The sequence below is a fragment of the Aliiglaciecola sp. CAU 1673 genome, assembly GCF_029223185.1.
Classification (GTDB): Bacteria; Pseudomonadota; Gammaproteobacteria; order Enterobacterales; family Alteromonadaceae; genus Bowmanella.
Window position 1 is genome coordinate 115,031 of record NZ_JARHUG010000011.1, and the last position, 48,552, is coordinate 163,582.

Annotated in this window: 29 protein-coding genes (1 of these 29 running past the window's edge); 20 read left to right on the top strand and 9 right to left on the bottom strand. The window is 51.2% G+C overall.

Going from position 1 to position 48,552, the window contains the following annotated elements; translation table 11 throughout:
- Positions 1-320: the start of a hypothetical protein gene (locus P2G88_RS12180; protein WP_275796315.1), read on the bottom strand. Its footprint begins 616 nt before the window's first position; only the first 320 of its 936 coding nucleotides appear in the window; its start codon is at positions 318-320; the stop codon falls past the left edge of the window.
- A gap of 158 nt (positions 321-478) precedes the next feature.
- Positions 479-3,031 carry a TonB-dependent receptor gene (locus P2G88_RS12185; RefSeq protein WP_275796317.1) on the bottom strand — a complete coding sequence of 851 codons (2,553 nt, stop codon included), beginning with the start codon at positions 3,029-3,031 and terminating at the stop codon, positions 479-481.
- A 254-nt stretch (positions 3,032-3,285) separates the two neighbouring features.
- On the opposite strand from P2G88_RS12185, the gene P2G88_RS12190 reads away from it, so the two are divergent.
- From P2G88_RS12190 to P2G88_RS12200, 3 genes are read left to right on the top strand one after another with little or no spacing between them, the layout of a single operon-like run.
- Positions 3,286-3,918, top strand: coding sequence for a c-type cytochrome (locus P2G88_RS12190; RefSeq protein WP_275796319.1), 633 nt, complete (start codon positions 3,286-3,288; stop codon positions 3,916-3,918).
- 2 nt (positions 3,919-3,920) lie between these two features.
- Positions 3,921-5,099 carry a cytochrome c peroxidase gene (locus tag P2G88_RS12195; protein WP_275796321.1) on the top strand — a complete coding sequence of 393 codons (1,179 nt, stop codon included), beginning with the start codon at positions 3,921-3,923 and terminating at the stop codon, positions 5,097-5,099.
- Entirely contained in the window at positions 5,092-6,597 is a 1,506-nt protein-coding gene (locus P2G88_RS12200) for a parallel beta-helix domain-containing protein (protein WP_275796323.1), read from the top strand. Before P2G88_RS12195 ends, P2G88_RS12200 begins: the two co-directional genes overlap by 8 nt.
- A gap of 196 nt (positions 6,598-6,793) precedes the next feature.
- Here P2G88_RS12200 and P2G88_RS12205 read toward each other — a convergent pair whose 3' ends face one another.
- From P2G88_RS12205 to cysG, 3 genes are read right to left on the bottom strand one after another with little or no spacing between them, the layout of a single operon-like run.
- On the bottom strand, positions 6,794-7,264 hold the full coding sequence (locus P2G88_RS12205) for a CreA family protein (protein ID WP_275796325.1): 471 nt from the start codon (positions 7,262-7,264) through the stop codon (positions 6,794-6,796).
- A 3-nt stretch (positions 7,265-7,267) separates the two neighbouring features.
- Complete coding sequence (locus P2G88_RS12210) at positions 7,268-7,921, bottom strand: TetR family transcriptional regulator (RefSeq protein ID WP_275796345.1); 654 nt, start codon at positions 7,919-7,921, stop codon at positions 7,268-7,270.
- A gap of 12 nt (positions 7,922-7,933) precedes the next feature.
- A complete protein-coding gene (gene cysG / locus P2G88_RS12215; protein ID WP_275796347.1) occupies positions 7,934-9,322 on the bottom strand; it encodes a siroheme synthase CysG in 1,389 nt (462 codons plus the stop codon).
- 250 nt (positions 9,323-9,572) lie between these two features.
- Between cysG and P2G88_RS12220 the strand changes: the two genes are divergently transcribed.
- A complete protein-coding gene (locus P2G88_RS12220; protein WP_275796348.1) occupies positions 9,573-11,195 on the top strand; it encodes a methyl-accepting chemotaxis protein in 1,623 nt (540 codons plus the stop codon).
- Between the two features lie 78 nt (positions 11,196-11,273).
- Here P2G88_RS12220 and P2G88_RS12225 read toward each other — a convergent pair whose 3' ends face one another.
- The gene (locus P2G88_RS12225; protein ID WP_275796349.1) at positions 11,274-13,325 is read right to left on the bottom strand and encodes a winged helix-turn-helix domain-containing protein; all 2,052 of its coding nucleotides are present in this window, start codon (positions 13,323-13,325) and stop codon (positions 11,274-11,276) included.
- Between the two features lie 280 nt (positions 13,326-13,605).
- Between P2G88_RS12225 and P2G88_RS12230 the strand changes: the two genes are divergently transcribed.
- Positions 13,606-15,417 carry a CHRD domain-containing protein gene (locus tag P2G88_RS12230; protein WP_275796350.1) on the top strand — a complete coding sequence of 604 codons (1,812 nt, stop codon included), beginning with the start codon at positions 13,606-13,608 and terminating at the stop codon, positions 15,415-15,417.
- Between the two features lie 64 nt (positions 15,418-15,481).
- Here P2G88_RS12230 and P2G88_RS12235 read toward each other — a convergent pair whose 3' ends face one another.
- Positions 15,482-17,416: a DEAD/DEAH box helicase gene (locus tag P2G88_RS12235; protein ID WP_275796352.1), complete on the bottom strand. Its 1,935-nt coding sequence runs from the start codon at positions 17,414-17,416 to the stop codon at positions 15,482-15,484.
- Positions 17,417-17,632: 216 nt separating this feature from the next.
- On the opposite strand from P2G88_RS12235, the gene prsT reads away from it, so the two are divergent.
- Positions 17,633-20,383: an XrtA/PEP-CTERM system TPR-repeat protein PrsT gene (gene prsT / locus P2G88_RS12240; protein ID WP_275796354.1), complete on the top strand. Its 2,751-nt coding sequence runs from the start codon at positions 17,633-17,635 to the stop codon at positions 20,381-20,383.
- Between the two features lie 153 nt (positions 20,384-20,536).
- Positions 20,537-20,707, top strand: a complete 171-nt coding sequence (locus P2G88_RS12245) for a hypothetical protein (protein WP_275796355.1) — start codon at positions 20,537-20,539, stop codon at positions 20,705-20,707.
- A 50-nt stretch (positions 20,708-20,757) separates the two neighbouring features.
- On the opposite strand, the gene P2G88_RS12250 is transcribed toward P2G88_RS12245, so the two are convergent.
- Entirely contained in the window at positions 20,758-22,383 is a 1,626-nt protein-coding gene (locus P2G88_RS12250; protein WP_275796357.1) for an alpha-glucosidase family protein, read from the bottom strand.
- A gap of 37 nt (positions 22,384-22,420) precedes the next feature.
- Here P2G88_RS12250 and P2G88_RS12255 point away from each other — a divergent pair, with 37 nt between their 5' ends.
- The 6 genes from P2G88_RS12255 (at position 22,421) to P2G88_RS12280 (ending at position 36,026) form a co-directional block, all read left to right on the top strand.
- Entirely contained in the window at positions 22,421-22,666 is a 246-nt protein-coding gene (locus P2G88_RS12255) for a hypothetical protein (RefSeq protein ID WP_275796359.1), read from the top strand.
- Positions 22,667-22,965: 299 nt separating this feature from the next.
- Positions 22,966-25,902 (top strand): TonB-dependent receptor, encoded by a 2,937-nt coding sequence (locus P2G88_RS12260; RefSeq protein WP_275796384.1) that lies wholly within the window; start codon positions 22,966-22,968, stop codon positions 25,900-25,902.
- A gap of 25 nt (positions 25,903-25,927) precedes the next feature.
- Positions 25,928-30,235, top strand: a complete 4,308-nt coding sequence (gene pulA / locus P2G88_RS12265) for a pullulanase-type alpha-1,6-glucosidase (protein ID WP_275796361.1) — start codon at positions 25,928-25,930, stop codon at positions 30,233-30,235.
- A 466-nt stretch (positions 30,236-30,701) separates the two neighbouring features.
- Positions 30,702-33,530 (top strand): TonB-dependent receptor, encoded by a 2,829-nt coding sequence (locus tag P2G88_RS12270; protein ID WP_275796362.1) that lies wholly within the window; start codon positions 30,702-30,704, stop codon positions 33,528-33,530.
- Positions 33,531-33,652: 122 nt separating this feature from the next.
- Entirely contained in the window at positions 33,653-35,164 is a 1,512-nt protein-coding gene (locus tag P2G88_RS12275) for a tryptophan halogenase family protein (protein WP_275796364.1), read from the top strand.
- Positions 35,165-35,321: 157 nt separating this feature from the next.
- Positions 35,322-36,026, top strand: coding sequence for an OmpW family outer membrane protein (locus P2G88_RS12280; RefSeq protein WP_275796366.1), 705 nt, complete (start codon positions 35,322-35,324; stop codon positions 36,024-36,026).
- A 30-nt stretch (positions 36,027-36,056) separates the two neighbouring features.
- Here the strand turns inward: P2G88_RS12280 and P2G88_RS12285 are convergent, their stop codons facing one another.
- Positions 36,057-36,971, bottom strand: coding sequence for a hypothetical protein (locus P2G88_RS12285; RefSeq protein WP_275796368.1), 915 nt, complete (start codon positions 36,969-36,971; stop codon positions 36,057-36,059).
- 187 nt (positions 36,972-37,158) lie between these two features.
- Between P2G88_RS12285 and P2G88_RS12290 the strand changes: the two genes are divergently transcribed.
- The 7 genes from P2G88_RS12290 (at position 37,159) to P2G88_RS12320 (ending at position 48,387) form a co-directional block, all read left to right on the top strand.
- Positions 37,159-39,009 carry a glycoside hydrolase family 13 protein gene (locus P2G88_RS12290; RefSeq protein ID WP_275796370.1) on the top strand — a complete coding sequence of 617 codons (1,851 nt, stop codon included), beginning with the start codon at positions 37,159-37,161 and terminating at the stop codon, positions 39,007-39,009.
- 24 nt (positions 39,010-39,033) lie between these two features.
- On the top strand, positions 39,034-41,472 hold the full coding sequence (locus tag P2G88_RS12295) for a TIM-barrel domain-containing protein (RefSeq protein WP_275796372.1): 2,439 nt from the start codon (positions 39,034-39,036) through the stop codon (positions 41,470-41,472).
- A 176-nt stretch (positions 41,473-41,648) separates the two neighbouring features.
- Positions 41,649-43,388: an alpha-amylase family glycosyl hydrolase gene (locus tag P2G88_RS12300; protein ID WP_275796385.1), complete on the top strand. Its 1,740-nt coding sequence runs from the start codon at positions 41,649-41,651 to the stop codon at positions 43,386-43,388.
- 25 nt (positions 43,389-43,413) lie between these two features.
- The gene (locus tag P2G88_RS12305) at positions 43,414-44,301 is read left to right on the top strand and encodes an alpha/beta hydrolase-fold protein (RefSeq protein ID WP_275796374.1); all 888 of its coding nucleotides are present in this window, start codon (positions 43,414-43,416) and stop codon (positions 44,299-44,301) included.
- 219 nt (positions 44,302-44,520) lie between these two features.
- Complete coding sequence (locus P2G88_RS12310; protein ID WP_275796387.1) at positions 44,521-46,029, top strand: MFS transporter; 1,509 nt, start codon at positions 44,521-44,523, stop codon at positions 46,027-46,029.
- Between the two features lie 11 nt (positions 46,030-46,040).
- Positions 46,041-47,756, top strand: coding sequence for an alpha-amylase family glycosyl hydrolase (locus tag P2G88_RS12315; protein ID WP_275796376.1), 1,716 nt, complete (start codon positions 46,041-46,043; stop codon positions 47,754-47,756).
- A gap of 235 nt (positions 47,757-47,991) precedes the next feature.
- Positions 47,992-48,387: a DUF3718 domain-containing protein gene (locus P2G88_RS12320; protein WP_275796378.1), complete on the top strand. Its 396-nt coding sequence runs from the start codon at positions 47,992-47,994 to the stop codon at positions 48,385-48,387.
- Positions 48,388-48,552 lie beyond the last annotated feature (165 nt).

The window sequence follows — 48,552 nt, forward strand, 5'->3', positions numbered from 1 at the left end:
GGCGAGGCGCCTTTGATCTCCACGCGCACATCCTGGCCGACTTTACGCACTTGTACTCTGGCCTGGCGCGGATCCACCTGCTGAGCCGCCTTTTGCATGGCCACCATAATGTAGCGCTGGGCTATTTGCGGCTGATACGACTTCAGATTGCGAAACTGATTGAAGATCTTGCTTTTGTCGAGGTTAAAGGCAATTTGGTGTTCGACTTTGTCGGCATCGCGCCAGCGGTAGGAAAGGGCCAGGCTGTTGTCGGTCTGTTCTTTGTTAAAGCTTAATTGCTGGGCATTGGCATCATTGACAAAGAATGAAAGTGCCAACAAAAAGGGCGCACAACAATGGGCCCAGCCATTGCGGCAGTATCCAGGTATGTAAGCTGTTAGTGCATTCGCCAAGTGCTATCACTTTGCAAATCAAGTCTTTAGCTAGTATGGCGCAGGAAAGAGAGGCGGACAACCTATGGAGGATGTCCGCCTTGAGATCAGAAGCTCTGACTGAACTCCACGCCCCACATACGCGGTAAGCCAGGGCTTAAGTTGGCAGATCCGGTGTTTTCCCCCTGACCGCCGTAGCCGCTTAGCAGATACTCTTCATCCAGCAGGTTGCGGGCAAACAGCGCCACCTGCCAGTCATCGTTACTGCGATAGGCAATACGGGCATTGACCAAGCTGTAACCTTCCACTTTGTTATCGCCGGTCAGTCCGGGTACCAGGGCCGGATTGACCGGCAATCTGGCAATGCTGTCGGCATCCCCTGCGGTGGAGCGTTCATCCACTGTGGTCACATCCAGATGCAACAGATATTCGCCATTGGCTGCCTCAATAAAATAATCGGCGCCCACAAACCAGCGGTTTTTAGGCACGCCGGCCAGTGGTTTGCCGGTCAGATCATCTTCTGCGGTTTCACCCACAAACAACGAGTACTTGGTGTATTCACTGTCCAGATAGGCGTAGTTGAAATTCAGCAGGAAGTTATCGGTAACCGCCCACTCTGATTCTATTTCCACACCCTTACCGGCGGCGTCAACGTTACGCACGTTATACACCGGAATGTTACCGGTGGAGCCGGTCAGACGCAGGATCTGTAAGTTGGTATAGTCATAGTCAAAGGCAGCAATATTGAGTTTCAGCTTGTTATCCAACAGGGTGGATTTCATGCCGATTTCCATATTGTCCACCTCTTCCTGATCAAAAGGTGGCGCCGCACCCAGGCTGTTAAAGCCGCCCGCCTTAAAGCCACTGGCAAAACTGGCATAGGTCATCAGGTTATTGGTCCACTGATAATCTAACACCACCCTTGGGGTCAGCTTGGTCCAGGTATTGTCCTGCTCGAAGGGTTGTACATTACCATTGCCGTCAAGGACCGGATTACCTTGGTCATCACGCAACACATACTCTGTGGCAAAGGCCAGGCCAAAATCCTGTGAGGGGACACCGGGGAAGGGGAAATCTATCTGGTTCTGGTACTGGGATAAAATGCCAAAGTCTTTTTCATCCCGCGTATAGCGCACGCCAAGAGTCAGATCCAGTTTGTCGGTAACCGGATAGGTCACATCAGCAAAGAGGGCATAGGAGGTGTAATCACCAAAGTTTTCGGTGACTTCAGTCCAGGGTTTGCCCAGGTTATGACGGGTGATACGCCAGGCTAAATCGTTGACTGGTACGCCGGTAACACCAGACAGAAAGGCCAATTCATTGGGGATCAATTGCAATAAGAAGTTGGTTAAACCAGTGCCCACCGGCAGATCCATAATACCAGGAACACCTAGCGATGGTGCGCCTGTGGGAGGTAGTCCGGCCGCGGCCAGGCTCTCATTGATGGCGAAGCTGTCCAGCGACTCCATCATAAATTCAGCGATGGTCTCCTGATGGATATCTTCATTGGCGTAAGTGGTGCCAACGGTCCAGCGCATGCCGCCATCGGTAACACCGGCTAAACGGAACTCCTGGCTGAAGAATTTTTGGTGTTCCAGGTTATTGGAGGAAAAGAATCCTCGGGCTTCGCCACTGCCATCATCTTCGGTATGGTTTTCCGTATCGAAACGACGATAAGCTGTAATAGAAGTCAGGGTACCAATATCCAACTCTTTATTGATCTCAAGAGAGGTACCAAACAGATGACGTGATTCCATGGCATCCATATCTGTCTCATAGACACCAAAGGGATGTAACCCGCCGCCACCTTGACGGTAGTAGCTGGGGTTGGCCGAATACACCGGACGGGCATCATTATCCATCTCTTCAAATTCGGCGCGCCAGATCATCTCCAGGCTGTCGCTTGGCACATAACGCAATGCGGTGCGAATGCCCTGGCTGCTTTCATCGCCCAATTTGACCCGCATTGGCTTGAAATCTTCATCGGTGCGCGGATTGGGATAACGAATGGCATCCACATAACCGCCACGGTCGCTGAAGTTAACACTGGTTCGCCAGAACAAATCGTCACTGATGGCGGTATTGTAAAGGCCTTCGAACTGACGTTTGTTCAGATTGCCCAGTGTGATGCGATAGTTGCCTTCGGTATCGTCGGTGGGCTTTTTATTGATGATTCGCACAGCACCGGCGGCGGTATTGCGGCCAAACAAGGTGCCTTGAGGTCCCTTGAGCACTTCCACCCGCTCAACATCATTAAAATTCATCAGTGCAGAGCCGCTGCGACCTACATAGACATCATCCACATAGATGCCGACGGCCGGGTCGGCACCAATCCCGAAGTCGTTGGTACGAATACCACGGATATCGTATTTGGGCTGGGTTGGCGAGGTGACATTGGTTTCAAACCCCGGGGTAATATTGCCCAGGTCATTGATGCTTTGCGCGCCAATTTTGCGCAGGCTTTGCTCCGAAAACGCACTGATGGCAATAGGAACCTGCTGAATATTCTCGACCCGCTTCTGAGCGGTCACTTCCAATACTTCAATGCCTACACTTTCCTTGTCTGGGCTCTCTTGTGCTGATGCGCTAAAACCAAGCAGGGCGGTGGCGACGCTGGCGGCAACCCATGTCTGGCGAAATGCCTTATGACTGTGCTCCATTAACTTCCCCAAGTCTTTGTTGTTTATTGTTTTTTTGCAGGATGCATTAGGACATTGGAAGCCCCGGAGGTCCATCCTGATTTTTTACTGAAAAGAGTGATCCGATGACCAAACCAGTTTCAGCATAATGAATCTCTAAATTAGCCGCAATGTAAAAAAAACGTTTTAATTGGTACTATGGTTCCACTAATATGGGCGAAGATCAAGTTTCCTGATAACGAGGTGGGCAGGTGCCAAAAATCAGCTGTATAAAGATGCAATACATAAAGGGCCGCGCATTGTCAGCAATGTTGTTGATGATAAGTGGATTATCCACCTTTCCCTTTAGCGCCGCTGCCATGGAGGCACCCAAGGAATTCGCCACTTGCGCCGCCTGCCATGGCACCAGCGGTGAAGGTAATGTGGCATCGCAGGCACCGGTGCTGGCGGGATTATCAAAAGACTATCTATTGCGACAAATGGCCCATTTCCTATCCGGGATCCGCGGTGGTGAGCTCGACAGCCTGAGTGCCCAGCAGATGAAACAAGTCAGCCAAAGTCTGCTCGCCGAAGATAAGACGAGAAACGCCATTGCAGAGTACTTGGCTGCGTTGCCCGCTCCCAAATTGGATTACTCGCAATTGGGAGATATCAAAAAGGGTAATAGTTATTATCAAAACAATTGCGGCGCCTGCCATGGTGGCAACGCCCAGGGCAACGAAGCTATGAAGGCGCCAAGACTCGCCAATCAGCACCCGGACTACCTGCGCCGTCAGTTTATGGCGTTCAGAGAAGGCGTCAGAGGTAGCCACGTTGAGGACAAGCCGGGGCGACAAATGGCGATGATGGCCAAAGTGCTTCCCCAAGATGTGCTCGACGACGTACTTAGCTTTATTGCGAGTCAGTAGCTATGTATCGCTTGCTGGTTTTACTGTTGTTAATAGCGGCCAATGCGCAAGCCATTGAGCTAAAGCAAAGCTGCCCTCCTAGTTTTGAGGAGCGGGAGGGGCGCTGTTATCTGGTCAGTCGTTATCAGTTTTTTGATTCCATGCAGGGTAAAGGCGTGGGCGGTACCCACACTGGCCTGCCGCCGATTCGTGATGGTTTTAGTCCTGCGCAAATCGATTTGGGGCGCTATCTTTTTTTCGATCCGATTTTATCCCGCGATCACAACCTGTCTTGTGCCAATTGTCATCAGCCGCAGCGGGGATTTAGCGATGGTATGGGACGCAGTGTTGGTGCTACCGGTGAGCCGGTAAAACGCGGCGCCCCCGGTCTTTGGAATGTGGGCTTTTTACGCCGCCTGTTCTGGGATGCCAGGGCGACGTCCCTGGAAGAACAGGCCAGAGGCCCCTTATTTGATCCCAAAGAAATGGCCAATACCCCCAAGCAGTTACTTGAAGATCTCAGCAATAGTCCTGAGTACGAACAACTTTTTGCCACCGCTTTTCCTGAACAGGACAGGGCTATTTCCATCAGCAACGTCACGCTTGCCCTGGCGGCATTTCAAAGCAGTTTGATTTCGCTGAACAGCCGCTATGACCAGTATGCCCTTGGTTATCATCAGGCCCTGTCAGAGCAGGAAATAAAGGGCATGAATGTGTATCGCTCTTTTGTGGCCCGCTGTGCGGAATGTCATACGCCGCCGCTTTTTACCAATCAGCAGATTGCGGTGATTGGCACCCCGGAGCCCGAAGGGTTGCCGCTTGATATTGGCGCTGAGGCGACTTTCGATGCGCCAAAACTAAAAGGCGGTTTTAAGGTGCCAAGCCTGCGCAATATTGTTAACAGCGGGCCTTATATGCACTCAGGTCGTTTTGATAACCTCGAAGATGCCGTGCGCTTTTATACACAGGGTCGCGGCCATGCGGTACCAGAAGGTGTCGATATGCAGATCCATTGGCATATCTGGGAGCCTAATCTCAGCGACCAGGAAATTACTGATATTGTTGCCTTTTTGGGGGCGCTGACCGACGAAAGCCTGCTGCCCGAGATCCCAACAATATTACCCTCGGGCCTGATGTCTCTGGCATCGACCAATCAATCACTCTCCCCAAATGCAAACCACAAGGAATCTGAACATGAATAAAGCGGTGATGCTTAGCGTGCTGCTGATAATTGCAGCCTTTTTCGCCGGCCGTTTTTGGTCCGGTCCGTCTTCGGTCACCATTACCGACAGTCGCGGTGGCGCCAGCTATGCCGGTGGTGTATCGGCCGATGAAGGCAGTAAGACAGAAGGTACCCGTCAGGTGGTGCCGGCAGGCTCTGGCAAGGTTCTGGAAGTGCGTGAAGGAGAGCGCATTATGGATATGGTTAAGGCCGCAGAGCCAGGCGACACCATCAGGGTGTATCCGGGCACCTATTCTGAAACCGTATATATCGACAAAGATGGCATTCGCCTGGTGGGCGTGATTGAAGCCGGTAAACGGGCAACCTTGGACGGAGAAGGCCATCTGAACGATGCCATTTTGTATTCGGGCAACAATATCGTGGTTGAGAATTTTCTGATCACCAAGTACAAGGGCAACGCTATTATGGGTCAGGCCGGGAATAACTTTGAGATCCGCAATAACATCATTGTGGATACCGGCGTCTACGGCATTTTTCCGCAACTGGGGAAAAACGGCATCGTTGAGCACAATGTGATTTCCGGTATCGAGGATGCGGCCATCTATGTGGGCATGAGTGACAACATTCATGTGGCCCATAACCAGGTGTTTGCAAGCGTGGCTGGTATTGAAATTGAAAACAGCCGCCATGCGATTGTGGAAAACAACTATGTCACTAATAACGCCGGAGGGATCCTGGCCTTTATCACCCCGGGTCTGCCGGTCAAAACCACTTACGATGTGATCATTCGTAATAACTTTGTGGTGGATAACAACCATGTGAATTTCGGCGCGCCAGGCAGCACTGTAGCCGGGATCCCTTCTGGTACCGGTATGCTGATTATGGCCGCCGATCAGGTGGTGATTGAGAACAATATTATCTCCGGGAATAAAACCGCCGGGATCCTGATTACCGACCATGATAATGCCCCTAATACCACCATCGATCCGGAGTCTGATCCTGCGCCTGATAAACTGGCCATCCTCAACAACCTGATGCTTAACAACGGCTATGACACTATCGACGAAGTGAAGGCCCTGATGCTTACTGAGTTTAAAACCGGCCAGCCGGATATTGTGCGTGTGGGGGTAAGCCGTGATAGCTGCATTATCAACCGCCATCAGTATGTGACGGTGGGCGTTGCCGATTGGGCAGAGTGTGATTTTACCCACACCAAAGACATTAGCACTTACCTGCTGGCAGAGCCGGTGGCGCCAAGAGAAATCGATCATTCAGAGGTGGGTAAGGTCGCCTATTTGGGGATCTGTGCCGGTTGCCATACTTATACCGGACGCATGATTGGGCCACCGGTACAGGTGATCCAGGCGCTGTATATGGATAATGCCGAGGGCTTGGCGGCCTATATTGCCAACCCGGTCAAAAAGCGTGATGACTACCCGGAAATGCCACCTCAGGATTATTTGGATGAAGCCACACGTTTGGCGGTAGCCAACTACATGTTGTCGGTGAGCAAATAGGGGATAACCACAGAGTCACAGAGGGCACAGAGATGGAAGGGGATATCTAATGCTCCTCTGTCATCCCCGGATTGAAGGGCACTGTGTCTCCGAAGGTGCTGGTTGAATTGTCATCCCCGAATGTAGTTATCGGGGATCTGTATCAGCTCTCTCCAAAGATGCCCTTTAACAACTTAAGGGCATGACTCTACCCTATCTAATTCGCCGCAGGGACCACAGCCTGATAGGCCTCGGTGCCGTATAGCGGTACTGTCGACAGGCTGTGTTTAAAGCTGCCGGAGGTCTCCTTGGTGGAGTAAGACACATACATCAGGGTTTGATGCTTGGCATCGAAAATACGCCGTATTTTCATGCTTTTGAAAAAGATACTTTTGGACTTGCTGAACAGCACTTCGCCGGAATCACTCTTATCTATTTGAGCAATCATCTGGGCGCTGATGGGGCCGGTTTGACGGCAAGCGATGGCGCTATCCGATGGGTCGGAAAAACTTAAATCAGCCTCAATACTGGAGACATGGCAGGTGACACCGGTGACGATGGGGTCATTAAAGGCATCCAGCTTAATGTCTTTGGTGGTAAACAAGCCAAGCGAGACGTCACCCACTTCGTTGCCGCCACAGGCAGATAACAGCGCGCACAGGGTGATGATGGCAATTGGTTTTTTCATAATTTAAAGCTCGAATAAGGTGCTGCTCAACAGCAGTGCGATGGTGGTATCAAGCTCATCCTCGGTCAGCGCGCTGCTTAGCATCTGATATTCCAGTTGCAGCAGGGTACCTACCAGCACATTGGCCCTGGCACTGGCATGGGGATGAGCAAGACTCTCGAAGAAGTGACTGACCGCCCGTTGTGTCATTTGCTGTGAGGTGGTGAGTAGCTTACCCAGTTTGGGATCGCGCAATGCTTCCTGTCGGAATGACCATTCCAGTAACCTGTTGTCGCGGTCGGCGACCTGACTTTTGATATGGTTGACCAGGAAGTGTTGCAGATTTTGCTTTAGTTTCACCCTATCCTGGTGCCGTTGGTACTCTTCCAAGGCTATCCAGGCGCTACGTTCCAAAAGCTGGATCTGGGCCAGATTTGATTCGGTAAAATAGACAAAGGCGTCATGAATCAAGCTATCGATGGATTCAAAGTAGTAGGTAGTAGCAGACAATGGCACCTCTGCCTCTTTAGCCACTGACCGATGTCGTACCTCGCGAATACCATCCCTGACCATTACCCGCAGGGCTGCCTGTAAAATGTTATTGCGTCTCTCCAGACTGTCACGACGTTTAGTGATACGGCCCTCGTAGGGGAGGGTGAGATTATCCAATATCTGCAACCCGGATGCTCCTTAAGCTGGGCGCTTTTGGTTTTGAAACCAGTTTAGCTGAGAATGCAGGCTGACCACAGTCCCCACGATAATCAGCGCCGGCGGTTTAATATCCGCAGCCTTGCTCTCAATATCGCTTAAGGTACCGGTAACCACTCGCTGCTGTTCGGTAGTCGCCTGCTCCACCAGAGCAATCGGCATATCGGCAGGCATACCATGGCTGATTAACTCACGGCAAATCACATTCAATCCGGTCAGCCCCATGTAAAACACTATGGTCTGACGTTTTTGCACCAGGGCCTGCCAGTCCAAATCGATGCTGTCATCTTTTAAATGGCCGGTAGCAAACACCACTGACTGTGCATGGTCACGGTGAGTCAGCGGAATGCCGGCATAGCTGGCCGCGCCTGCGGCGGCAGTGATACCGGGCACCACTTCAAAACCAATGTCATGCTCAAGCAAGGCTTGGATTTCCTCACCACCGCGACCAAAGATATAAGGGTCGCCGCCCTTAAGGCGCACCACGCGTTTGCCTTCCAGCGCCAGCTTAACCATCAGGGCGTTAATATTCTCCTGGGGCAGAGCATGATTGCTGGCGGCTTTACCTACGTAGATTTTCTCGGCATCGCGGCGCACCATATCCAAAATGGTCTGTGGCACCAAGCGATCGTACAGCACGACTTCAGCCTTTTGCATTAAACGCAGAGCGCGAAAGGTTAACAGCTCAGGATCGCCAGGACCGGCACCTACCAGATAGACCTCACCCCTGCTGCTAGGCGCGCTGTGTTCCAACTTGCTGAGCAGCGCCTGTTCGGCCCGCTCTTCATTGCCCCTGAGGACTTTTTCGGCAATATCACCGTCAAACACCTCTTCCCAGAAGTAGCGGCGCTCGGTGACATCGGTAAAGCGCTGCTTTACTGCATCTCGGAAATACTCTGCAAAAGCGCCCAGACGGGCGATGCGTTGTGGCACGAAGGCTTCCAACTTTTGGCGTAAATAACGCAATAACACAGGCGCTACGCCACCACTGGAAAGGGCAATCAGGATAGGAGAGCGATCGATGATGGCCGGGGTAATAAAACCGCAGAGTTTGGGAGCATCCACCACATTGACCAGCAGATTGCGGGCCTTGGCTTGCTGGCTTATCTCGGCATTAAGTGCCTTATCATTGGTGGCCACAAAGACCAGTTGTACCCCTTCCAGATCTTCTGTTTGGTAGGGACGATTATGCAGGCTGATTTTTTTATTATCGGCGAAACTTTGCACGGTGGCACTGACCCAAGGGGCAACCACTGTCACTTTGGCCTGGGTACGCAGCAACAACTCGATTTTGCGCGCGGCCACTTCGCCAGCACCTACCACCAGGCATCGCAGATCCTGGGTATCAACAAATAACGGGAAATACTGCATGTAATTAGAAAACCGGAAGATTCATGGATGCCATTTTATTCCTTTATTAATAACCAGATAATATTAATTTCTCAAAACATATTCCTTTTTTCTCTGTATTTTTCTTTTTTTGTTTCATTCACTGGTTAGCCATCTATATTCAGTGTCATGTTTTTTTCCTGTGAATAGCCCTGCCAGCGAACTCAGTTAGCTGAAAAGTGAGGTAGTTTGCTAGTCCTTGCTTTGTTGGATGCACATCTTAGGAGCCTTTATGATTCGTTCGGTTTCCATCGGTAATCGTTTGTATGGGGCATTTACTGTCCTGCTTGCGCTGATAATCATTCTGGGTGTCAGTACCTATTTCAACCTGCGTGAGATGGATGATTTAACCAATACCATTGAACAGCACCGAGTACCGAGCTTAGCGGCCATTAACGATATCAATATCGAGTTCCAGCGGGGCAGGCTCAATGCGGTGAATGTATTGACCGCGCGCACAGCGGAGGCTCGTCAGGAATACGAAACCCAGTTGGTCAAGGTTAATAATGAGCTTGAAGATGCCAAGACCCGTTATGCCAGTCTGATTCGAACACCAGAAACCCGTGCGTTGTATGAAGATTTTCTGGCCATGGAGAAACGTTACTGGTCACTGCAACAAAACATTCAGACACAGGCGCTAAGTGGTGATGAAGATGGTGCCTTTGCCAGGCGAGATCGCGAGTTGACGCCGTTGGCCAGGGAAGTGTCTGCCAAGTTGACGGCTTTGTTGGAGCGCCAGCGCAATCGTATTCAGGAAACATCGGCACTAGCTACCCAAGCTTATGTGGAAGCCAGCAGCCAGTTGGTGATTACCATTATTGCTTTGGTCGTGTTGGTTGTTGTCATGGCGCGAGTGATAACCCGTAGCTTGGTCAAGCCCATTTCAGAGGCTGCAAGAGTGGCCGATGCCATTGCCAATAATGATCTTACCGCTGAGATTGATATTGATGGCAATGATGAAGCCACGGCCCTTAGTCGATCTCTTAATAATATGCAGAAAAATTTAAGGCAAACAGTGTCTCTTATCGGCGATTCTTCCCATCAATTGGCTACGGCCTGCGAAGAGCTCAATCTGATAACCAAAGATGCCGAGCAGAATCAATTACAGCAGGCCCGTGAATTGGAGCAGGCCTCAAGTGCCGTTAACGAATTGACGGTGTCCATCGAAGAAGTTGCTACCAATGCCACAGAAACCGCTAAGGAGTCACAACAGGCCAATGATAAGACTGATTATGGCGCGGCACAGGTTAAGCGGACGGTCAGCTCTATTGAATCGCTGGTGGCAACAATTAAGAGCTCATCGGCCAATACTGAAGAATTGTCCAAGCAAGTGGGCAATGTGCGCTCAGTGCTTGAGGTGATTCGCGGAATTGCTGAACAAACCAATTTGTTGGCCCTAAATGCCGCCATCGAGGCAGCTCGTGCCGGTGAGGCCGGACGCGGCTTTGCCGTGGTAGCTGATGAGGTTCGAGCCTTGGCCAGTCGCACCAAGGATTCCACAACGGAAATTGAGGAAATCGTTAAAGCAGTGGAAAGCGGTACCGACGCCACGGTTAAAGCCATGGGCAGCAGTCAAAGTCAGGCGGCCACCACGTTGGAGGCCGGTAATGAAGGAAGTGAGGCTCTGGTGATGATATCCAGTCTTATCCAGCTAATTAGTGATCGTAATACGGGTACGGCCAGCGCGGTAGAACAGCAATCCTTGGTGGCACGCGAGGTGGACAGAAATTTAGTCAGGATACGTGATTTGGCTTCGGCAAATAATGACGGTGCAAAACAAATAACTGCTTCTAGTGCAGAGCTTGCCAAATTGGCGGATCAGTTAAGTGCGGTGGTGCGACGCTTTAAAACTTAAGGGTGCAACCGAAGTTGATAGACATGGTTTTTAGGGCTATCTGGTGACAATGCACCCATTACAGATTGAATGCCGACCTTAGCGGCGGAAGCGGGCATAAATATCGGCTTCTAACACCCTGTTGGTGATAAGGTAAAGTTTACGGCTCTGTGTATCAATTGAAAAACGGCCATAACCCGGCACTGTGCCGGCGGGAAAGCGCGCGACTTCAGTGGGAACAGGGTTGTCAAAGGCTTGTAACATCAACTTGTCATACTCCTCCTCTCGAAATAGGTAGTAAATACCATCCTCGTTTAGGTCCCAGTTAGCCCAGTCGGTGACTTTCAGCGTCGGAACAACGAGCCGCTCTTGTGCATCATCAAGACGCTCCCATATCCCATTGGTGTCGGCTTTGGAATAAAACTGCCGGTTATGCCATTCGCGCAACAGGCCGCCTCCATCATAGGTGAAGCGTTGGGGCTCGCCCTTCAGAGGATAGTTCCAAAGCTCCCAACGTCCCGATACCGGCGTTGATGCCATTAATTGTTTGTCATCGGCACGCCACCGCAATGCAAAATGGTCGCTGGCATCCTGACTTAATTGCCTGACCTGGCCACTCTCTACATTGAGAAGGTGGATGTGTAAGTGTTCACTCACACTGGTTTTTGCCAAAAATGCCAGCCACTCTCCAGAGGCAGATAAAAAGGCATCGCTGATGTTGTTGTAATTGGCTGGAATTGAGAATCTTTTGCTTATTTTTCCGCTTTCTTCAGCCAGTAAAAATTGTGTGCTGACATTGTCCGTCTTCGTATATAGAAACTGGCCGTTGGGCTGCGGGTTAGGGGTAGTAGTTGTAAGGTCTTCAATCACATTCAATGCTGTAAGAGGAGCGTTTGGGTGTTTCAAGTCCAATTTAGATAGCTGCCAGTTGTGTTGCCTGACTTCGTAAAGAAGCACTGTGCCTTGTGAACTTGTGCTGGGATTACCGCCTTGAATGTTCAATGGCTTTGGTATCCCGCCCTGCGTTGGTACTTCCCATAAGTGCCAGTCTCCATCTCTGTTGGAGGAAAAAATAATGGAGCGTCCGTCGGCACTCCAGGTAAAGCCATGGATAAGGCCGTGGTCAAAAGTGAGGCGGGTTATTTTCTGGTCAGGAAAGGTTAATAGGTAGAGGTCATGGTTCTCCACGCTCTCTGAATGCAAAAAAGCAATCTGGTTGTCGGTGGGCGAGGGGCGACTGGCACCATCAAGCACATAGCGCGGAGTGCCGGGCACATTCAGTTGCGTTTTGTTTTGGCCATCCGCAGACAATACGAACAGTCCGCCTCTATTCATTCCCTCACGTTTGTCGTAAATAATCAGCGACTCCCCATCAGGGTGCCAACTGGCTTTAGTGTACAAAAAGCTGTTACAGTTGTGTCGCAGACGCTCCTCGAGTGTGGCAATCTCAATGCTGTATATACCGCAGCTTTTTTCGCCATCACTGCGCTTAAACAGCAGTGTCCTGCCATCTTTTGACCACTGCGGATCGCTTTCACCATCAGGGTGATGGGTGAGTTGCGTTGCTTTTTCAGCGCTTTCTCCTACCGCTTTCAGGTACAGATCATATTGCCGGTTCTTGTAGAAAACATAGGCAAACCATTTGCCATCAGGTGACAGTGCCGGCTGTAGCTCCATGCCCTGATCACGAGTTTGCACAATAACCTCTGCGGTCTCCCAGGAGGGGGCGGCTTTGGGCCAGAAGCTCCAGATCAAAATGAGCGCTAAAACCAAGGTGGAAAAGCCTGCCCACTGAGTAAAGCGGCTTTTTGACGGCAAAGATCCTTTATCGGGTACATCTTGTTGGTTTGCTGTGACGGGAAGCAGCAACTGATAACCGGATTTTGGGACTGTCTGAATACACTCCTGCTTTTCCGGAGGTTTACCTAGAGAGGCTCGTAATTGCCATATGGCATTTGTGAGTGCTCGCTCACCAACTGCTTCATTACCGTCCCAAATAGCCTCTATCAACTCTTCACGGGTAACCAAGCGGTCATGATGCTTAGCCAAGTGCAATAACACCTGCATCACTTTCTGACGCAGGTTGATATCTCCTTCGTCGCTTCTTAACCTGTAATGCTCGGCATCAACCTGCCACTTTCCGATAAACAACCTTGTTGATTTCCTTTTGTATTAACTGCTCACAGTGTAAAGGCAACGTCATCCCATCAACAATGCCTTTAAATGCGGGGGGCCATTAATCTCATAAAAAAACGCGATGAAGTGCAGGCCCTGGGCGGAAAAGACTTTTTTTAGACTTTTTTAGCGAAGATTAGATTTGTATCACTTTGCCCAGGCAACGCACTCTCTGGGGGTCATGACAGACACACCGGTAACAGTTCACCTTTCACAGGTCTGACCGGTTTAAGCAAATCTGATCCCGAGGAATGCTATGAACAACAAGACCATCAAATTGGCGCTGGCCACGGCTGTTTTCACAACAGTGTGGGGATGTTCAGACGATAACACCGTCAGCACTGAACCTGCGCCACCAAGTGTGCCGACGCCAATTAGCTTGCAGGTTTCTCTCAACAATGAGCAGCAAGTACCTTATGTTATTGCTGGATTGAATGCCGATGCTGAACTGCTTCTGGATACAGAAAGCAATAGTTTAAGTGGTACGCTCAGACTCAATGGTATCAGCGCGGTGGGCGCACATATTCATCTGGGATATGCCGGTGAAAATGGTCCTGTGCTGGCAGCTTTTGCACCAGGTAGCAGCGCCGATGAGATGCTCCTGGCCAACACCGTACTGGATGAAGCGCAATTAGAGGCTCTTCGTGACGGTGCACTCTATATCAATGTGCACTCGCAGGCCTACCCGCAAGGCGCAGTACGCGGCCAAATTTTAATGGAAGGCGTTGAGGTGTTTGTGTTTGATCTCAGCAGCCAGCAATTCGGACCGCATATGCTCACACCTGCCAGTGGTAAAGGTTATGTCACTCTCAATGACAACGACAATACCCTGACCACCCGAATCTATGCTGAGTCGCTAACAAGATCTACTATGGCGCACATCCATCAGGGACAGCCCCTGCAAACAGGCGAACCTTTAGTGACATTGGAGAGGAGCCAGGCAGCAACAAACCTGTGGACCCTCAGTGAATTGCCAGTGGAACAGCAGGTGGTTGATTCAGTGCGCTCTGGAACGACCTATGTCAACATTCACAGCGAAGACTTTCCCAATGGAGAGCTGCGAGGTCAGGTGTTGCCTGACTCAACTGATCTTTTCAACTTTAATCTTGATGCCCTGCAACTCGTTCCGCCCCAGAGTATTGACGCCAGTGGTCATGGTTATGCCTTGGTCAATCATCGGGACAGCCAACTTACGGTGGAAATTGGGGTGACAGTGCCGGGCGATGTTGTCCAAGCCGGCATAGCCAAAGGGGAACCCGGACAAACTGGCGAAACACTGCTGGAAATGGAAGTTGATGCACAAAAAGCGGGTGTATTTCGCTTACAAGCGGCCTTAAACGAACAGGAATTGAATGAGCTGGAGCAGGGAGCCTGGCATATCAACATGTCAGACGGTGACAACGCCCCGGTTTTACGCGGTCAGTTGAGTAAAACGCCAAGCTCCACCGGTATTTGGCTGGATCAGCGTTCAATGCTGCCAGGAAGCCAGACTTACAGTATCAATTGGCAAGGCCAGCCGATTGGCAGCGCCCGCATCGACACTTCAATTGTTGAAGGCAAGGTGACGATCACCGAGGTTACCGATGCACCGCCCTTTGGTGTGGTAGAAACTTTACAGGTAGAGATGGATGCCAACAGTGGTGCGCCACTGGCTTATCAAGGCACTGGTCAATCTGGCGAACGTAAAATTGCCATTGATTTAGCGTGGCAGGCTAACCATCTGAATGGCAGCAGTGATTTGTCACCAGAGGCGTTGGATCAGCGTTTGCCTGCTCGTCATATTGAGCAGCTTGGCCTGTTTTACTCGGTAAAGGCGCTCCCACTGGCCGAGGGACTGATTATTCCTTTCACCGTCTACAACGCACTGGATATGACCACCGCAGAAAGAACGCTGAGGGTGGAAGGCATTGAAACAGTGAGTGTGGCGGCAGGCACCTTCGAAACTTTTAAAGTGTTTTTGGACGGCGCCGATGTGAACCAGATTTTCTATATCAGTACACAAGTGCCAAGGCAGTTGATTCAGATTGGCTTCGATGCGTTCCCCATCACCTACGAGTTACAACCTTAAAAAAACAAAGCCGGGCAATTTGCCCGGCTTGTAAACTTATATTGCCCACTGCTGTGGGCTTTTTTTAATCTTCTTTTGGCTTACGATCTTTGCGCGGACGGTCTGAACGCGGCTTGTCGCTGTTCTCAAAGCGTGGACGATCACGGCGAGGGCTGTCGCCCCGAGGACTATCACCCCGAGGACTGTCGCCCCGTGGTGGTCTGTCACCGCGAGAACCTTCGTTCCGAGCCGGTGGCGTATCGCTCCATTCACGCAGATTCAGACGTTGACCGGCAACACGGGCCTTTTGCAGTATTTCCCGTACTTCTGGCGGCATACCCTCTGGCAGATCCACAGTGCTGTAATTGTCATAGATCTCGATGGCGCCAATATGTTTGCTATCAATACCGGCTTCATTGGCTATAGCGCCAACGATATTACCTGGCTTCACGCCGTGCACATGACCCACTTCCAACTTGTAGCGCTGCTTACCCTCTTCAGGGCGACTGGTGCGTTTACGGGGGGCGCGTTCTGGGCGATCGCCGCGATCACCACGAAAATCGCCTCTGTCTCCGCCTTCACGGGAACCGAATTCCCTCTGGCCGTATTCACGGGGACTACGCTCGCGACCTTCTCTGAAGCCGCCTTCACGGGGTCCACGCTCACTGCGACCACCGCGCTCAGTCAGATCGGGCCGATCGGACTCCTTCAGCAACAGCGGTTCATCACCTTGGGCAATTTTGGCTAAGGCTGCCATCAGGACCTCAGGTTCGGCTTCAGTTTCCGCCTGAATGGCTTCGATAACCGGGATCAGTGCTTCCAGGTTCTCATCTTCCATGGCCTCAATAACAGACTGCTTGAAGCGACGCAGACGCTGCTCGTTGAGCTCTGAAACCGACGGAATAGGCATCGGTTCGATGGCCTGTCGGGTGGCCTTTTCGATGGCGAATAACATGCGCTTTTCACGATGCGAGATAAACAGGATGGCATCGCCCTGACGACCGGCGCGGCCAGTGCGGCCGATTCGGTGTACATAAGACTCCGTATCGTAGGGGATATCAAAGTTAATTACGTGACTGACCCGCTCGACGTCTAAACCGCGGGCCACTACATCTGTGGCGATCAGAATATCGATCTTGCCTTCTTTGAGGCGTTCCACCGTGCGCTCACGGGATTTTTGTGGAATATCACCGTTGAGCGGCTCTACGTCATAGCCTCGCGCAGATAGCTTTTCGGCCAACTCCAGGGTTGCCGTTTTGGTGCGCACAAAGATGATCACGCCATCGAATTCTTCCACTTCAAGAATGCGGGTCAGGGCTTCCAGTTTGTGATGACCAGCAACCTGGCAGTAGCGCTGACGAATGGTGCTGGCGGTGCTTACCTTGGAGGCAATTTTCACAACCTTAGGATTTTTCAGATAGTTATTAGTGATGCTGCGAATGCGCTCTGGCATGGTGGCAGAGAACAGTGCCGTCTGACGCTCTGCAGGAGCATGGCTCAGGATCCACTCCACATCATCAATAAAGCCCATACGCAGCATTTCGTCTGCTTCATCCAATACCAAGTATTTCAGTTTATCCAGCTTCAGCGTACCGCGTTTGATATGGTCGATAACACGTCCTGGTGTACCTACCACAACCTGTACACCACGTTTCAGGGGGCGAATCTGGTTGTCATAAGACTGACCACCATAGATGGGTAGTACCTTGATATTGCGGTTGTAGCTGGCGTAGGTGTGGAAAGCTTCGGCCACCTGAATCGCCAATTCGCGTGTTGGCGCCAGTACCAGCAATTGCGTGGTCATATCATCGGCGTCGATACGCGCCAACATAGGTAGCGCAAAGGCCGCGGTTTTACCGGTACCGGTCTGTGCCTGACCTAACAGGTCGTGACCTTGAAGCAGCAAAGGGATACTTTCTGCCTGAATCGGAGAGGGGGTTTCATAACCCACTTTCTCCAAGGCCTTGAGTAGGTCTTCGGGCAAATTTAAGTCTTTGAAGCTGAGTTCTGTGCTGGTCATCGAGAATCCTGATAGTCGGCAAATGACGGGAGTGTCGGGCGTGCCATGTCTGCAAAAGCGCAATTATATTAGATATCTGAGATTTAAACCATGTTGCTGCTATTTAATCCGCTTTTGTGAACACAACATCTCGTCCTCATGGGTTTGAGATTGAAATAGCCTGCTTTTCTCTCTAGCCTAGTGTATTGGACACTCTTCTTCGAATATTAAGGACTTATGGTGTTTCGAGTCACATTAACCGCTCTTTTAGTTTGTTCTGTGTTGGCTTGCAGCAAGCCGACCAGCGAACAGCATTTACAGCAGGCCAGGGAATTTATCGAAAAAGGCAATAAGGAAGCGGCCACCATCGAGCTGAAAAACGCGCTGCAACTTACTCCGCAGCTAGCGGAAGCACGCTTTGAATTAGGAAAGCTTTATTTGGATCTCCGACTGTACGCTGAGGCCGAGAAAGAGCTAGATCGTGCAATGGAGTATGGTTATCCGAAAAAGGAGGTAATTCCTTTGTTGTCCAGAGCATATCAAAGGACGGGCTCTGACCTTGCGTTGAGTAAATTGGCAACCAAAGACACTGGAATGTCTGACTCTGAAAGTGCGGAAGTAGATTTCTACAAACTGGAGTCGTTCGTTAACCTGGACCAGAAACACAGTGCACGACAAATCATTGAGCAGATAAAGCAATATCGCACAAATTCTCCATTCAAGACGTTGGCATTGGCATACGGATATCTTTTAGATGATCAACGAGAATCGGCACTGATTCAGTTGGATGAAGTCTTAAAAGCCCATCCTAACCAACCTAATGCCTTGAGTATGAAGGCGAACTTGTTGTTCCAGCAAAGGGACTTAGCAGGGGCGGCGGACGTTTACAAACAGTATCATGAGTCGCATCCGGAAGAGCATGAAGTGACCTTTATCCTGGCCAAGTTATTGACCGATCTTGGCCGCACCGAAGAAGCAGAGCCGCTGCTGGATAGTCTTCTCAAACTTAATAAAGAAAATTCTCTGCTTAATCAATTAAAAGGCGTTGCAAGGGCAAAGGCGGAAGATCATGCTAAGGCTCTGGAGTTTTCCCAAAAAGCTTTGCAAGAGCGGGGGAGTGATCCTGCATTACGGTTGGTGGCGGGTTACGCCGCCTTTCAGTTGAAAGACTATCAAACGGCATATAATCATCTTTCATATATTGCGGGGGACTTGCCGCCAGATCATCCCGGGATGCGTTTACTGGCTGCAAGTCAGTTGCAGTTGGGAATGGACACACAAGCGGGTGAGACCCTGAATCAAATGCAGAATCTTTCTGCCGAAGATGCCAGTCTGTTATCTGTCGCCAGCTTTAATCTGTTGAGGCAGGGGGATGTAAAACAAGCCAAAGCGCTGGTAGAAAAGTCCTCAACCGTTAGTCAATCGGCCGAAGATTTAACCCGCCTGGGGATATTGCAGTTGTCTCTGAATGATGTAGAGGGCGTGCTAAATCTTGAAAAGGCATTGGAACAAGCACCAGACCAAGCTCTGACTAAAGCCACACTGGCCACCGCATACATTGCAACCGGGCAGTTTGAAAAAGCCCTTAAACTTGCCGAAGAATGGCAGAATAACGACGAAAACGCCGCCCAGGGCTACCTATTGGCAGGTAATGCGCATATGCGGATGGGCAATCAGGATAAAGCACGGCAAAGTTTTGAAGCCTTGCTTGCGAAGCAACCTGACAATTCCCAGGCAAAGTTGGCGCTGGTAGAAGTGGATCTGGTGCAGGGAAATGCTGAGCAGGCTAAAGCGGCATTGGGGGCTCTGCTGGTGCAGTCTCCTACTTTCTTACCCGCACTGATTCGCAACTTTGAGATGGGACTGCGAGAAGGCTCGGGCAAGCAGGCAATTGCCCCCATACAAAAGGCATTTGACGCCAAGCCAGATGACATGCAGACACGGCTGCTTTTGGCCAAAGCCAGGTTGGTAATTAACGAGCCTGCCAAGACCATTGAGCTACTCAAAGGCCAGTCCAATCCATCGTCATTGCCAAATATCTACTGGGAAACTTTGGGCCAGGCCTACTTAGCCACTAATCAGGTGGCTGAAGCAGAAAAGCATTTCGACCAATGGCTGAGCTTTGCTCCAAAACAACTCAGCGCACAGGTTGGCAAACTGTTGTTATTGGATATACGCAGCCAGTTCAGCGAGGGGCTGACAAAAAGCCAAGAAGCGCTGGCGATGTATCCTGACGATGTGCGGGTGCGAGTGCTGCACACCCATTTCCTGTTGATGAATGCAGATTTTGATAAAGCCAGAAAAGCCTTCGACGTGCTGCCCGCCGCTTTTAAAAACAGCAAGATGGGCAAGAGTTTTGAAGGGCGTTTGTTGGCAGGTGAAGACAACTGTCCAGCAGCACTGCCCAGTGCCCAAGAGGCCTATCAGGCTACCCCCAATCATCGTAATTTGACGGTGTTAGTCTTCTGTCTGGAAAAAACCGGTCAACAGCCGCAGAGCCTGGCACTACTGAAACAGCATATGGCCCAACATGATAAAGATTTACCCTCACTGATGTTGCTGGCCGAAAGAGAAGTCATGGTAGCGCCCAAAGACGCTATCAGCCACTATGAGCAAGCCCTGGCATTACATCAGGACAACTTTCTGGCGCTGAATAACCTTGCTTATTTATATGCCCAGGAAGGGCGGTTGGAGCCCGCCTTAAAACATGCAGAACGTGCCAATGCGTTGAAACCTGATCACCCTGCAGTGATGGATACGCTGGCGCAAATATACACCAAGCGTGACAATCCAAAGCAGGCTGAAGAGCTATTGGCCCGCGCGGTCACTTTGCCCGGTAGCACTGAAGAGATTTACCTCAACTACGTAGAGCTACTGTTGCAGCAAGGTAAAAAGGAGTTGGCACAGCGGCGTTTGGAGCAGAAGAGTTTTGAACAAGCTGCTTCTTTATCGCGGGTGTCTGCCCTGAAAAAGCAATACTCGTTGTGAGGTTAAACCGAGGAAGGGACGAGCTTTCGTCCTTTAGTTGGGTTTAAACGCATCGATGTAAGTGATTTCGTACAAAAAGATCAGAGCTATGCCATTGCGTTCGATGGCATAAGCCTGAGACACTAACTGGCGTCCGAAAAATAGAATAAAATCATGGATATGGACAATCAAAACGTTCTGGTGCTTAAAGATAAATTACAGTGCGCAAGCGAGCATCTGGCTAAAGCACCCAAAGATCAACAAGCCTTAAGGGATTTAAAACAGGCTCTGGAAAGTCTGTTAAATGAGATTGAAACAATCCTGCCAGAACAGCAGTTAAAATAAGAATAAGTGAAAATGAAGAAGGGAGCTTGGCTCCCTTTTTAGTTTTTGAGTTAAGGATTCAGGGACAAAACCTGATAGCCATACCCTGGTAGCTGTATTGTGTTGCCAGAGTGGGTGCCGCTTGCCAAACCATGTTCAGATAGCGCTGTTGCACCCTTTGTCAATGCTGTCTCGAAAGCAACCTTATCCTTCTCCAGATTGATACACACCAGTAACCGCTGATCGCCTGACTCGCGAACAAAGGCCAATACCGGTTCAGGGGCGTCAATAAATTGAATACTGCCTTTAACCAAGGCACTCTGTGTTTTTCGCCAAGCCATAAAACGGCGAAAGCTGTTCAGCACCGAATCGGCCTGATGTTCCTGCTTGTCGAGGGCATATGACAGGTGCTGTGATGGCATAGGTAGCCAGGGTTTATGGGTGCTGAAACCGCCATTGACGGCATCAGACTGCCAAGGGAAAGGCGTACGACAACCATCACGGCCTTTGAAATTTGGCCAAAAAGCAATGCCATAAGGGTCCTGCAGGTGCTCAAAGTCCACCTCGGCTTCGGGAAGCCCCAACTCTTCGCCTTGATAAAAGCACACCGAGCCCCGTAAAGAGGCCACCATCGCCAGCAGCATCTTGGCAAAGTCAGGGCTATAGCTGTCATCTCCCCAACGAGAGACGGCGCGGGTAACGTCATGATTGCTGATGGCCCAGCAGGGCCAACCATCGGGCATGCCCTTTTCTGAAGCTTCTACTGTTTGCTTTATATAATTTGCTGAAAATTCTTTACTCAGTAATTCAAAGCTATAGCCCATGTGCAGGCGCTGCTCTCCATTGGTGTATTCGGCCAGGGTAGCGATACTGTCCTCAGAAGATACCTCCCCTAAAGACGTGGTGCCGGGATACCTGTCCATCAGTGCTCTGAGTGATTCAATAAAGGGTAGATTTTCCGGCTGCGTATTGTTGTAGTAGTGGTACTGAAAGGCGTAAGGATTGTCTTCGCTGAAGCCGCGGCCCTTACGTTCACTGACCGGCTTGGCTGGGTTGTCTCGCAGTAGCTTGTCATGAAAGCAAAAGTTGATGGCGTCCAGACGCAAGCCGTGAACACCCTTTTCCAACCAGAATTCCACATTATCCAGCGCTGCCTGCTGCACTTGCCGGTTATGGAAATTTAGATCCGGCTGACTGGTCAAAAAGTTGTGCAAGTAATACTGTCCCCGACGAGGCTCCCATTGCCAGGCGCTACCACCGAAGATGGATAGCCAATTGTTTGGAGGCGAGCCATCGGGTTTGGCATCAGCCCACACATACCAGTCCGCTTTTGCATTATTGCGGCTCTCGCGGCTTTGCAAAAACCAGGGGTGTTGGTCTGAGGTATGGCTGAGTACCTGATCAATCATAATCTTTAACCCCGAGGCACCGGCTTTTTCCACTAAACGTTCAAAATCGTCCAGGTTGCCGAACATGGGATCGATGTCCCGGTAGTCACTGATATCGTAGCCAAAGTCTTTCATCGGCGAGCGAAAGAACGGGGATATCCAGATGGCATCCACGCCAAGACTGGCTACATAGTCTAACCTCTCGATAATGCCGGGCAGATCGCCGATACCATCGGCGTTAGTGTCCAGGAAGCTGCGTGGATAAATTTGATAAATTGCCGCCCCGCGCCACCATTGATCCTTTTTCATACTGCGAACATGCCCCAACAATCAATATGTAAACAAAATGTTGGCTGAAGGATACGTCAGCTATTCGCTCTGTGTAAAAACCCTGCATACGTATTCAATACAAGGATTAAAAAGAAAAGATGTCCCAATGGGCTTTGGGCCGGGGACAGAAGCTCCGCTGTGGCCTGTTGAATACCTGTGCAATACAAAAAAACTAAGCTTTGCTGATGAAGCTGAGCAGCCAATTGCCATTTTTGTTTCCTCGATGTGCACGGAAAGTTCAGATAAGGAGCAACAAGAATGAGGCTTATACTCGAAAAGCAGTGCCAAGGAGTTCACAAAGATTTTGTAATTAATCTGTTAACAAAATGCTTAAAGATGTAAATGAATACGTATGCAATGCATTGAGCCTGTCTCATAGCCAGGGCTAGTATGTTTTGATTCCAACAATAGGTGGTTTATTGCCCGTTTTGCGGTACCGGCGGTGCACCATCACAAAAAGGGTAGCAAAACATGTTTGACGCCAGATCCAGTGGTCGTACTGGAGTAAAAGCCAATTTTCGGCCAAACCCTGTCAGTCGTTGCCTGATAGCGGCGGGCCTAATGTCTATCACACCTTGGCTGCAAGCGCAGGAATCCGGGGAAGACAAAAAAGAACAAGCTGTGGAAGTGATTGAGGTCAAGGGCTTCAGTACCAGCCTGATCCAGTCATTGAACCAGAAGCGTTTCGGCGATACGGTTTCCGAGCAAATTTCCGCCGATGATCTGGGTGGTTTGCCCGATGTTTCCATGGCCGATGCTTTAACCCGATTGCCGGGTATTTCTGCGGTACGTACCGGTGGTCAGGCGGCGGAGATTAACATCCGCGGTTTGTCCGGTGACTTTGTGTTTTCCACCCTAAATGGTCGCGAGCAGGTTTCTACCAGCGGCAGTCGTAGCATCGAATTCGACCAATACCCCTCAGAATTGATTAACTCCGCCGCCGTGTATAAGTCGCCCAAAGCCTCACTGATTGAAGGTGGGGTGGCCGGTACTGTGGAGCTGAAAACCGCCAGCGCCCTGAGTAATGACAAGGTACATACCTTCAATATGAACCTGCGCGGCATGTATAACGACAGTGCCAATGATATTCCCGATGGTGAGGAATTTGGCCATCGCTTGAGTTTTTCCTACCAGGGCAAGTTCCTTGACGACACCCTGGGGCTGTCATTTGGCTATGCCAGGCTGTTCCAGCCCAGTGTTTCCACCCAGTTTATCGGTCTGGCCTATAACGCCCAAAAAGATTTGGATGGTGATGGTGACAATGAATTCTTAAGCGAAGGCTTTGAGATGCAGCACAAGGGCGGCGAAGAAACGCGCGACGGTTATGTGGCTGCCATCGAATGGGCGCCGGTGGATAACTTCACCCTGAAGGCCGATGCCTTTATCTCCAAGTTTGATTCCGAGGAGTTCGCCCGCGGCTTCCGGGTTAAGCTGGGTGGCAGTTCCGCCGCAGTCGGGAATCCGGTACTGGTCAATGACGCGGTAATCGGCGGTACCTTTAACCGCACGTCACAAAGCTTCACCCGGGTGGAACTGGTTAATGATGACAACCAGGACTTTGACGAGGTCAAGAGCTTTGGCATTAACGCCAACTGGCAGGTCAATGATGACCTGTCGCTGTCTTTCGATGTCTCCCAATCCATTGCCAAGAGTAACTTCCGTAACGGCCTGTTGTGGTCATTGGTATCCGAAGACGCCAATGCCGCTAATCCCAGGCTGGATGAAAATATCTCCATTAGCTACTTGCTGAATGGCCTGGATCTGCCGGATTTAGGCTTTAGCCAGGCCGATGCCTTTACCGATTTGGACAGAGTTCTGGTCAGTAAGTACGGCATCTATCCCTATGAAAACGATGATGAGCTGATTGCCTATCGCCTGGATGGTAAGTATGCGCTGGATAACGCGTTTTTCTCCTCCATAGAGGCGGGGATCCGCTATTCTGACCGGGAATACAGTAATGACCGTTCGGTGTTTGAATTTGGTAGCGATTCCTCTTTCCCCGGCAGTCAGCCGCCGCTGAAACTGACGGAGGATATGGTTCAGGTGGTCAATTGGGCAGGGGATTTTGCCTACTTCCCCAGCTACCTGGCCATCGACCTCAATAAAGCGCTGAATGCCTGGTTCCCTAATGGTATCCCGCAGCCGGTGAAAACCTGGGGCACCGGTCATCCCGGTGTGCTCAATGGTCCAGGCAGCGGTCCCAATACCGCCTGGTCGATGCTGGAAAGCGGTTCGGTATATGAAGAAGTGCTCTCTGCCTATCTGATGGCCAATATCGATACTGAGCTGTTTGGCTTGCCGGTGACCGGTAATATTGGTATCCGCCGGGTGGAGTCTGAGCAATCCTCTACCGTGTTGCAGGATGTCTCGGAAGACATTATCGACCCCATTACCGGCGAAGTGATTGATACCCGCGGCAATCCGTTAAATGGCGCCCAGTACATCACCGATGATGCCGGCCTGGTCAATGACTTTTTCCGCCCGGCCCTGTTAACCGACAAATACACCGACTATCTGCCGTCTTTGAACCTGAACTTTAAACTCACCGATCAGGATCAAATCCGCTTTGCTGCTGCAAAAGTTATGGGCCGTGCACCCATTAACCGGTTGTTTGCTAATGCCACAGTGCGGGTAGATGAAGTCTTTGCCACCCAAGATCAGGATACCGGCAATATTATCCTGTCGGCGCCAACGGCCAAAATCAGCGGCAACAGCAACAACAGCCCTTATTTGCGGCCGTTTTACGCTAACCAATACGACATTTCCTATGAGCGGTATTTTGAGGACACCGACGGCGCCTTTATTGCCGCGTTGTTTTACAAAGATATTCAATCCTTTATCAGTGAATTTACCGAGGATCCCTTCGATTTTGCCGGTAATGGCTTCACCGTTCCGACCAGTATCAATGTACTGGTAACAGATGAAGACGGAAATCCGGTTTTCGATGACCAGGGCGAGCGCCTGAGCGTGCAAGTGCCCACCGAAAACGGCGCTTACACCACAGCAGTGAATAATGAGAAAGGCGGCTATATCCGCGGTCTGGAACTGGCCTATACCCATATCTTCTCTTTCCTGCCTGACTTGTGGTCGGGGCTTGGCGTCAATGCCAGCTACTCCTACACCGAGAGTGAAATCCAGCAACAGACCACGCTAGGTGGCAACAGCGTGACCCAAACCCTGCCGGGGCTGTCGGAGAATGTACTGACTACAACCTTGTTCTGGGAGTACGAGGATTTTGAGACTCGTGTCAGCGTGCGCTATCGCGATGCCTTTGTATCCAAGCAGGTAGCGGTCAATGAGCAGGTGGTCAATTTTGATGCGGAGACCGTGGTCGACTATCAGGCCTCCTACCAGTTCAACGAAAACCTGGGCGTGCTGTTCCAAGTCAATAACCTGACCGATGAGCCGACCAAAAGCTATTTCGGCACCGAGGCTCAGACCGGCACCATCCAGTATTTCGGCCGCCAGTTCTATCTCGGCATGACCTATTCCCTGTAACCAGATAAGAAAACGGAGTATCAATATGTTTGCTTCCTCTAAGACACTAACGCTGGCCGGGCTGATGCTCGCAGCGCTGGTTTTGGCCGGTTGCGGGGGCTCGGATGTCGAACCGGGCGAAACCTTGTTGACCTGTGATGTGCCCAATATTCCCGATGCCAGCGGCACCAGCTGTGTACCGCCGCCACCTATCCAGTGCGATCCGCCTACGGTGCCCGATGCACGCAATGAATCCTGTGTGGTAGGGGCCGATCCTAATGCGCCAGATCCGGTGTTTTTTCCCGGCGCGGATCAGGCCGTGCTGTACTACAATCGCGCTGCCGTGGGTGCCGATAACAGCACCAATGACTCCTCCTACGAGGGCTATCGCCTGCATACCTGGAGTAATGATACCTGTAACGCCTATTCGGAGGCCGATACCGATTGGGCCAATGGCCGCAACTATAATGGTATCGACCCAAATTATGGTGCTTACTGGATCCTGGACCTCAAGCCTGGCTATGCCGGTACTGAAGGCGCTTGCGGTAACTTTATTATCCATATCGGCACTGATGACGCCGGTAAAGAGATGGGCGGCGGAGATTTCAAAATGCCCCTGTCGCAGGATGATCCCACTTTTGCCAGGATGAACTTCACCTTCTCCGGCGTCCCTTCGGTATTTGAATTCCCTATTGTGTCTTTGGGTCCGCAGCCGGTGAAAATTGACGGCGCCGCAGCCCATTGGTTGACGGCCGATATTTTGGTGTGGGAATTGGATAATCGCGATCTGATTTCCGAATTAAAGTTGCATCATTCTGCTGCCGCTGACTTGAAGGTAGATGTGGACACTGGCCTAAACGGTCAGAGCCTGACCATGGTGGAAACCGAACTTAGTGATGCACTTAAGGCTAAGCATCCGCAACTGGCCAATTGGCCGGCCTATAAGCTGGATGTGGATAGCAATCAGGCCAAGTCTTTGCTGAAATCCCAATTAGTGGCAGCGGCCTATGATTTGGATGGCAACCTCTCCAAGGCCACCGCTGTGCAAACCGCTAAGGTGCTGGATGCACTGTATACTGCTGGGGATAACGATGCCGATGAAGCCGAGTTAGGTCCTGTTTATGCCGATGGGCAGATCAAGGTGTCAGTATGGGCGCCCACCGCCCAATCGGTGAAACTGAATGTCTATAATACGGCCAAGTCGCGCACTGCCAGCCATGCTATGAGTCTGAACGAAGCGACTGGCATTTGGTCGTATACCGGCACTAGTAGTCTGGACAGGCAGTACTATCGTTTTGAGCTGAGTGTTTATCATCCGGTCAGCGCCAAATTGGAAACCCTGGAAGTGACCGACCCCTACTCATTAAGCTTGTCCACCAACGGTCGGTTCAGCCAGTTTGTTAATCTTGAGGATGCCGATCTTAAGCCCGCTGGCTGGGAGGGTCATTCCGTACCGACAGTAGCCGACCCTGAAGACATCATTATCTATGAGGGTCATATCCGCGATTTCAGCGGGCTGGATGAAAGTACCAGCACTGAGAACCGGGGCAAGTACCTGGCCTTTACCGAAGCCGACAGCGCGCCGGTCAGTCATCTTAAAATGCTGGTGGAAAATGGCCTTAATCACTTCCATCTGCTTCCTAGCGCCGATATGGCCACGGTCAATGAAGATCCCAGCAAATCGGTGGATCTGAACAGCACGGTACAAGAGCTTTGCCGTTTAAACCGACAGGCCCAGGTCTGTAGCGAGGAAAATCCAAGCGCCACCTTGTTGTCGGTGTTTGAAAGCTACGATCCCTTTACTGAACCCACCAAGGCCCAGCAACTGGCAGAGGATATGCGTGGAGTGGACCGCTTTAACTGGGGTTACGATCCGCATCACTACACCGTGCCTGAAGGCAGCTATGCCTCTAACGCAGAAGGCGTCGCCCGCATCCTTGAAACCCGTGCCATGATCCAATCTTTGCATGAAATGGGCCTTCGAGTGGTGCAGGATGTGGTTTATAACCACACCAATGCTTCGGGTCTGAATGACAAGTCGGTGCTGGATAAAGTCGTGCCCGGCTATTACCACCGCTACGATCTCAACAGCGGTGGGATCTTGCGCGAAACTTGCTGTGATGATACCGAGCCACGCCATCGAATGATGGAAAAGCTGATGCAGGACTCTCTGCTGACCTGGACCGAGCAATATAAGTTTGACGGTTTCCGTTTCGATATTATGAGTCATGCCAGCAAGGAAACGATGCTTGCCCTGCGTGAAGCGGTGCAGGCCGTGGATGCCGACAACTACTTTTATGGTGAAGGCTGGACCCGCACAGATCGGGGTTTTGAGCAGGCTAATCAGCCGAATATGGCCGGTACAGAAATCGCCACCTTTAATGACAGGCTGCGTGAAGCGGTGCGTCAGGGCGCATTTTTCAGCGGCACCAATAGCAATATGCGCGACCAGGACCGCCTGAAAATGGGCTTGGCCGGTACCCTGAAAAACTATGTCCTTAAAGACTTTAATGGCATTGATGCCAGCACCAGTGTGCTCGGTGGTTACGCCGAAGATCCCGCCGATATCATTAACTATGTCTCCAAGCATGATAATGAGACGCTTTGGGATCAGCTGCAGTACGTGTTGCCACAAAGTCTGAATCTGAATCAGCGGGTGCGGGTGCAAAATATTGCTGCCAGTATTCCTTTGATGTCGCAGGGCATTCCCTTCCTGCAGTTAGGCGGAGATTTGCTGCGCTCCAAATCCATGGACCGCGATGCCTATGACTCTGGCGACTGGTTTAACCGGGTGGATTTTACCTACCAGCATAACAACTGGAATGTAGGTCTGCCCCTGGCCGACAAAAACCAGGGCCGCTGGGCCGAGATGGGGGGCTTTATCTACAATCCCCAGCGTGACGCCGGGCCCAGCGATATCGGTTTTGCTGCTAGCGTCTTCCAGGAGTTCCTGAAGATCCGCTCCACCAGTAAATTGTTCCGCCTGACCTCAGGGCAGGACATTATCGATCGCGTGGGTTTCCACAATATCGGTAAAAACCAGACTCCCGGTCTGATTGTTATGAGTATCGACGATGGTTTGGGCTTGCCCGACCTCGACCCCATGCATGACGCCCTGGTGGTGGTGATCAACGGTACAGCTAGTGAACAGTCCCATACGGTGCGCACCGCCACTGGCTTTAGTCTGCATAGCGCTCAGCAAAACTCCGTCGATGCATTGGTGCAGGAAGCCGGCTTCTCCCAAGGCGAAGGCGAGGGCACTTTTAGCGTGCCAGCCTATACCACAGCGGTCTTTGTCAAAACTCAAAGCGGTGCTCAGGGAGAAGGTCTGTCGGCCTATGCCACCGCCGGTGCGCCGGATGTGGTGCCTTATGGCAGCACCACGGTTTATGTGCGCGGCAGCCTGAACGGCTGGAGTGAAAACGACCCCATGAGCTATCAGGGCAATGGCGTTTATCAACGTGCTATCGCCTTAACTGGCGGCGCAGAAATTGAGTTTAAGATTGCCAGTGCCGACTGGTCGACCGTAGACTTTGGCGCCCTCGGTGGCGATACGGTACAGGTCAACGAAGGTGAAGAAAAAGTATTGGGCCGTAGCGGCGCCAATCTTAAATTTGCCCCTGCGATAGATGCTACTTATCTGTTTATCCTTGATGCCAGCAACCCCGATGCACCAGTGCTTAGGGTGCGTAACGAGGAGCCTTTCCCCGGCACCACAGTCTACGTGCGCGGAAGCCTTAACGGCTGGGGTACGGACAATCCGATGAGCTACGATGGAGCAGGACTGTATAGCGCCGAAATCGATGTCACCGCCGGTAACTATGAGTTCAAAGTGGCCAGTGCAGATTGGTCCACGGTCGACTTTGGTGCCGCCAACGGTCCCTTCAGTCTGGGTGACGAGATCGACCTTAGCCGCAGCGGCCCTAATATCGGCATGAACTTCGGTGATAGCACGCAATACTACTTCGCTTTTGATGCCAGTAATTTGGATGCGCCGACTTTGACGGTGAACAAGAGCCGGATGTTTGGCGATACGGTGGTCTATATCCGAGGTGGCATGAATGGCTGGGGCGCAGTGGATGCACTGGTCTTCCAGGGTAAGGCGACCTATAGCGTTGATATTGCCCTAAGCGCCGGTGTGCACGAGTTTAAAGTAGCCTCCGAAGATTGGGCGACGGTCAACCTTGGTGTACCACCAGGCGGCACCAGTGACGTTGTGATAGGTCAAGCCAAAGTGCTTGGAGGCTCCAACGACAATCTAAGAATTGAGGTAACGAATGCCGGTACCTATCGCTTTACTGTCAAAGGCCCTAGTGCTTCTGCACCAACGGTATCGGTGACGCCGGTGCCCTGATAGAGGCTCATGGAAAAAACGCTGCTTCGGCAGCGTTTTTTTTGCGACTAAGCATGGTTCAAAGCACCAATCTGGTGCAGATTTTTTTGTAATTGGCAACGTAATTCAGTGCCATATTGACTCGCATTTACTCACATTTGGCATTCACATTGTTTTTACCTTGTAAATTTACAACGTTAGCAAGGTGCCTATGGCGTTGGGGTGACATTGCAAGAACCAGGGGATTATCATTAAAAAACAATAAGATACATGGATGTGCGGAGCGGAGTATCGCTCTGCATGCTGAAGGGCTGATGTTAATAAAATGTAGTGCTTAAGCTATGAATACGTATGCAGTCAGTTGTGCCCCTTTCAAGCCTGGCGGTACTATTCATGGCAACAAATTGGACACATTTTGCAGTATTTGTGACCGCACGCCCCATCAGAGGGCAAACAACAATATAGACCCGTAACTCAGGACACAGGCATGAAAACATTCAAACCGAATCTGATTACCTCTGCGCTTTTTGCCGGTGGTATGGCTTTAAGTAATGCAGCGCTTGCACAAGAGCAAGGCAACGCGCAAGCGACCCCTGACAAAGACGTTGAAGTCATTGCCGTGTCCGGGGTACGCGTAAGTATCCTGAGTGCGCTTGATGCGAAGAAAAACTCTGATGTGGTGGGTGATTTCGTTGGTGGCGGCGATTTGGGGGTTCTCCCTGACCCTTCAATCGCCGATGCCCTTGGCCGGGTAGCCGGCGTTACTACGGTGCGTGAAAACGGTCAGTCTTCACAGCTCAATATTCGCGGTATGAACGGTGACTTTATTCAAACCACCCTGAATGGTCGTGAGCAGGCTTCCACCTCGGGCTATACCGAAAGCACCCGCTGGATGGCATTTGATCAGTACCCTGCCGAGCTGATTACCGAAGCCGCGGTATATAAGTCGCCCAAGGCCTCTCATATTGAAGGCGGTGTGGCCGGTCTGGTTGAACTGAAAACCGTTAACCCGTTAAAAGGCGAGAAAGAGCATAACTTTAACGCCAGTGTCAGGGCGTCCTACAATGATGCCGCTTCCGATGTGGGTGCCGATGAGTTCGGTGAGCGTCTGACCCTGTCATATACCGGCAAGTTCCTTGAAGATACCCTGGGTTTGGCCCTGGGCTATTCCCATCTGAGCCAGCCCAATAGTTTCATTAAGGCCCGCGCCGGCGCCGATAGCCAGATTGGTTACGGAGACGGTCGTGCCCGTGCATTCCAATGGCAAGCGGGTACCGGTAATGATGAGCGTAATGGCTACCTGGCCAGTCTGGTCTATCAGCCAAATGAAAACTTTACTGCCCAGTTCGACTATTTCCGTTCCGACTTTGATAGGGAAGACATTCGCCACGGTATTACCGTGGGTGGTCTGCAAAATGCCAACACCTTTGACCTCAGTAATACTACAACGGTTGATGGCGCGGTAACCGGCGCCACTGTGTCGCTGACCGATCCCAACACCACGTTTGACTCCAGTCCCTGGTTTGAGTCCCGCAGTGAAGATCAGTCCACCCAGGCAGAAACCGATAGCTTTGGTCTGAACCTGGAATGGCATATTGATGAGACCCAGAAACTGACGGTGGATATCGCCCGTAGTGAAGGCACCAAGACCCGTAAAGACCGTATTGTTTCCATGCATGCCTATGATCTGACCTACACCGGCGATACCCTGACCACCTGGCAGGAAGCGGCAGGCCAATCCTTTACCTATGTGGGCAATGGCAGCGGCATCCCCACTGCCAGCTTTGGTGGCGTGGATTTTACCGATGTGGAACAAATGCAGATGTCCCGCTATGAGGAATACCCTCACCTGTATACCGATGAGGTTACCAGCTTCAAGGTCGACTATCGCAAGTATGTGGAGCTTGGCATGATCACCTCCTTTGAGGCCGGCGCCAGGGTATCCAAGCGCGAATTCAACGCCGACCGTGGTACTTTCCTGTATGGCGCCCGTGACGGCCAGTTCAACGGCTACTGTGCCGACAATCTGTCTGATATCGATTGTATGCCCCAATCCCTGGCCGGTTTTGTTACCGTGGAATCGACCCCCGGTGTACCAGACCACCTGGTGGTGACCGACTTTGACGGCCTGGCTACCAGTATCTTCGGCGCCGGTAATTACGAAGGCAAGAAAGTATTCAGCCGCGACTGGACCTTTGTTGAGTCCGGCTTACTGGAAGAAAAGGTTGATGCCTATTATCTGATGGCCAATCTGGAAACCGAACTGGGTGATGTGCTGGTTACGGGTAATGTCGGCGTGCGCTATGTGAAGACCGATGTGAAGTCCAGCGGTGTGCAGAATGTCGGCGCCGGTAACGGTACTTCTATCACCGACGGCGTTGGTGTGACACAGGATAACTATGACTATGTCTCCTATGGTCCCGAGTACTCGGATACCCTGCCATCCTTAAACCTGAATTTCCAACTGACTGACAACGATGTACTGCGCCTGGCTGCAGCCAAGGTGATGGGACGTCCTCCCGTTGGCCAGTTAAAAGGCGGCGCCGGCTCCTGGAACAGCATGAATAACGATGGCCAGACCGAATATAACGTCTGGACCAAGGGCTCTCCTTATCTGGATCCGTTCCGCGCCACTCAGTTCGATCTGTCTTATGAACACTATTTCGAAGAGGAAGGCGCCGTTACCGTTGCCTTGTTCTGGAAAGATATTGAAAGTCTGGTGGAAAAGCAGTTCTTTGGTCCCGACCAGACCGGTCAGGCTTTCTTTGACAACCTGGGTATCGATATTCCCGAAGGTCAGGTGGCGGGCGCCTTTGAAACCTTCGTTAATAACGATAAGGGCGGCTATATCCGCGGTATCGAACTGGCGGGTACCAAGACCTTCACCAATCTACCCGGTGTGTTCGCAGGGCTTGGCCTAAGCGCCAGCTACTCCTACACCGAGAGTGAGACCGAGATCAGCGGTGGTAACCTGTTCGGTACCAATCAGCCCCTGCCTGGTTTGTCGGAAAACGTGTGGAGTACCACGGTATTCTGGGATATCGGCAATTTCAGCACCCATGTCAACGTACGTTATCGTGACGAGTTTGTGTTGAACCTGCCAATTCCGGGCAGTTCGACGCCGGTACTGTCTCAGGAATACACCACGGTGGATGCCCAGGCCTCTTATGCCTTTGAAAACGGCTTTGACATTGTGTTCTCGGTACATAACCTTACCGATGAGGCCAATGTGGTGGAATACAACCAGCCCGGTCAGCTGGGTGAGTACACCGAGTTTGGTCGCCAGTTCTATCTGGGTCTGAACTACAAGTACTGATAGATTGGCATGCAAGCCATTATTATCGGTCTTTACTGAAGTCGTCCGGCGGGTATTGCCCGCCGGACGATTTTTCGTTTAGCTGGTCGGCAGGGTTTCGACAGGTAGCAGGGTATAGTGTCATGAATAGCAGTAAAAAGCGGGTAGTGATCCTCGGTGGCGGTACAGCCGGTTGGATAGCGGCCAACCTGATGGCTACCCATTGGGGCGACAAAGGCTTTGAGATCAGCCTGGTGGAGTCACCTGATATCGGCATTATCGGCGTCGGTGAAGGCTCGACCCCGCCGCTAAAAGGTTTTATGGACACCATAGGGGTGAGCGAGTCCGAGTGGATGCCAGAGTGTAACGCTACCTATAAGGTGGGTATTACTTTTAAGGACTGGTCAGTCAAACCCGGTTTTACCCAGTACGTACACCCCTTTTTATGCCAGCCGGATCATTTCTCGGTGCCGGCCTTTTTCCACAACAGCTTCTTACGTCGCAAGGGGCTGGATCTGGAAGGGCATCCGGATCATTTCTTTTTGACGACGGAAATGATCAAACAGAAACTGGCGCCGGTGGCGCCGCCCAATTTCCCCTTTGAAATCAATTATGGCTATCACTTCGACTCCGGTTTGCTGGGGCAGTTTCTGGCCAGGCATGCGGCCAAGAAGGGCGTGCAGTATATCTCCGCCACGGTCAGCGAGGTGGTATTGGACCAACAGGGCAATATCGCTTATTTGCTTACCGGCGAGGGACAACGCATTGAGGGGGACCTTTTTGTGGATGCCAGCGGCTTTAAGGGCCAGCTGATCCAGCAGGCCTTAAAAGAGCCCTTTATCAGTTTTGCCGAAAGCCTGTTTAATGATTCTGCGGTGGTGTTTGCCACCGATGCGGATGAGGATATTGCTCCGCACACGGTCTCCACAGCCCTTAAATATGGCTGGGCCTGGCGTATTCCCCTGACCAACAGGGTGGGCAACGGTTATGTGTACAGCTCCCGCTTTGTGGATGATGACCAGGCCGAAACCGAGTTCCGCGCCCACCTGGGTTTGCTGGACAGCGATGTTGCGGCGCGGCGTCTTAAATTCAAGGTAGGCAGGGTACAGCATCACTGGGTCAAAAACTGCCTGGCAGTGGGACTCTCCCAGGGCTTTATTGAGCCTTTGGAAGCCACCGCACTGGATATGGTACAGGAAACCGTGGTGCGCTTTATCGAGGCTTATAACCAGGGTGACAGCGATGCCGGGCGCAATGCCTTTAATACCCGCATCAGTGCCCGGTTTGATGCCGTGCGCGACTATATTGTCTGCCACTATCGAATCAGCTCCAGAGCCGATACCGACTATTGGCTGGCCAATGGCAGCAATGAAAAGATTTCTCCTTCCCTGCGTGCCATTTTAATGAGTTGGATGGCGGGTCAAAATATTACTGATGAATTGGAAAGGCAGAAGCTGGATGCCTATTTCCCGAATGTGTCGTGGAATTGTCTGTTGGCCGGTAAGGGCATCTATCCTACCCGGGAGCAGTTAAAGCCGGGCAATGAAATGGCCAATCAATACAAGCTGGAAGACATCCGCCGCTATATCCAGGGCTGTGCCATGAACTTCAAACCTCATATGCAGCAGCTCCAGGCCCTTGGAAAAACCAGCTAAAGCTGCCTTTAATAGCAATAAAGCTTGATCGGGATCATTGTCCTACAGACAAACCACCTGGATGTCTGCAAAACCTTGATCCCGGTCAGTTTTCTGTGTCCCGGATAGCGGCACTATGCGCCCCAGAGAGATTCAATTCCTTACTGGAGCACAAAACATGAAAAAACTGACTACACTCGCTGCCCTGACTGCCGCGCTTCTTTCTTCCGCCGCCCAGGCCAATTTTCACATCAATGTGGGCGCCATCCATGTGGCCCCCAATGATGGCAGCAGCTATCTGAACGTTGTTGAAACCGTCGCAGGTTTGCCGCAAAACTCATCCAGGCTGGCGGTGGATTCCAATACCCAGCTGGGCCTGACCTTTGATTACGATATCGATGCCAACTGGACAATCGAATTGATTGCGGCCACCCCTTTTAGCCATGACATAAGCCTGAATAGCACAGTAGGTGCGGTAAATGGCCTGGCCGTGGGTGAAACCAAGCACCTGCCACCTACGCTGTTGGCGCAATACCACTTTATGGGCCAGGATTCAGCATTTCGTCCTTTTGTGGGCTTGGGTTTAAACTACACCCTGTTCTTCTCTGAAGACATCGACCCAGCCCTGAAGAATGTCCTGGTAGCTACCGGTGCCGCCACCACCTCTGATGATGTCAGCCTGCACTTGGATGACTCATTTGGCCTCGCCGCTCAAGCCGGTTTCAACTACCGCATCAACAATACCTGGGGCGTGCACGCCATGGTCATGTGGGCAGATATCGACAGCGATGCCGAGGTTCGTGTCAATGGCACCAATGTGCAGGCCATTGATGTGAAAATCGATCCGCTGGTGGCCATGATTGGCGCTCGTTATCGTTTCTAAAGCGCTGTGAAATAACTCTCAGACGCCGATTCAGTTCACTGAACCGGCGTTTTGCTTTTCAGAGGCCAGATTTTTTAGAATACCAGGCTGGAACAACCAAAGCTCTTCTCTGTCCCATGGCACGCCGTCGCACAGCAGCGGGTTGTACAAAGGGATATGGACACGCTGTGATAAGCCAAAGCGGGTCAACAAGTCGCCATAATACTGTTTGAACAGTGCGTCGAATCGGCCATCGACGCGGGCTGCTTCGAGACCTTTCAAGAGATCTTGTGCAAGCTCAGGGTTATCTTTACTGACAAAAAAGTAGAATGCGCTGGGATACTGAAGCAGAAGGTGGCTATCGATGGCTAAATCAAGGGTGGAATGCTGTGCCAAATCATTTTCAATTTCCAGGATAGAGCGGGGAAAATAGTCCAATCTTTGTTTATCAAGCATCAGATAGAGCCCTTCGTAATCGCTACCGTCGAAAATTCTGAGGCCATTACTGCGCAAAATTTTGGTGTCACTCCAGCTATGTACCTGTCCACCATGTAGTGTTTGCAGATCGCGGATATTGAATCTTCCTTTAAGTTTGTCTGGCTGTGATTTGTGTACCAAGGCAATGCGCAGACCATTTGCGCCTTTGAAAATAGGAAAATGAACGGGCATCGCTTTTTCTGCCCGTTCTTTTAAGCAAGTCCCAGTGAGGACATCCAGTCCATGGCCCAATTCATCGATAGCCCGTTCTTTGGGTAAATACGCTCCGGAGCCTCTCACTTTGTAGTGTTTGTGCGGGATGTAAGACAGTGCCAGCTGCAAAAGTTCGGTGGTGTAATCAAGACGTTCTGTGCCATGGTAGATCACCCAGGTAGCAGGGCTTTGCTCTGCCTCGGGTAGCTTAAAGGAAGCGGCAAAAACAGCGATGCTGAAAGCCCACAGCAGCAGTAACAGAATCATCCTGGTCACTGGCGTATCTCTGATATGGTCGGCATTTTGCAAACACCTGATGTAAAAAAGAAAAGCTATCGACAAAGCCGCATTTGTTACTAATTTGTAATGAATACGTATGCAGTTGGCTGCCTGCTTACTCCCCTGGCTTTATCATGACACTACCATTTCGTCGTCATTAACGACAATAACTAACTCTACTGCCATGAGATCATCCATCGCACTATTTTTGGTCGTTCTATCGCTGTTATCGACACGATTATCCGCTTCATCCATTGAGCATCTTGAACCCCTGCATTGGTGGGTGGGAATGCAATCGCCCAAGTTGCAATTGATGGTGCATGGCGAGGATATTGCCGGCTTAACACCCAAACTGACGTACCCCGGAGTCAGTATTGAGCAAGTCCACAGGGTAGAAAATCCCAACTACCTATTTATTGACCTGAATATTGCCCCTGAGACCAAATCTGGCGTGCTTAGCCTTGGCTTTTATCAGGAAGATACGCTCAAACTGTCCCAGCCTTATCAGTTAAAAGCCCGGCAGCCTGGCTCGGCCATGCGTCAGGGCTTTGGACCGGCCGACAGTATTTATTTAATTACCCCGGATCGCTTTGCCAATGGCGATCCAACAAATGACAATGTTGCTGGTTATCAGGATAGGCTTAACAGAAATGAGCCGGATGGCCGTCATGGTGGTGATATCCGCGGCATCATCGAGCACCTGGACTACCTTCAAGCGCTTGGCGTGACCCAACTTTGGATTAACCCGCTGTTGGACAATGCCATGGACCGAACCTCCTATCATGGTTACTCCACCACAGATTACTACGCTATCGATCCTCGCTTTGGCAGCCATCAGGACTACCTGCAGCTTTCAGAAAAGGCCCGCGCTAAAGGCATGGGCTTGATCAAAGACGTCATCCTTAATCATATTGGTAGTCAACATTGGTGGATGGCGGATTTGCCCAGTCAGGATTGGCTTAACCATGTCGATCGTTATCAGGAGACCAATCACCGCAGGGAAGCCTTGCACGACCCCCATGGTACTCAAACTGACCGGCTGGGTTTTAGCGACGGTTGGTTTGTACCCACTATGCCGGATCTGAATCAGCGCCATCCTTTTGTGGCCAACTATCTGATTCAAAACAGCATTTGGTGGGTGGAAGAAGCCACTCTGTCGGGCATTCGTTTGGATACCTACTCGTATTCGGACAAAGAGTTCTTAAGCCAGTACACGGAACGCCTGATGGTGGAATACCCAAAGCTAGGCATGGTCGGCGAGGAGTGGAGCATGAACCCTGCCATTGTGGCGTATTGGCAGCGCGGCACTGCACGTCATGATGATTACCAATCCGCATTGCCCAGCCTGTTTGATTTCCCACTGCAAGTTGCGGTGGTTGAGGGATTGAAAAATCCTGAAACCTGGGCCCTGGGACTGCGACAAATTTATCAGGTACTGGCCAATGATTTTGTATACGGCGATCCTTACGCCTTGGTTATCATGCCTGACAATCACGATATGAGCCGTATCTTTACCCAACTTAATGAAGATCCGGCGTTGTGGAAAATGGCTATGGTGCTCTTTGCCACCACCCGCGGCACCCCGCAATTTTTCTATGGCACTGAAATCCTGATGAGCCACCCGGGTACCGATGCCCATGGCGCTATTCGAACTGATTTTCCCGGTGGTTGGCCAGGCGACAAGGTGAATGCCTTTAGCGGTAAGGGATTAACCACTGCTCAGCAGGATGCTCAGGCCTTTATGCGTAAGCTCTTAAACTGGCGTAAAACGGCGTCGGCGGTACATAGTGGAAAGCTGACTCACTTTGCCCCAAGCGATGGGCATTATGTGTATTTCCGTCACACCGATAAGCAAATGGTGATGGTGGTGCTTAACAAAGACGACAAGCCACTGAACTTTGCGCCACAGCGCTATGCTGAGGTGTTAGGTGAGCGGCGAAAAGGGCGTGACGTATTAAGCGGTCAGGCTGTCGATTTACAAGCACTGTCTGTAGCACCTAAATCCGCCATCATCATTGACCTATCGGCAGAGTAAATTCGCCCCCCTTATGGAAAGTAAATGAGCGACATTATGAAATTATCCAGGTTGTTTTTCGCCCTTCTATTCGCCCTGCTGACACCGCTGATTCAGGCTGCAGAGCTTCAGAGCTATCGATTAGATAATGGTGTGTTGCACCTGATGACCGATGCCGCAAAAGTGAGGATAACGCCTTATCAGGGCGCCTTTGAAGTGTTCTATCAGCCTGTAGGCGTTAGACAGTTGCCCTCTTATGCCATCGATCCAAGTGCAAAAGCAGGTAAGGGTGTGCTCGAAGATAAAGGGGATGCGCTGAGGTACTGTCAGGGACTGTTGTGCGCCCGGATTGAAAAAGCACCATTACGCCTGAGCTATTATTTTGCCGGTGACCTGTTGTTGGCGGAGGAAAGTGGACTCTTCGTCAGCGATACCCTGCGCGGCTTTCGTTTCAAATTAAATGCCAAAGAGAAGCTGCTCGGCGGCGGACAACGGGTGCTGGGCATGGACCGACGTGGCCAGCGGCTGCCGTTATACAACCGTGCCCATTACGGCTATACCACCGAGTCTGAGCAAATGTACTTCAGCCTGCCGGCAGTGCTTTCCAGCAATAAATACCTGTTGGTGTTTGATAACACCGCCACGGGCCATCTAGATCTGGGCCACAATGAAAAGGATGTGCTGCAGTTTGAAGCCCTGGCCGGGCGTACCAGCTATTTGGTTGCAGCCGGGGAAGATTATCCGGCCATTCTTGCCAACTATACCGCCATGACCGGCCGTCAGCCTTTGCCACCGCGTTGGGCGCTGGGAAACTATGCCTCACGCTTTGGCTATCGTACAGAATCCGAAACCCGCGATGTGGTAAAAGCCTTTGCCGACAAGGATGTGCCCTTGGACGCGGTGGTACTGGATCTCTATTGGTTTGGCAAAGATATCCAGGGCCATATGGGCAATCTGGATTGGGACAACGAGGCCTTTCCCACGCCTGAAAAAATGATCGCCGATTTTAAGCAACAGGGCGTAAACACCATTCTCATTACCGAACCCTTTGTGCTGACCACCTCCAGTAAATGGCAGGAAGCGGTGGAAGCCGATGCCCTGGCACAAAACCTGGCCGGTGCGCCCAAGCGGTTTGATTTCTACTTCGGCAATACCGGCCTGATTGATGTATTTAACCCCAAGGGCAGGGACTGGTTCTGGCAAACCTATGACAAGCTGCTCAGGCAAGGTGTAGGCGGCTGGTGGGGCGATCTGGGCGAGCCGGAAGTGCATCCCGCCGATACGGTGCATCAACTGGATGACGGTACTCAGGTGATGGCCGATGAGATCCACAATGCTTATGGCCATCAATGGGCCAAGATGGTGTTTGAGAAGCATCGTAAAGCCAGGCCCAACGAACGTCCGTTTATCATGATGCGCTCGGGCTTTGCCGGCTCTCAGCGCTTTGGCATGATCCCCTGGACCGGTGATGTCAGCCGTGAGTGGGGCGGCCTGAAACCCCAGGTGGAACTAAGCCTGACCATGGGCCTGCTGGGATTGGCCTACACCCATTCGGATCTCGGTGGATTTGCCGGTGGTGAGACTTTTGACGCCGAGCTCTACACCCGTTGGCTGCAATACGGTGTTTTCCAGCCGGTGTATCGTCCCCATGCACAGGAGCACATTGCCCCCGAGCCTATCTTCCATGACGACAAAACACTTGCCATTGTGCGCGACTTTATCAAGCTGCGTTATGCGCTTTTGCCCTACAACTACACCCTAAGCTATCTCAATAGTCAGCAAGGCTTGCCGATGATGCGGCCGCTGTTTTTCGAAGATGACAACAACCTTGAGCTGATGGATAACAAAACCAGCTACTTGTGGGGCGATGCTTTTCTGGTCACCCCCGTGACTGAGCCTGGCCTTAGCGAAGTGAAAGTGCAGTTGCCTGAGGGCGTTTGGTACGACTACTTCAGTGGCGAGCTATATCAGGGCGGTACAACAGTTACTCAGCCAACAACTCTCGAGACCTTACCGGTCCTGGTCAGATCCGGGTCCTTTATTCCGATGGTGGCCCCCGTGCAGAGTAGCAAAGACTATTCCAGCGAAACGCTGCAATTGCATTATTACCACCATCCCTCTGTGGCGTCGGCCAAGGGGCTGATGTATGACGATGACGGCAAATCCTTTGATGCGGTCTCCAACAAGCAATATGAACTGTTGCACTTTAGCGCCAAAGGCAATGGCAAAGAATTGATGATGGAGTTTAATCGCGAGGCATACCAATACCCGGGAATGCCCAAGGCCCGTCAGCTGGAACTGGTGGTGCATCACTATGCGCAGCCGCTAAAAGCAGTCAGCTTGGCAGGCAAGAGCTTGCCTTTGGCAAAAAACCAAGAGCAGTGGCAGGGTATGCCGCAAGGGGTATGGCAAGATCTTGAGAAGCAAAAGCTCTATATCAAATTGCCCTGGCAATCTGCACGCCACACCCTTTCTATTCAATAATTAAACAGCTTGCCAAGGAGACTAGAATGAAGAATACCCTGATATCCCTTGCAGTGCTGCTGGTGTTGGTCGGTTGCAGCGAGCAAAAGGAAGCCCAATTGCCAAAGCCTGTTGTTGCAAAAGATGTTGTGCCTTCTCCACAGCCGCAGGCCGAGGGCAAACCTGTTGTCTATCAGATGTTGACCCGTTTATTCGGCAATAAGAATCAAACCAACAAGCCCTGGGCAACCCTTGAAGAGAACGGTGTTGGCAAGTTTGCCGATATTGACGATAAGGCCTTGTCTGCCATCAAAGCATTGGGCGTAACCCATATTTGGTATACCGGTGTGCCCCACCATGCGCTGATCACCGATTACACTGAGTACGGAATTACTGTGGACGATCCCGATGTGGTCAAAGGCCGCGCCGGGTCACCTTATGCGGTGAAGGACTATTACAATGTGAATCCGGATCTGGCCCTGGATCCAAGCAAGCGTTTGCAGGAATGGCAGGCACTGATTGAGCGTACCCATCGCCATGGCATGAAAGTGCTGATGGATATTGTGCCTAATCACGTGGCGCGGGATTATCAGTCCTTATCCAAGCCGCAAGGGGTAAAGGATTTTGGTGCCGATGATGACAAGACGGTGGAATACGCCAAGCACAATAATTTCTACTATATCCCCGGTGAAGCTTTTCAAACGCCAGACCCCTTGCCGGGCTTTGAACCTTTGGGCGGCGAAACCCATCCGTTATCAGACGGTAAGTTCGATGAAATGCCGGCCAAGTGGACGGGCAATGGCAGCCGCGCCGCCAAACCCCATGCCGATGATTGGTATGAAACCGTTAAAATCAATTACGGTGTAAAGCCCGATGGCAGTTACGACTTCCCTAAGCTACCCGCTGAATACGCGCAAAAGGACTGTGACGCCCACCTGGCGTTCTGGCAGCAGCAGGATTTACCCGATGCCTGGCACAAATTTAAGGACATTGCCTTGTATTGGTTGGATAAAGGGGTAGACGGTTTCCGTTATGATGTGGCCGAGTTGGTGCCGGTGGAATTCTGGAGCTTTATGAACTGCTCCATCAAAGCAGTAAATCCTGAGGCTTTCCTGCTGGCAGAAATCTATACGCCACCCATCTACCGTGACTATCTGCACCTGGGCAAAATGGGTTACATCTACGACAAAGTCGGCACTTATGATGCACTTCGCGCGGTGGTGGAGGGCAAAGCCGACACGACGCCACTGCCTGATCTGGCAAAAAGCCTACTGGATATTCAGCAGCACATGCTGATGTTCCTGGAAAACCATGATGAGCAACGTATTGCCAGTCCTCAGTTTGCCGGTGATGCCGATAGGGCGCGTCCTGCCATGGTCGTCACTGCGACGGTCAATGCCGGTCCGACCATGATCTACTTTGGCCAGGAAGTCGGCGAGCCTGGCGAAGGTGATGCAGGGTTTGGAAAGGCCAGTCGCACCACTATCTTCGATTATTGGGGAGTGCCGGCTCATCAGCGTTGGATGAATGATGGTGCCTTCGATGGAGGAATGCTAAGTGACAAGGATAAATCCCTGCGTGATTTCTACAGCCGCTTGTTAAACATAGCCAAATCAGAATCTGCGTTAACCGGGGACTATATTGATTTGCATACCCCCAATCTGTCTACACCGGGCTATGAAGGAAATCTGTATGCCTTTGCCCGTCATCAAGGTGACGAACGTTTGTTAGTGGTCGCCAACTTTGACGAGCAAGTGCATGATTTCGAATTGGTATTGCCAGCAGAGGCGGTCAGCAAAATGGCCATCGATGAGGGGGTGTGGCGATTAAATGAATTGCTATATGGTAAACAGAATGCCAGTCTGAAAGTGCAGGATGGCCAGGGGGCAGTCTCTCTCTCTCTGAAGCCACTGGAGTCCGTTATATTTAAATTATAATACCCTAGCTGTCGGAGACAGATTAATGCAGATAAAAGACCTGCAAAAGCTTGGCATTGGCTTGTTGGTAGGCTGTGGCCTTTTGGCCTGTGGTGGTGAACCGCCCGCACCTGCGGTAACTGAGGCAGCCCCCCCAACCAACCCTGGCTCTACAGCCAGCGCTAACGTGCAGGTCTTTGAAAATGAAATGACCATTGAAGGGACTGGTCGCCCCCGTACCATTAGATTGTATTTGCCGCCGGATTATGCGCTTTCGCAGAAGCGCTATTCGGTGTTGTATATGCACGATGGACAGAACCTGTTCGACGACAAAACGGCTTATGCCGGCGAATGGGGCGTCGATGAGTTCTTCGATGCCCGTGCCAAAGCCGGAAAATCCGTGCCTATTGTGGTCGGCATCGATCATGGCGGTGAGCGTCGCAATACTGAGATGGTGCCCTGGACACCCCATGGCGGAGCCAATGATGAAAGTCTGGCCTATGTACGCTTTGTGGTGGATCAGGTCAAACCCTGGGTGGATAAACATTACCGCACTTGGGCTGATCCGCAGCATACGGCGGTGATGGGCAGCTCACTGGGTGGTTTGATTTCACACTTTATGATTAATCAATACCCCGATGTATTCAGCAAAGCTGGGATTTTCTCCCCTTCCTACTGGGTGTCGGAATATGCCTTTAAACAGATAGAACATGTGTCTTTGCCACACGATGCCAAACTTTATTTTGTGGTCGGTGGTCAGGAGGACGCGAAAATGGTCAGCAATACCTTAAAGGTAGCCACCCTGTTGCAGGATAACGGCTTTCCCATCTCCCAATTCAGAGTCAAGGTAGTACAACAGGGCGAGCATAACGAAGTGTTTTGGGGCTCGGAGTTTGAAGGCGCCTATCAGTGGTTATTCGGCGACCCGGACTGATTTTCAGCTACTGAATACGTATGCACAATGCTGGATAATGCTCGTTTCCATCCAAGGGTTTTTGTAACATCGCTGCTACGCCTCTGTTAACAACAAGCTAACAATTGTTCTGGCCTCTCGGGGCAGGGCAAATAGCCCCAAAGCCACTGGATTGGAAACGTCCTTATGCATAGTGTAAAAGCGGCTAATATCGCCGACCCCAAGCCTTCCCTCAAGGCCGTGGGCAAAACCAAGCCCGAACTCAGTTTTTGGCAAATCTGGAATATGTGTTTTGGCTTTATGGGGATCCAATTCGGTTTCGCCCTGCAAAATGCCAACGTCAGCCGTATCTTTCAAACTTTGGGCGCAGATTACAACAACATGGCGATGCTTTGGGTGGCGGCTCCCATCACCGGCCTGATAGTGCAGCCCATCATTGGTTACCTCAGTGATAACACCTGGGGCAAACTGGGCCGCCGTCGCCCTTATTTCCTTTATGGTGCCATCGCTGCCAGCCTCGCCTTGTTTATTATGCCCAACTCTCCGGCCTTGTGGGTAGCGGCCGGTATGCTGTGGATCATGGATGCCTCTATTAACGTTTCCATGGAGCCCTTCAGAGCCTTTGTGGGAGACATGTTGCCCCGCCGTCAAAGGGCATTAGGCTATGCCATGCAAAGTTTCTTTATCGGCGTCGGTGCGGTTGTCGCCTCGGCCTTGCCCTGGATGATGACTAACTGGATGGGGGTCAGTAACACAGCGGCACCCGGACAGGTGCCAGAGTCGGTAAAGCTGGCCTTCTATGCCGGTGGCGCGGTGTTCCTTTTGGCCGTGTTATGGACAGTTTTCTCCACCAAAGAATATTCTCCGGAACAGCTTGATGCTTTTGAAGACAGCCACCCTGCCGAGGGTGCTCAGGCTGAGATGAAGGTGATCAGAAGCACAGGTCAATATGTCAAAGGTGGTCTTGCTTGGCTGGTGAGCGGTGTTGTTATCGGTATTGTGATCCATTGGAATATTGAACGACTGGATAAAAACCTTTATTTGCTTGCCGGCGGCTTGATGGCATTTGGCGTTGCACAGTTGATAGCGGGTTATATGGCCAGCAAGCGGCATACGGCCAACGGTTTCTATCAGGTCATTGGTGATTTGTTTAATATGCCGCTGGCCATGCGCCAACTGGCCGTGGTGCAATTCTTCTCATGGTTTCCACTTTTTGCCATGTGGATTTACACCACCGCTGCGGTGACCAGCCATCATTACAATACCCAGGACACCAGCTCTGTCCTTTACAATCAAGGTGCAGACTGGGTAGGCGTGTTATTTTCCGTCTATAACGGTACATCTATTCTGGCCGCCATTCTGATCCCCATCATGGTGAAATTCAGTAACTTGCGGATCACCCATCTATTTAACCTGGCACTCGGCGGTGTGGGGTTTATTTCATTCCTCTATATCGATGATCCTGCCTATTTGGTGATACCGATGATCGGCGTTGGCTTTGCCTGGGCCTCTATTCTGTCGGTGCCCTACGCCATTCTCTCCAATGCATTACCGGCGGCGAAGATGGGGGTGTATATGGGGATCTTCAATTTCTTTATCGTTATCCCGCAAATACTGGCTGCCAGTATTCTGGGTTTCCTGGTGACTCGTTTGTTTGACAGCCAACCCGTGTTTGCCTTGGTGGTCGGCGGGTGCAGTATGTTGCTTGCCGGCTTGATGACGTTGCGAGTCAATATCAGCGAAGCCTAGGGAGAGCGAAGATGAATAAACTTTTGTCGAGGCCCTGCTGGTCGCTTTTGAGTCTGTCATTTTTAATCGGATGCCAGCCTGTTCAAGAGCTGGCTGGCGATCATGCACAACCTGCTTCTGTCAGTACCCAAATCCGTCCGCAATTTGTGGGCACTGAACATCCCTTTGCCAGTGAAGCGGTCTATTTCCTGGTGACGGATCGCTTTGTAGATGGGGATCCCAGCAATAATCATGAAGATCAGGGCGGTGACTATCCGACTTTTAATTTACCGCTATTAGGGCCAGATGGACGTCAGGCCAATGTAGGCTACATGGGCGGTGATTTTAAAGGGGTGCTTAATAACGCCCAGTTTATCCGTGATATGGGCTTTACCGCCATTTGGATGACGCCGATAGTCGATAATCCCGACCAAGCCTTTAGTGGCGGCACGCCTATTGCGTTTGGGGAATCCTTTAAGGACGGCGGTAAAACCGGTTATCACGGCTATTGGGGAGTGAACTTCTTTAAGGAAGATGAGCACTATCCTTCCGAAGGTCTTGGTTATAAAGAGTTGGCCGCCAGCTTAAAACAGGATTTCGGCATCAAGTCGGTGTTCGATATTGTCACCAATCATGGCTCTCCGTCTTTCAGTATGCCAGTGGACCAACCCAAGTTCGGCGAGATCTATGGCAAAAACGGTGAACTGATTGCTGATCATCAGAATCTGCCGCCAGAGCAACTCGACCCCACCAATCCGCTGCATCAGTTTTTTCATACTGAACGGGATATTATGGAACTCTCCAATCTCAACGATGAGAACCCTGCGGTTTTGGATTATTTTGTTGAGGCCTACAGCCATTGGATAGAGCAGGGCGCCGATGCCTTTCGTATCGATACCATCAAGCATGTCCCCCATCATTTCTGGAAAGCCTTTGCCGATCGTATTCGGGCCAAACATCCGGGCTTTTTTATGTTTGGGGAAAGCTACAACTATGATGCCAATTTTATTGCTCAGCACACGCTAGCCAAAAATGGTGGTATCAGTGTGCTGGACTTTCCTGGTCAGCAAGCCATGGCTAAGGTTTTCTCCAATGCGGACAGTGATTTTGCTGAGTTAGCCGATTACCTGCATCTTACCCACGGCCCCTATGCCAACCCCTATGAGCTGATGACCTTTTACGACAATCATGACATGGCCAGGATGAATGCCAGCGACAATGGCTTCATCGATGCCCATAACTGGCTCTTTACCAGTCGCGGTATCCCTGTGGTGTATATGGGCTCAGAAATGGGCTATATGCGCGGTGCGGTAGAGCATCAGGGGAACCGCAACTATTATGGCCAGGACAATATTGAACTGGCCAAACAGCACCCTATCCAGGCACAGTTAAGCCGTATCGCCGCATTGCGCAAGCAACTACCGGCTTTACAGCGTGGCTTACAAGTGAATCTGCTGTTGGATGGACACCAGGCCGCTTTTTATCGGGTGCTGCAGGATGGAAACACCGCGCAGACGGCAATGGTGCTGTTAAATAAAGGGGATGAGCCGGCCATCTTTGCCATTGACGATAGACTTGAAGCAGGCCAATGGCAGGAAATGCTCAGTGGAAATATTGCGCGGATTGAAAAGGGCCAGGCTTTGTCCGCTGTGGTCGCGCCGCATGATGTTCAGGTGTGGCTGCGTGAAGGCAATATCAGTAATCCAGAACTGTTGTCCAGCCTCAAAATCCTCAGTGAAAATCGCTGAAAAGCAAAAAATTAACGGAATTTTAAGCAAAAATGGCCAGATCAACCGATTTGGCCATTTTTTGTTTGAGCCGCCACAGCCCCCGTTACAACTGGCCTCAAGAGATATGGAAATATACTGATGTGGCCTTTGCGTATTAAAAAATATAATTAGGTGTCAGATCAGGGGCTGTAACCGCCAATTGGTCATTTGTTAGCCTTTTAACTGTCAAGACAACAGCTAAAGAGGCAACACCATGAAACTTTCAACTCTGACTCTGGTAACTACAATCTCGGCTTTGTCCTTTGCGCCAGCAAGCTTTGCCGATATTAATGAAACCCTGCAGAACATCTGTACCATCGTGAAAAACGATGACAAATCTGAATTACGCAAGAAGATGCGTGCTGTGCAAGATGACTATCGTCTGCGTCTGGGTGACTATTATGACGGTATCAGCTGTGCGGGTAATAGCCTGATCCGCTACGCTATGGAAAACGAAGCAGTGGAAACCGGCACATATATGATTAAGAAAATGGGTAAGAGCGACCTGACGCGCACAGAGAAAGACGGTGTTGCGCTCAAAGAGTGGGCCGAGTCCAACGGCTATATCGCCAGCCCCATCGGCCAGGAATTGCTGGCCCGTATTGATTAACTCTCATCCGCATCATAACAAAGGCATCCATCAGGATGCCTTTCAGACTGTTGAAAAAGGCCTGGACGCAGATCCAGGCCTTTGATCTAATGAGCATAGTGAACAACATGGATTCACCATGCTTAGAGACAAAACCCCCCAACAATATGAACTAGAAATGGTCGC

Excerpts from the sequence above, each read along its gene's own strand:
- prsT (WP_275796354.1), top strand. The coding sequence starts at position 17,633 with ATGGTGTTTCGAGTCACATTAACCGCTCTTTTAGTTTGTTCTGTGTTG.
- P2G88_RS12320 (WP_275796378.1), top strand. The coding sequence starts at position 47,992 with ATGAAACTTTCAACTCTGACTCTGGTAACTACAATCTCGGCTTTGTCC.
- P2G88_RS12220 (WP_275796348.1), top strand. The coding sequence starts at position 9,573 with ATGATTCGTTCGGTTTCCATCGGTAATCGTTTGTATGGGGCATTTACT.
- P2G88_RS12305 (WP_275796374.1), top strand. The coding sequence starts at position 43,414 with ATGCAGATAAAAGACCTGCAAAAGCTTGGCATTGGCTTGTTGGTAGGC.
- P2G88_RS12230 (WP_275796350.1), top strand. The coding sequence starts at position 13,606 with ATGAACAACAAGACCATCAAATTGGCGCTGGCCACGGCTGTTTTCACA.
- P2G88_RS12255 (WP_275796359.1), top strand. The coding sequence starts at position 22,421 with ATGTTGGCTGAAGGATACGTCAGCTATTCGCTCTGTGTAAAAACCCTG.
- P2G88_RS12300 (WP_275796385.1), top strand. The coding sequence starts at position 41,649 with ATGTTGACCCGTTTATTCGGCAATAAGAATCAAACCAACAAGCCCTGG.
- P2G88_RS12295 (WP_275796372.1), top strand. The coding sequence starts at position 39,034 with ATGAGCGACATTATGAAATTATCCAGGTTGTTTTTCGCCCTTCTATTC.
- P2G88_RS12260 (WP_275796384.1), top strand. The coding sequence starts at position 22,966 with ATGTCTATCACACCTTGGCTGCAAGCGCAGGAATCCGGGGAAGACAAA.
- P2G88_RS12185 (WP_275796317.1), bottom strand. The coding sequence starts at position 3,031 with ATGGAGCACAGTCATAAGGCATTTCGCCAGACATGGGTTGCCGCCAGC.
- P2G88_RS12280 (WP_275796366.1), top strand. The coding sequence starts at position 35,322 with ATGAAAAAACTGACTACACTCGCTGCCCTGACTGCCGCGCTTCTTTCT.
- P2G88_RS12195 (WP_275796321.1), top strand. The coding sequence starts at position 3,921 with ATGTATCGCTTGCTGGTTTTACTGTTGTTAATAGCGGCCAATGCGCAA.
- P2G88_RS12235 (WP_275796352.1), bottom strand. The coding sequence starts at position 17,416 with ATGACCAGCACAGAACTCAGCTTCAAAGACTTAAATTTGCCCGAAGAC.
- P2G88_RS12275 (WP_275796364.1), top strand. The coding sequence starts at position 33,653 with ATGAATAGCAGTAAAAAGCGGGTAGTGATCCTCGGTGGCGGTACAGCC.
- cysG (WP_275796347.1), bottom strand. The coding sequence starts at position 9,322 with ATGCAGTATTTCCCGTTATTTGTTGATACCCAGGATCTGCGATGCCTG.
- P2G88_RS12290 (WP_275796370.1), top strand. The coding sequence starts at position 37,159 with ATGAGATCATCCATCGCACTATTTTTGGTCGTTCTATCGCTGTTATCG.
- P2G88_RS12190 (WP_275796319.1), top strand. The coding sequence starts at position 3,286 with ATGCAATACATAAAGGGCCGCGCATTGTCAGCAATGTTGTTGATGATA.
- pulA (WP_275796361.1), top strand. The coding sequence starts at position 25,928 with ATGTTTGCTTCCTCTAAGACACTAACGCTGGCCGGGCTGATGCTCGCA.
- P2G88_RS12205 (WP_275796325.1), bottom strand. The coding sequence starts at position 7,264 with ATGAAAAAACCAATTGCCATCATCACCCTGTGCGCGCTGTTATCTGCC.
- P2G88_RS12245 (WP_275796355.1), top strand. The coding sequence starts at position 20,537 with ATGGATATGGACAATCAAAACGTTCTGGTGCTTAAAGATAAATTACAG.
- P2G88_RS12200 (WP_275796323.1), top strand. The coding sequence starts at position 5,092 with ATGAATAAAGCGGTGATGCTTAGCGTGCTGCTGATAATTGCAGCCTTT.
- P2G88_RS12270 (WP_275796362.1), top strand. The coding sequence starts at position 30,702 with ATGAAAACATTCAAACCGAATCTGATTACCTCTGCGCTTTTTGCCGGT.
- P2G88_RS12315 (WP_275796376.1), top strand. The coding sequence starts at position 46,041 with ATGAATAAACTTTTGTCGAGGCCCTGCTGGTCGCTTTTGAGTCTGTCA.
- P2G88_RS12250 (WP_275796357.1), bottom strand. The coding sequence starts at position 22,383 with ATGAAAAAGGATCAATGGTGGCGCGGGGCGGCAATTTATCAAATTTAT.